Origin of the sequence: Sulfitobacter pontiacus (assembly GCF_040790665.1) — a bacterium.
GTDB classification, from domain to species: Bacteria; Pseudomonadota; Alphaproteobacteria; order Rhodobacterales; family Rhodobacteraceae; genus Sulfitobacter; species Sulfitobacter pontiacus.
Genome location: NZ_CP160849.1, coordinates 229,955 through 287,625 on the forward strand (window position 1 = coordinate 229,955; position 57,671 = coordinate 287,625).

A 57,671-nucleotide genomic window follows, 5' to 3' on the forward strand; every position below is an offset into this window, starting at 1 on the left:
CTGCGCACGGATGGATGCGAACAACAGCTGATAGCGGAAGATCTTGATCGAACAGGCGGTGGACCCCGCGCAGCCGCCAATCAGCCCCGTAAAGAAAAACAGCGCCACGGGAAACGGCCCCCAGGTCATATAATCGACCGAGGCAAAGCCCGTGCCCGAAATGATTGAAGTGATATTGAACAGCGCCTCGCGCAGGGATTGCTCCCAATGATGCGGAAAGACCGACTGAATAGAGATAAAGATCAGCCCCACCAGCACCGCAATCGTCAGCAAGAAACCCTTTACCTGCGGATCACGATGCAGGGCCAAAGGGTTGCCGTTCAACAGTTGCACGTAGCGCACGAAAGGCAGCGCCGCGAGCACCATGAAGATCGACGCCGCATATTCCGCATTGCCGCTAAAGGTACCGAAAGAGGCGTCATAATTTGAAAACCCGCCCGTAGACACGGTGGTCAGCGCGTGGACCGTCGCGTCAAAGACGTTCATCCCCAAGGTCAGATAGGTCAGCGCGCAGGCGAAGGTCAGCCAGACATAAATGACCGAAATCTGGCTGGCGATCTGCCCGGCCCGTGGCAGGATTTTACCAAAGGTATCAAAGGCTTCCGACTTGAAAATCTGCATACCACCGACGCGCAGCTCGGGCAGGAACACCATCGCCACAACAATGATACCGATGCCGCCCAGCCACTGCAGGATCGCGCGCCACAACAACAGCCCCTTCGGCAGATCATCAAGACCGGAAAACACCGTTGATCCGGTGGTGGTCATGCCCGACATGGCCTCGAACACCGCATCGACGAAACGCGCTTCTGTCGCGCCCAGCATGAACGGCAAAGCGCCGAAGAGCGGCAGCATCAGCCACACGGCCGTCGTCAACAAAAAGGTCTGCTGGATCGTCAGCCCTTCCCTGACCCCGTTGGCACAGGCCAGCGCGATCATGCTGCCCCCCAGCATGGTGATCAGCCCTGCCTCGACGAAGACGGGCCAATGGCCGCGCCCTTCGGCAATATCGACCAACATTGGCACAATCATCGCAATGCCAAGCACCGACACCAACAGGCCGATGACATATCCAACTGGGCGCAAATCCAACATCTGCGCAGCGTTGGCGCGGCGGCGCGCCGGTGTCAAGGACACGCCCTGCGGTAAAACGCAAAACGGCCCGGGCAAGACACACCCGGGCCGTCAATACTCAACCTGTAAACCGATCAGACGTAATATGTGTCGCGGAAAACATGGTGCACGATGTCATCACGCTTGATACCCATCGCGGCCAGCTCTTCGTCGGTCTTGGATTGCAGGAATGTCACCTGACGCATCCGGCCCGAATTCGCACCCGCTGCGATCAAACCGTTCCAGATGGCAGCAAAAAACCCGCCGATGACGGCGAAGGGAGCTTTGATGGTGGGGACGTTGCTTTGCGAAATTGTGCTGTTGTAAGCCATAATAAACTCTCGATTTATCTTGGCATTTCTGCCGGTTACCTTGTTCTGCCTCTTAATATAACGAAGCAATCCCCAATGAGAACCGACGTTTCTGCATAGCAGCATCCCGAAGATGCCGCATCGCAGCATGGCTTTGTGCATGTTTCAAGCAAGCACCACAAACCTGCGCGCAATAAATGCGCAGAATGAAAACATGTCAGAGTAACTGCCCTAAAACCGTGCGAACATCAGCCGACGTGAAACAGCGTGCTGAACAGTCTGGGATCGATGCTTTGAGCCGCAAAGGTATCGCCCTGCGTCAGAACAGAGATCGCATCATGACTGTGCAAGCTTTCTTGGTGGCTGGCCACAACGCGAAAATCACGCACTCGTGGCTCGGCTTGCAACTGCTCGCAGAACAACCGCGCCGCGTCTTCGACAAAGATCGGGTTAGCGGCGTTCAGCTCGGCAAACGCCTGTTCGTCCTCGCGTTTGACCATCACCTGCGTCTCTGTCGGCACCGCACGGCGCGCCGCGTCGATCAGGTCTTCGAACCACAGGCAGCTTTCCTCGCAGTTCACCTCGACCGAGATCCGCGCGACAGAGCGTTGCGAATGCGGCGTGGCAAGCTGCCCCCGTGTCGCACGGGCATGTTCGGACAGCTCCAGCGAACAGGGACAGGTAGAGGAATAGACGTAATCAAGGTGGATGATCTTCTTGCGCGCACCTTCGGCCTCGACCAGCTCAAGCGCGATGTCGTAATACTGGTACCCCGACAGCCCCGACCGTAAGCTGTCGATGCGCACCGGAAAAGAGAACCGCATCTGGATGCGAGCATCATAACTTTCAAGGTCGGACTTATAATCATCCAACGCAGCTTCCATCACCTCGAAGCTGAACACCTCATCGGCATGTTTATAGAAACTGCGCATGATGCGGGACATGTTGATGCCCTTCTTATCCGCCTCAAGGCTGACCGATCCGGTGACCGATGTCTCGAGCGTCAGATCGCTGCCCTCGCGGGTGTGAAACCGCATGGGCAACCGAAAGTTCGATATCCCCACATGCTGGATCTGCTGTTTCGCACCACGGATCAGGCTCGACGGGCCGTTTTGCAGATCGGGCAGCGTGGCCTTGTAGTTATCTCCCACAGCAAAATCACTGGGATAATCGCGGCTGAACTGCGGGTAGCTTTCGGCGCTTTGCAGCAGACGGGCCAGCGACGGGTCCAGCGTCTCAATCTCCGCGGCGCTGGCCTTGCGCGCCCAGGCACGCAACGTATCAAGTGCCGCAACCGCATCATCACGGTCCGGTATCACTGTCGCGGCGATATTCATAGCAAGGCCCTTTCGCAAGTTGCCCCCTATATAGGCGATATCGGGGGCTTTACCAATGCTCCGTCCAGCCAAGCAGGCAAAGCCCCCGAGTGATCACTTCAATGTGTCCAGCGCCTGACGGATGTCGGCGATCAGATCATCCACGTCTTCAAGCCCCGCAGACAAGCGCACAAGGCCGGGGCTGATCCCCAGCGTGGCTTTCTGGTCATCCGGCAAACGCTGGTGCGTGGTGGTCGCCGGATGGGTCGCAATGGATTTCGCATCGGCAAAGTTGTTCGAGATGGTGATAATCTCGAGCGCATTAAGGAATGCAAAACACGCGTCCTTACCGCCCTTGACCTCTACCGCCAAGACGGTCCCCGCCGACGGCGCATGAGACGTGGCGAGCGCGTGCTGCGGATGGCTGGGGTGTGTGGGATAGCGCACAGCGCTCAGCTTGGGGTGCCCGTTCAGCGCATCTGCGATCTTATAGGCGGCATCCGCTTGGGCACGGACACGCAGGTCGATGGTTTCAAGCGCCTTGAGGTGGGTCCAGGCGGTAAACGGGTTCATCGCGCCGCCGGTGTGTTTCATATAGGCTTCGATGGGTCCGCGGATCAGCTCTTTGGGGCCGCAAATCGCGCCGCCCAGCATACGCCCCTGCCCGTCCACATGTTTCGTGGTCGAGATAATGGCGATATCCGCACCACATTCCTTGGCATAGGAAAATACCGGCGTCGCCATCGCGTCATCCGCTAGCACCAGCGCGCCGACGGCATGGGCCGCTTTCACCACATGGCGCATGTCAACGACTTCCAGGGTAGGGTTCGAAATGCTCTCAAAGAAGACCATGGTCGTGTCAGGGCGAATGGCCGCATCCCACGCCGCGTTATCCGTGCCGTCGATCAAGGTCACCTCGACCCCGAAACGCGCCAAGATATCCTCCAGAACATACAGGCACGACCCGAAAAGCGCGCGCGCGGCGACCACGTGATCGCCTGCTTTCAGCAGCGATGTCAGCGCGCCGCTGACCGCCGCCATACCAGAGGTACAGGCGAAACAATCCTCATACCCCAAAAGCCCCGAGATCCGGTCCTCGAACATGCGCACCGTGGGGTTGCCATAGCGGGCATAGATAAACTCGTCATCCCCCAGCGACTGGAACCGCGCCTCGGCCTGTTCGGCGCTGTCATAGACAAAACCCTGTGTCAGGAACACGGCCTCGGACACTTCGTTATACTGGCTGCGGCGGGTGCCACTGTGAACAGCCTTGGTCCGTGGTTTCCAATCAACGCTCATTCTCTCATCCTTCCTGTCCCGCCGTGCAGCGGGCGTAAAAAAACCCCAGACGCGGTCAAGCGAAAGGGGGCTTTCATCCTGACCTTTTAGCGGAATTTGGCAGGTTTCTCTGCCCGTGGCCCGCAATCCGGTATCAAATCGCCACGTGTCATCTGCTACGCCCCTCGCCCGCTCGCGTCAACTCTAACAGCAAGCCGCCTTCCAAATGGCCGTAAATCCCGGGGGTGCTGCCCCATACGGGGCAGCGGGGGCTGGCCCCCGTCCTAGCTTTCGTCTTTTTCCAAACCATAGGTCTGGAACAGCCGCCCTTGCGTCATGAAAAACACAAACACCGCCGCCGTCAGCCCGAATGTCTTGAAATACACCCAAGTCTCGGTGCTGGCAAAGCGCCAGATCAGCTCGTTCGCGAGCGCCAGACCGAAAAAGCACAGCATCAGCCGTTTGGTCAGGATCATCCAGCCGGCGTCATTCAGAGGCATCATCTCTTCCATCACGAACTTGAGATAGGATTGCCCCCGCGCCAGACCGATCGCCAGCAGCACTGCAAACAAAAGGTAGATGGCGGTCGGCTTCATTTTAAAGAACCTCTCGTCATTCAGCCAAACCGACAGGCCCCCGAACAGTGTTACCAGAATGACTGTGGCAACCTGCATGCGGCTGATCTTGCCCGTCAGCGCCCACAGCGCGCCCGTCGACAGGATCAACAGCGGCACGAAGGCCGCCGTCACCACGATAAAGCCGCTGTAGTCGGTGCCCCACAGGGTGAAGGTCTCGTCCTTGAAGCGCAGATAGGCGACAAAGAATATCAGCACCGGCCCATATTCCAGCGCCGATTTGACGAAAGGGTTTATCTCGCGTGTCGTGCTCATCTTGCTCTCCAGTTATCCGCCCATTTCGACGATCACCGCGCCAAGCGCGATCAGCGCCATCAGGGCAATACGGCGCGGGCCTACGGTTTCTTTCAGCACCAACCATCCGATCAGCGCCGCAAACACGGTCGAGGTTTCACGCAGCACGGCGGCCTCGCCCACTTTGTCCAGACGGGTCGCCAGCATGATCGAACCAAAGCTGAAAAAGGCGACAAAGCCACCCGCCACGCCACGGGTCATCAACGGGCCAAGCTCGGGGCGATCCTCCATCCGCAGCCAGCGGCGCGCGGCGATCACGGGCATGACCAGCCCGTCGATCATGAAAAACCACGCCAGAAAGGTAAACGGGTTGTCCGTCGCGCGGATGCCATAGGCGTCGAACGTGGTATAAAGCGCCACGAAAAGCCCCGTCAGCACCGCCAGCCCAAGGGCCGCGTTCAGCGTATCGCGTTCGGACACGAGGTAGACAAAGTTATACAGCGCCAGCCCGAAGATGCCGGCCACCAGCACCGCAACGCCCAACCATTGCACGCCCGAAAAGCTCTCTCCAAAAATGAGGTAGGCGCCGATCACGGTGAACAAGGGCCCCGTGCCGCGCACGACAGGGTAGACGACCGTATAGGCCCCCTTGGTGTAGGCCCAGGCCTGTAACAGCTTGTACACAATATGGATCGCCCAAGCCCCGGCAAAAATGACCCACATATGGGGCTCGGGCCACGGCACGACAAACAGCGCAAAGGGTGCCGCCATCAGGCAATAGGAAAAGTCGATCGCCCCGCGGGTCAACCACGGATCATGCCGCCCTTTCTGAAGCGCGCCAAAAACAGCGTGCAGAAAAGCCGCGGCCAGCGCAAGCCAAAGCGCCGCTTGGTGCCCCGCTGCGGTGCCTTCAATTTGGCTGATCCATTCGGTCATGTCGCCGAACCTTTATGCTGCGTCACTGCGGGTCCAGCCCCATCAAGGCATCCGCAAACTCCTGCGGGTCAAAGGGCTGCAGATCGTCAATCTGTTCGCCGACGCCGATGGCGTGGATCGGCAGCCCGAACTTATCTGCAAGCGCCACCAGTACACCGCCCTTGGCCGTGCCATCCAGCTTGGTCATGACCAGACCGGAAACATCTGAAATTTCCTGAAAAACCTTCACTTGGTTGAGCGCATTCTGCCCTGTCGTCGCATCCAGCACCAACAGAGTATTATGCGGCGCGCTTGGGTCTTTCTTGCGAATGACCCGCACGATCTTGGCCAGTTCTTCCATCAGGTCGCCGCGGTTCTGCAACCGTCCGGCCGTGTCAATCAGCAGCAGGTCAGCGCCGTCACGCTCCGCCTGCGTCATCGCGTCGAACGCAAGGCTCGCCGGGTCAGACCCCTGCCCTGCGGTCAACACCGGCACGTCGGCGCGGTCGCCCCAGACCTGCAATTGTTCGACGGCGGCCGCGCGAAATGTGTCACCGGCGGCGATCACGACGTTCTTGCCTGCGGCTTTGAACTGGCTGGCCAGCTTGCCGATTGTGGTCGTCTTGCCCGACCCGTTTACCCCCACCACAAGCACCACCTGCGGTGTCTTGGCATAGATCGGCAAGGGCTTGGCAATCGGGTCCATGATCCGCGCGACCTCTGTCGCCATGAGGCGCTTGATCTCGTCCACAGACAGACGCTTGCCAAAGCGCCCCTCGGCCATATTCGCGGTGACGCGCAAGGCCGTATCCACGCCCATATCGGTCGAGATCAGCAGCTCTTCGAGCTGTTCGAGCATCTCGTCATCCAGCACACGCCGCACAACAGGGGCCGCGGCGCTGCGTCCCGTCAAGCGGCCCATCAGACCGGGCTTGGCCGGTGCAGGCTCGGGGGGGGCGGGCACCAGATCGGGGGCCACGGGGGTCATCGTCTCGCGCAGCGGCACGGGCGCGGGCGTATCCTCTTCATCCGCTGGCATCGGTGCGGGTTCATCATCCACCGCTTCGGGCAATGCTTGGGCCGCGGCCTGCGGCGCATCCATCACCTGATCGACGGGAACTTCATCCACCGTTTCAGGGGTATCCGTCGCCCCACCATCTTCGACAATCGCCTCAAGCCCCTCGTCGATCTTGGACGAGGATTTGAACATTTTGGATTTCAGCTTTTGAAAAAAGGCCAAGCGCGCTCTCCGAATTGTCAGGCGTTTTCTATGATCTATAGGCTCGACCGGCGGGATGGAAGGGCGACAAGAGCAATTGACAGCAAGGGGCCCGTCGCGCACCAAGTCTGCATGCGGTTTTTATGGGTGCTCTGGGTGATACTGATGGCAGGGGCGGCGCAGGCCGAGCCGGACCGACGCTACTGTTCCAGCACCAAATGGGGCCATGCCCACTGCATCCGCCCTGCGCATTTCGTGTATGACACGTGCAACGCGATCAAGGTCTTTTCCGAGCGGCACGGGCTGGATAGCGGATTTTTCGCGCGGCTCATCTGGCAAGAAAGCCGGTTTGACCAAAACGCCTTGAGCCATGCCAATGCGCGCGGCATTGCGCAGTTCATCCCCTCCACCGCAGCGCTGCGCGGGCTGAAAGACCCGTATAATCCAGCTGACGCACTGGAACACTCTGCCCAGTATCTGGCTGAAATGACGCAGAAATACGGGAACGAAGGGCTGGCCGCAATCGGCTATAATGGCGGCGAACGACGTGCAGAGGGGTTTCTGATCGGCAAAGGGCTCGCCCCCGAGACGGTCGCCTATGTCCCCATCATCACCGGTCTGGACGCCGAGCAATGGCGCGATGCCCCGCCCAAAACGCCCGATTTCCGGCTCTCAAAAACGCAAGCTTTCCTGCCCGCCTGCTACGAGATGGCACGCAATCGCCGGCTGACCGCCCTAAAGGTGACACCCCCTGCCCCGGTGATCAAACCCTGGGGCGTTCAGGTATCCTTCGGGACCAGCAAGGACCGCGCGCGGGATAAAGCCAATGCCCAGACAGCAAGCTGTCGCAGCGCGGTGAAAGGACGGCGTCTGGATTTCCTGTTCAAGAAAAACCGCGTGTCGCGCCGCAAGGGATTCTACTTTGGGCAATACGGCAACAACACCCGCACCGACGCCCAGCGCCTGTGCGACAGGATGCGCGCGACCGGGTGCACCTGCTTGGTGGTGCAAAACTAATTCCCACTTTAAAGAGACGTCTATCCCGTTCTACACCTCGTCCGCGAAGTGTTTGATCACCAGGCGGATCGGGTTCGGCGCTGCCTGCCCCAACCCGCAGATAGAGGCATCGACCATAGCGGTCGATAGCTCTTCCAGCAGTGGTTTATCCCAGCGGTCCGCCTGCATCAGCTTGACGGCTTTTTCGCAACCCACGCGACAGGGGGTGCATTGCCCGCAGCTTTCATCCTCGAAAAAACGCAGCATATTCAACGCTGCGGCCTTGGCGCTGTCTTGGTCCGACAGCACCACCACAGCGGCAGAGCCGATGAAAGACCCGTGCGGCTGCAATGTATCAAAGTCGAGTGGTATGTCATCCATCGCGGCGGGCAGCAGCCCCGAGGATGGCCCACCCGGTTGATAGGCTTTGAGCCGGTGCCCGTCGGCCATGCCACCCGCAGCCTCGATGACATCGGTGATCGTGGATCCCGCAGGCAGCTCATACATTCCGGGTTTGGCAACGCGCCCCGATACCGAATAGCTGCGCAGCCCCTTGCGCCCATTCTTTTCCGTGCTGTTCAGCACCTCGGGCCCTTCGCGGCAGATGCGCGCCACCCAATGCAGGGTTTCAACGTTATGCACCAAGGTGGGCCGACCAAAGATACCCACCTGCGCCACATATGGGGGACGGTGCCGCGGCAGCCCACGCTTGCCCTCGATGCTTTCGATCATCGCGGATTCTTCACCGCAGATATAAGCCCCCGCACCGCGCCGCAGATCAATGTATCCTGCGGGAACAATGCCTGCAGTCTCGAGCGCTGCAATCTCTGTCCGAAGGAGCGCGAGCACCTGCGGGTATTCGTCCCGCATGTAGAGGAACACTTTCTCTGCCTCTACGGCCCAGGCGGCGATCAGCATCCCCTCTAGGAAAAGATGTGGTACGCGTTCCAGGTACCAGCGATCCTTGAAGGTGCCGGGCTCCCCCTCATCGCCGTTGACCGCCATATAGCGCGGGCCCGCGTTATCCCGCACGAACCCCCATTTCTTACCCGACGGGAAACCGGCGCCGCCAAGACCGCGCAAACCAGCGTCGAGCAGGTTTTGCTGCACGTCCTCCCAATCGCCGTCACGGCGCAGTTTCGTGAGCACCTCATACCCCCCGTCAGCGACATAGGCGTCGAAGGCTTCGTAATCGGGCATATGCACATGGGTATCGCCTGCCGCGATGACCTGCTTCACCTTTTCCAGCGTTGCGTGGTCGACAAAGTTATGCCCGATCTCAAGCGCCGGTGCCGTATCACAACGCCCCATACAAGGCGCACGCACGACACGCACCTCTGACGCGTCCAACCCGTCTTCCAATGCGGCTTTCAACGCCTGCGCACCGGCCAATTCGCAGGACAGAGAATCGCAAATCCGTATGGTCAGCGCGGGCGGTGGTGCTTCCCCCTCTTTCACCACGTCAAAATGGGCATAGAACGTTGCGACTTCGTAAACTTCGGCCATGCTCATGCGCATTTCTTCAGCCAAAGCGCGCAGGTGCGCCGCAGAAAGATGCCCGAATTTATCTTGAATAAGATGCAAATGCTCGATCAGCAGATCGGCACGTCGCGGTTTATCCGCCAATAGGGCGCGCACCTCATCCCACGCGTCCTCTTGCAGCTGGCGACCCTTGGTGTGGCTGCGTCCCTTACCCTTGCCGGATTTCCACACACCTTTGCGCGGTGCGTTTGCATCTGAGGTATCATGATTATCCAACGCCATCGGGCCGCCCTTTTGTATCGCTTGTGCATCACGCTATCAAAGCCGCATAAGCTTGCGCAGAGTAAAAGCGACCAATCCGCAGCAGTTTACGCGGTAGCTGCGGCGACCTAGGCCCTTTTTCACGCGCCGTTTCGCGTATAAGAAACACGCATCCCCAGCGGAGCCGCCCTATGTTCTGGTACAGCATCGCCAGCCTGACCCCAGCGATATTTCTGTTGCTCGCCTGTCTACGCGGCGGCCCCTGGCCCCTGATCGCGCTGCTGTCGATCACTGTGGTCGTGTTTTTCCTTGATAGGCTATCTCGCCGGCTGCCAGTGCGAAACTCTTCGGGTCGTGCCCTAAGCCTGACACTGGGCGTTGTGCATTTCACACTTTTACCCCTTGGGGTCTGGGCGCTAGGCGCAAGCGACACGTTGAACGTGACCGACAAGCTGTTGATTTATATCGGGCTTGGTCTGTTTCTTGGCCAGATCTCGAACTCCAACGCGCATGAGCTGATCCATGCCGCATCGAAATGGCCCCGACGGATCGGCACCGCAATTTATTGCAGCCTTTTGCACGGGCATCACGTGTCGGCTCACCTGCGCGTGCATCACATCTACGTCGCAACGGAGCATGATCCGAATTCGGCCAGATTGGGCGAAGGCTTCTATACCTATGCCCTGCGCGCCCTAAAAGGCGAGTTTATGGCTGGGCTGCAGGCTGATACGCGGCAGCGGCGTGGAAAACGGCACCTGTTGTCACACCCTTATGTCACCTATGTCACCGGTGCGTTGATCACCCTCGCCGTCAGCTTTGCAGTGGCCGGAGCGCGCGGGGTCGTTGCGATGCTGGCGCTGGCGGTCTATGCGCAAATGCAGCTGTTGCTGTCCGATTATGTGCAACACTATGGCCTGCGCCGCAAAACATCCGAAAATGGCAAGCCCGAGCCCGTGGGCCCGCAGCATAGTTGGAATGCGCCTGCGTGGTATTCCTCGGCGATGATGTTGAATGCGCCGCGCCATTCGGACCATCACATGCGCCCCTTGCGCGCCTTTCCGGCGCTGGAGCTGACACCGGGCACCATGCCGATGCTGCCGCGGTCCCTTCCTGTAATGGCTGTGCTGGCGCTGGTCCCACCGCTGTGGCGTCGGGTGATGGACCGCCGTGTTGCGCGTTGGCAGACGGTCCGCGATCAAGACTAGATCACGCGTCGGGTTTCTGGCACGCTGCGGCTATGAAACAGCTTGCCCTGATCCTCGCCCTGACACAGGCCGCCCCTCTGGCCGCGCAATCCATGATGTCGGCGGCAGAATTTGACGCCTATACACGGGGCAAAACCCTGTTCTACGCCCAAAACGGAGAGACCTACGGTGCGGAGCGGTATCTGAGCAACCGGCGCGTCGAATGGTCCTTTCTGGACGGTGAATGCAAGTCAGGCAGCTGGTACGAAGATGCGGGCAAAATTTGCTTTACCTATGACGAGAACCCGGCACCCCAGTGTTGGCGCTTTCGCGAAGGGGCGTCCGGATTGATCGCCCAGTTCGAAAACGACCCGACCACCACCGAGCTTTACGAGGCGCAAAACAGCGGGCAGGATTTCACCTGCCTCGGCCCGAAGGTAGGGGTCTAAGACCTAGAAGAGACTGCCTTGTTCGGGCGCTTTCTTGGGGGTCTTTTTGGGGGCCGCGCCGCCGCCGATCTTCATCTTGCCGTCGATAAATTCAATCTCGAGCGCCGAAGCATCCTGCGCCGCCTGCTTGGTTGTCACCACGCCCCCGTCGCCGCGTACCACGGCGTAGCCCCGTGCCAACGTCGATTTATAGCTCAGCATTTCATGCAGACGGTCAAGCCCTGCAATCTGTTTGTGCCAGCCTTGGGTCTGCCGTTGCCCGGCATCTGAAAGGCGCCGCGCAAGCGATTGAAAGGCTTCCTCTTTCCGCTTGCGGTCCTGCTCTAACGCGTCGGGGCGGAAACGGGCGATCAAACCTTCAAGACGGCGCTTTTGCTCGCGGCCCAATGCCTCGGGGCGGAAGCGATCGGCCAGGGCGGCCAGCCTGCGTTGCTCTGCCTGAAGGCTGCGGCGCAGGATGGCAGGGCGCAACGCGCCAGAGATGTCAGAGAGATGCACCTTGCGTTTCTGCACACCCGCGGTCAGCGCCGGACCCAGACGGGCGCCGCGCATATCGAGCCGCTGGCGCGGACCATCAAGCAGGCTATCGGGCCGAGGCAAAGCGCGCGCCATGTCGCGCAACCGCTGGTCACGGCGCGCAAGGCCCTGGCTGAGCGCTTGGGTCATCCGTGCCTCCTGCCCGTCGAGCAGGGCGACAAGTTCATGGCGCACAGGCACCGCAAGCTCGGCTGCCGCCGTCGGCGTGGGCGCGCGCTTGTCAGAGACATAGTCGATCAGCGTGGTATCGGTTTCATGCCCCACCGCCGAAATCAGCGGAATGTCGGATGCTGCGGCAGCCCTCGCCACGATCTCTTCGTTGAACCCCCATAGATCCTCGACCGAACCGCCGCCGCGCGCCACAATCAACAGATCAGGCCGCGGCAAGGCTCCGCCCGGGGTCAGCGCGTTGAACCCCGCAATGGCGCGCGCGACTTCTGGCGCGCATTTCGCCCCCTGCACGGCGACGGGCCAGATCAGCACCTTGCGCGGAAACCGGTCGCGCAGACGGTGCAGGATATCGCGGATCACCGCCCCCGAGGGCGAGGTCACGACGCCGATCACCTCTGGCAGGTAGGGCAGCGGGCGTTTGCGTTCGGGGGCGAACAGCCCCTCGGCCGCCAGCGCCGCCTTGCGCTTTTCCAGCAACGCCATCAGCGCGCCCATGCCCGCGGGTTTGATATCCTCGATCACGATCTGGTATTTCGACTGCCCGCCAAAGGTGGTGATGCGCCCCGTGGCAATCACCTCCATCCCCTCTTCAGGTTGGGTTTCAAGCCGTGCTGACACGCCTTTCCAGATCACACCGGAAATAACCGAACTGTCGTCCTTGAGATCAAGATAGATATGCCCTGAACGTGGCCGGCTGACACGCCCCACCTCGCCGCGAATCCGTACATGGCCGAATTCGCCCTCGATCACCCGTTTGATCGCGCCCGAAAGCTCGGTCACGGTGAATTCGGGGCTGTTCCGCCCCTCGCGCGGGTCGTCGATCAGATCCATCAGCGGTGTCTTTCCGTGTTTATCTTGTGTCGGGCTCAGTCCCAGCTTAGAACGCGCAGCAACCAAGGCCAAGGGAGTGCAACCATGAACATCCTCATTCTGGGCAGCGGCGGGCGCGAACACAGCCTGGCCTGGGCCGTATTGCAAAATCCTAAATGCGACAAGCTGATCGTGGCACCGGGCAATGCCGGAATCGCCGCCATCGCGGATTGCGCCAGTTTCGACATCAACGACGGGGCGGCGGTGGTCGGTTTTGTCGACGAAAACAACATCGATTTCGTCATCATCGGGCCAGAAGCCCCTCTTGCTGCAGGCGTTGGCGATGATCTGCGCGCTGCCGGCGTATTGGTGTTTGGCCCGTCAAAAGCGGCCGCGGCGCTGGAAGCCTCCAAAGCCTTTACGAAAGAGATCTGCGACGCCGCAAACGCCCCCACTGCCGCCTATGGGCATTTCACCGACGCAGAGGCTGCGCGGGCCTATCTGGCCGACCACCCTGCCCCGATCGTGATCAAAGCCGACGGCCTTGCAGCCGGCAAAGGCGTGATCATCGCCGAAACCGATGCCGAGGCGCTGGCCGCCGTCGATACGATGTTCGACGGCACCTTCGGCGACGCGGGTGCAGAGGTGGTGATCGAAGAGTTTATGGACGGCGAAGAAGCGTCCTTCTTTGTTTTGTGTGACGGTGACACCGTGCTGCCGATCGGCACCGCCCAAGACCACAAACGCGTCGGCGACGGCGATACCGGCCCTAACACCGGCGGCATGGGGGCCTATTCGCCCGCGCCGGTGCTGACCGACGAGATCGCCGAACGTGCGTTGGCAGAAATCATCCGCCCGACCATGGCCGAAATGGCCAAGCGCGGCACGCCTTACCAAGGGGTGCTTTATGCCGGTTTGATGATCAAGGACGGTGCCCCCCGTCTGGTCGAATACAACGCCCGTTTTGGCGACCCTGAGTGTCAGGTCCTGATGATGCGTCTTGGCGCGCAGGCTTTTGACCTGATGCATGCCGCCGCGGAAGGGCGCCTGAACGAGGCCCGCGTGAACTGGGCCGACGATCACGCTGTCACCGTCGTCATGGCCGCGCAAGGCTATCCCGGAAGCTATGACAAGGGAAGCGTTATCAAAGGGTTGGATGCCCTCCCCGAAGACAGCCGCAACATGGTGTTCCATGCGGGTACCGCCAAGAAAGACGGGGCGATTACGGCCATCGGCGGACGGGTACTGAACGTCACGGCGCGCGGCGACACCCTGGCCGAGGCACAGGCACGCGCCTATGAGATGGTCGAGGCGATTGACTGGCCGGGCGGGTTCTACCGCCGCGATATCGGCTGGCGTGCGCTGTCCTGAGGGCGCGGCCTGCTGGTCTGACGCGATGAACCGGGGGCTCGCCCCCGGACCCCCAGGATTTCAACCATTTGGAAGCAGGTCTGTGTTCAGCTTGGGCTGAGCGTACAGGCTTGGGCGGCGGTGGTATTGCTGGCGGTGAAGGGCACGTCGAAGCTTCGCGGGCTTAGTGTTTTGCCGTCAAGCTGAAGGGCCACCATTTGCGATGGCGCACTGCGCTGCCACGGCATCTGCGCAAGGATCAATTCGGGGTGTGGGCCGCATGTGCGGATCCCCCCCGCGATTTCCGGATCACCGATGCGGTGGTTGGTGAACCCCTCTGCCGTAGCAATGACGGTGAGGCCGCTGTTATCGTAAGCGAGCAGCTGCACCGAACCGGACAGATGCGGGGTGACGACGATCGCGATCTCGAGCCGCCCATTGCCGGTGAAGTCCGCAGCACCAATCGGTGCAAGCCAGCGGTTTTTCCGCCCGATAAAGGGCGTCTGCGCGATGCGCCCGGACGCGTCATAGACCGCAAGCCGCGCACCTTTGGACTGGTGGCTTTCAACCACGATCACTTCGGGTCGGCCATCACCATCCAGGTCCGCAATCCGGGGCGATGTGTCTTCGAATACAAGGACTTGGGGCAAAATTATGCGGCGGCTGGTGCCGTCAGCCAAGCCCAGCGTCAGGCTGCCCCATTCGACCGCATCGCCCAATACGCCGTGATCATAGCGTGTGGTCGGATCACCAAAGCTGGCGCGGGCGATGTCTTGCGCAGATGCGGGCAGCGCATTGATCACGCATGCCGCAACGATCGGCAAAAGGCGCGACGACATATGTCGCGCCAGCCGTCGCATCAGATTTGCTTTTCGGGCATTTTCACGCGCAGGCCGTCCAGCGCGTCTGTGACCTTGATCTGGCAGGTCAGACGGGACGTGGCGGGATCGGGCTCGAACGCGAAGTCGAGCATATCTTCTTCCATGTCGTCCTTGGCGGGCACTTTTTCGACCCAGTCGGGATCCACATAGACGTGGCAGGTGGAGCAGGCGCAGGCACCGCCGCAGTCGGCCTCGATCCCGGGGATGTTATTGTCACGGGCCCCTTCCATGACGGTCAGGCCATTGGCCACATCGACGACATGTTCGGTGCCATTGTGTTCTACATAAGTGATCTTGGCCATCTGAATGCCCCTTCGAATTTAGAATTTCGACATATGTAAACAGCAGTCCGCGGCTTCGCCAGCCCCTTTTCACGGCTCATGCACGGGGATGGCATTATTCACATCCCTATGGGCCTATCATCTAGGCATTGCTGCGAAAAGCCGCTAGCCTGCGACGGACCCTTTGACCCGCAAGGCCCGGCTGTGCAATATTTTTCCCGATCACATTTAGTTCAATTTGCCTGCGCATTTACGGTTCTCGTCTCGCTCGGAGCGTGTAATGCTGCCTCCCAAGACGCAGAGGCACCCGAGCCTGGCGTTCGCGAGGCGACAACCAAGGGCCCGGCAGGGGCTGCACCGGGCAGCTGTTGGGGGCGGACCGTATCACCTGCAGTGATCGAAACGGTGACCGAGCAGGTACAGGTGCAGCCGGCGCAGATCAGCTCTACCGGCGAGATCCAGTCGCTGCCGATCTACCGCACGGAAACACGGCAAAAGATCGTCTCTCCCCGTGTGGACAACTGGTTCGAGACGCCCTGCACCAGCGCGCTTACGCCCGACGTGATCGCAACGCTGCAACGCGCGTTAGAGGCGCGAGGGTTCTATGGCGGGGCCATTAATTCAGAGCTCGACGACGCGACACGGCGGGCAATGCGGGCGTATCAGATCAGCACTGGCGGGCCCGACAGCCCCGTTCTTGCACTGGCCACGGCGCGATCATTGGGTGTCATCGCTGTGGACATCCCCGGTGTTTCTCGGGACAGCAGCGGTTAAGAAACGACCTCAAGCGGTTGGAAAACAAAACCTTTGTCGGTGACTTTACTGAACGCAGTGATGCCAAAGACGGCTTTGACAATCTCTGTCGTCAGTGCCGCCTGTGGCAAGTCGTCTGCGACGACTGCGCCGTTGTGCAACACGATCAACCTTGTGCAATGCCGCGCTGCCAATCCCAGATCATGAAGCGAGACGAGCACCCCACGCCCTTGGCCCGCTGCTTTGGAAAAGCTTTCCATCGCGGCGATTTGATGGGCGGGGTCTAGCCCGGCAGTGGGCTCGTCTGCGATCAGCAAGGGTGCCTCTTGCGCGAGGCTACGGGCGATCAGCACGCGCGCCTGCTCCCCACCCGATAGCTGTGTGGCGGGACGATTGCGGAAGGTGTCCAAACCCATCTGCGCAATGGCACGATCTACGGCAGCCTGATCTTCTGCCTGTATTTTCTGCCCGCCCCGTCGATGGGGTGTGCGGCCCAGTCGGATGATCGTTTCAACCGTGACCGGCCATGCAATCTCGCGCGATTGGGGCATCCACGCGGCGGCGCGCCCGCGCATGCGCGGGGCAAGTGCGGCGATTGAACTTTGGCCCTCAGCGGGGATCAGTCCCAGTGCCGCGCGCATCAAGGTGGTCTTACCGGCACCATTCGGCCCGACCAGGCCTACGACCTCTCCTTCACGTAAGGTCAGGTTGATGTCGGATAAAACGGTTTTCCGCCCCCGATAAACGGAGAGATTTTGCAGTGATAGCAGGGTCATAGCCCGTCCCTCCGCGTGCGATAGATCAGGTGGAGAAACAGCGGCGCGCCGACTAATGCCGTCACAACCCCAAGCTTGAGATCACGGTCGGGCACCACAAGGCGCACAAGGATATCCGACGCGAGGATCATCGCCGCGCCGCCAAGTGTCGCAGCCCATAGCAACGCCCCCGGTCGCGCGCCAACAAAGCCACGTAGCAGGTGCGGCATGACCAGCCCCACAAACCCGATCGCCCCCGCCACGGCGGTAGAGGCACCAACGACCGCCGCCGTACCGATAATGACCGTGAGGCGAAGCCGGAATAGGTTGATCCCCATCGCCTCTGCCGCGTCTTCGCCCAAGGTCAGCGCATCAAGCCCGCGCCCGAGGGTCGCCAACAGGACACCGCCCCCAAGCAGAAAGGGCATCGCGATCCAGACATGGGTCATGGACCGGTCCGCCAGAGAGCCCATCATCCAGAATACGATCTCATTCGCCGCATAGGGGTTCGGCGACAGGTTCAGCACCAGCGAGGTCAATGCCGCAGCAAAGGCCGATATTGCGATACCAGCGAGGATCAGCGCCAGTGACGTGCCCCGAGGGCCTGCCAACAGCAACACCAACAACACCCCCAGCAGGGCACCGCCAAGCGCCATTGTGGGAAGCGCGAGTGCTGCAAGCGCGGCCAATCCGGTCTGTATCGCCAGCACAGCCCCCAACGCTGCAGAGCCCGAGACCCCGATCAACCCCGGATCCGCCAACGGGTTGCGCAGATAGCCCTGCATCGCAGCGCCAGAAAGCCCCAAGGCACCGCCGATCATCACGCCCAATAGCGCACGCGGGAGCCGTATCTCGCGCATGACGGTGGCCAGCGGGCCGCCCTGCCCGGTGACCAACGCGTTCAAACTGTCGCCCACGGATGCGCTGGACGGGCCAATCAACAGCGACCCGACAAATAGCACACCCACAAGGCTGCCGAGACCAAGCGCCAGGATCGCTGACCGCCCCATCAGCAAGCGCCCCGGGCACTTAGGCACTTCATTTGCCCCACTGCATAGGGCGCAACAATTAAAATTGGGTGAATGGATATGCTCATCGTTCCGCTCATAATTTCTCCCCGACCCTCCTAGTCTCATCACAGTTGCGCGCAACCTTCGAGGGGCGTTTGGACACTGCCGCAATATAAGCTCACACACCCGTGAACTTTTCCACGCGCTACGGCGTTGAGCTTTAAATCCTTCAACTGCTGGAGCCATATTTGGAACATCTGCCCTCAATCCGGCGCTCGCTTCAGTTGCTGGTCCTGATTTCCCTTTTCGTCACCGCGTATTTCGCCAAGGACTTGATATTGCCCATTGTTCTGGGCTTTTTGCTTGCCCTGACCCTGTCGCCCGTGGGCCGTGCGCTTTATCGCATCGGCGTCCCGCATCCTGTGTCGGCCTTTTTGCTGGTGACGGCGACGAGCTTGGTGATTGCTGCCGTGGTTTTGCTGTCCGCGGGCACCGTGGCGATCTGGAGCGACGAGATCCCGGAAATGGGCCGCGAGATCCAGATAAAGCTGAGCGGCGTGAGCAATGCGGTCGAAACGATGCGATCTGCCTCGGAAGAGGTAGAGAAACTGGGCACCGAAACCGGCGGCAAACCGCAAGAGGTCGTCGTGCGCCAACCTGGATTGCTCGACACCGCGATGGATACGGTGAGCAAAACTGGGGCGTCGCTGGCGGTGATCCTGATTCTGGCGCTGTTCTTACTTGGCTCTGGCGAGCTGTTTTACTTAAAACTTGTGCAATCCATGCCGACGTTAACGGAAAAGAAACGTGCGCTGCATACGGTCTATGACGTGGAGAAGCGGGTGTCGCGCTACCTGCTGACGATTGCCACGATCAATGCCGTGCTCGGCATATTAGTCGGGACCTATCTGACAGTGCTGGGCTTGCCGTCGGCCTATATCTGGGGGATCGCGGCGTTCATGCTGAACTTCCTGCCTTATATCGGCGGGTTTGCGGGGGTGCTCTTGGTCGCGGGATTCTCTCTCGTGACGTTTGATACCATCGGTTATGCGATGTTGGCCCCGATCGGTTACCTGACGCTGACCCTCTTAGAGGGGCAGATTATCACCCCGTGGCTGGTCGGTCGCCGATTGGAAATGAATACCGTCGCGGTATTTCTAACGGTCGTGTTTTGGGGGTGGCTATGGGGCATCCCCGGCGCATTGGTCGCGGTGCCCTTTCTTGTGGTGTTCAAAGTCGTTTGCGAGAACTTTGAACCGCTCCATACCATCGGGAATTTCCTGTCCGCAGAGCAGGTTAAACCCGATGATATGAAGGATCAGGAAGTCATGTCAGCCAGCGAGTGAGGGCAGCCACAACACGATGGACGGGAAGGCCACCAACAGCGCGATTGTAACGGCATCCGCGATAAAGAACGGTGTCACGCCCTTGAACACGTCCTGAACGCTCAGGTCAGGGCGTACCCCTGCAACCACAAAGCAGTTGAGGCCAATGGGAGGCGTGATCAGACAGAACTCTGCCATCTTCACCACCAAGATTCCGAACCAGATCGCACACATCGGCCCCGACATGCCAAAGGCGCTATCCGCGGCAGAGACGAACTCGCCCCCGTTCAGCGCCATGACAGCAGGATAGACGACCGGAAGTGTCAGAAGCAGCATGCCAATCGCATCCATGAACATCCCCAGCACCGCATAGGCCAGCAGGATGCACACGAGGATCAGGATTGGCGAGGCCTCAAGCCCCGAAATCCAGTCGGCGAACGCGCCCGGCAGATCGGCGAAGCCCAGGAACCGAACATAAATCAGAACACCCCAAATGATGGTAAAGATCATCACCGTCAGCTTCGCGGTTTCAAGCAGCGCGTCCTTCAGCTCGGCCCACCGCATGCCACGATAAAGCGCCATCAGGAACACGATAAACGCGCCCACGGCCCCGCCCTCGGTCGGGGTGCCCCATGCGTCGCCGAAGGGGTTGTAAACAAAGAAAATAATGATGATCACAACCGCAAAGATCGGCATGGCGGCAGGGAGAGACGCGAACCGTTGCTTCCAGGTAAAGCCGCTTACGGGGGGGCCGACGCTTTTCCAGATGGTCGCAATGCCCACGATCAGCACGGCATAGACAATGGCCGAAAACGCACCGGGGATAAAGCCCGCCAGTAGCAGCTTGCCCACGTCTTGTTCAACGATGATCGCATAGATGACAAGGATCGCTGACGGCGGGATCAAAGAGGCCAAAGTGCCCCCGGCCGCCACAACGCCCGCCGCGAATTTCTTGTTGTACCCGATCGCCAGCATCTCGGGGATGGCGATACGGGCAAACACCGCTGCCGTCGCGACCGAAGCACCGGAAACCGCTGCAAAGCCCGCTGTTGCAAAGACGGTCGACACAGCAAGACCGCCGGGCAGCCAAGCAATCCAGCGTTTTGCGGCCTCGAACAAGGCGCGGGTCAGACCGGCGTAATAGGCAAGAAAGCCGATCAGAATGAAGGTGGGAATCAAGCTTAGCGTCTGGCTCGACACTTTGGAGTGTGGCACCTGCCCCGCGGTCTTGATCGCGACCGTCAGCGCCCAGTCCAGCTCGGACCACTGCATGCCTTTCTTGGACCAAAAGATCCAGATCAGGCCGACCAGACCCGCCATTGCCGCGGCGAAAGCCACGCGCATACCGAGCACCACCATAAGCAGCAGCCCGCCCGAGACCCACAGGCCAATTTCAATAGGATCCATAATCAGTCCCGCCCGTCTAGATGTTCAGCTTCCGCCATCGCCTGTTCGGCCGCGGATTGTACCAAGGGTACGGCAACGGGGTTTTCCAACCCCAATACAAAGGCCCGCCCATAGCCCCAGATCTGCAGCAGCAACCGCAAAGCCAGCACCGTAAAGGCCATTGGCACGATCAGTTTCGCGGGCCAGATCGGCAGACCGATATCGATGGAGCTGTCACGGCTCCACATCGGGGCGGCGAAGTCAAAGCTGCGCTGGAAATGCGCCCAAGAGCCCCAGATCAGCGCCAGCATAAGGATAAAGATCAGCACGACCGAGAATGTCTCGGCGGCCCATAGCGCGCGGCCTTTAAGCTGGCCGATCAGGATGTCCATGCGCACATGGCCGCCGTTCCGCTGGGTATAGGAAATCCCCATGATCGCGATCAACGGCATGGCGAATTCAATCCAGTCCACATACCCCGCCAGCGGCGTGCCAAAGAACTTGCGGCCGCCAACGGACCAGACGGCAAGCACCATCAGCATGAAAACGGCAATACCAGAGACCAGAGCAAACACGGTTTCAAGGCGTAAAAGCCCTTTGTCGATACGGCTAAGCAGACTGCCGTCTTCGAGCACGGCGGAGGAACCGGCCATGATGCTTTCCTTTCAAATGAGTGGGAGGGAGATCGTACAAACAAAGGGGGCCTGCATCGGCAAGCCCCCTCCTCGCGCCAATTAGTTGGACGCGCGTTTTTCTTCAAGCGTTTTGACGACCAGGTCATAAAGCTCTTGGCCAGGGATGCCTTGGGCTTCCATATCCTTGATCCAGGCTTCGCGCGCAGGGTCAGCTGCCTTGGATTTGAACTCGGCCAGAACTTCGGGCGTGAACATCACTTTTTCAACGCCTTTTTCTTCCAGCACGGCGTCCCAGCGGTTCAGCAGCTCGCCATAGTTCGCCAGATAGTGATCCAGCGCCTCATCGACAGAACCGTCCAGCGCTTCTTTTTCCGCGTCCGACAGGGCCTCATAGGCATCGATGTTCACCACAACAGGGCAGTTCACCGTGCCGGGGTTGAGGTTCGCGGTCCACCAATCGGCCTTGTTGATCGTACCAAAGCTCAGGTGTGCGTGCTGCGCGAACGCCACGGTATCCACAACACCGGATTCCATTGCGTTATATGCCTCGGAGGAGGTCACGGAGGTCGGCACAGCGCCCACGGTTTCGAAGGCTTTGCCCAGACCACCTGTCGCACGCACGCGCATGCCGTCAAAGGATTCCAGCGTATCGCGAGGCTCGCCTGTGCCAACAAGATTGTACTGCGGCATTGGCGAGGTCATCAGCATCTTGGCGTTCCACTGTGCCATCTCTTTGGCCACGGCGGGGTGTGCATACACAGCGCGGGATACGGCAACTTCTTCTTCAAGGTTCTGAACCCCAAGGAAGGGCAGTTCTAGCACGGTGATCGCGCGGTTCTTATCGGCGTGGTAACCAGCACAGAATTGCGCCATCTCGAAGGCACCGATGGAAATACCATCGAGGTTGTCGGAGTTCTTGGACAGACCGCCATAGCTGACATTGATGGTGAATTCGCCATTGGTCTTTTCGGACACAAGCTCGGCAATCTTTTCGACATGCTCGGTGAAGGCACGACGTTTACCCCAGACAGAGGCGTTCCATTCCGTCGCGGCCGCTTGCGAGGCAAAAGCGAAAGTCAAAGCGCAGACAGCTGCGCCGTTCAGTAGATTGTTCATTGATATCTCCCTTATGCGGGCTGTTTGGGGCCCGCTTGGGCGAAATACTATCCTTAGGGCAACTTGCTGCCAACCCCTGAACATGTCTCTTGATTGCCCCTGTGGGAGCCTTCGGCGAGGATTTTTCACCATTTGGAACCATGCCCCGCGCGCGATCGGTCCCGTTAACAGGCAATCGGTGCTGTTTCCTAGGGTTTTGGCAGGGTTGTCAGCAAAATTTACTAGTCTGCGCAGAAAACGGAAAAATATTTACAGACAAACCGCGTGTTTCCATATGCTTATTTCCTTCTTTTCACTTCCCGTTATGATCTGCCAAGGGAGAGCCGCCACGCCTATGTGTCCGAGCGGCAGAAAACGAACAGAGTTCTGAGGGAGGAACCATGTCCAACGTCGCCACACAGACCTATCCGCCATCCGACGACATGGCGGCCAATGCCCATGTGAACGCCGCGAAATATGACGCGATGTATCATGCCTCTATCGCGGACCCCGAAGGGTTCTGGCTGGAGCAGGCGCAGCGCATCGACTGGATGAAGCCGTTTACCAAGGTCAAAGACGTCGACTTCACTTTCGGTCAGGTCAAGATCAATTGGTTTGCCGACGGTGCGCTGAACGTCAGCGCCAATTGCATCGACCGTCATCTTGAAATGCGCGGCGACCAGACCGCGATCATCTGGGAGCCGGACAGCCCGGACGAAGACGCGCAGCACATCAGCTATCGCGCCCTGCATGCCCAGACTTGTAAAATGGCCAATATCCTGCGCGATATCGGCGTCGGCAAAGGCGACCGGGTTATCATCTACATGCCGATGATCCCCGAAGCCGCCTATGCCATGCTGGCCTGCGCGCGCATCGGTGCGATCCATTCGATCGTCTTCGCCGGGTTCTCTCCGGATGCGCTGGCGGCACGGGTACAGGGGTCGGACGCCAAGGTTGTAATCACCGCAGATTATGCGCCCCGCGGGGGCAAAGCGACACCGTTGAAGGCCAACGCGGACAAGGCTTTGGCAGGCTGCGACCCATTGGTCAAATGTCTGGTGGTGCGGCGCACTGGCGGTGATGTGGCATGGAATGATGCGCGCGACGTGGATTATACCGCGCTTGAAAAAGAGGCTTCTGACACTTGCGCGCCGGAAGAGATGAACGCCGAGGATCCGCTGTTCATCCTCTATACCTCTGGCTCGACCGGTCAGCCCAAAGGGGTCGTGCATACGACGGGTGGCTATCTGGTCTATGCCGCGCTGACCCACGAGGTCACCTTTGATTACCACGATGGCGATGTCTATTGGTGCACGGCCGATGTGGGCTGGGTGACCGGCCACAGCTATATCGTCTACGGTCCGCTTGCCAACGGGGCCACAACGCTCATGTTCGAAGGCGTGCCCACCTACCCCGACGCCAGCCGCTTTTGGCAGATATGTGAAAAACACAAGGTAAATCAGTTCTACACCGCCCCGACCGCCATTCGCGCGCTGATGGGCAAGGGGCGCGCCTTTGTTGACGGTTGCGATCTGAGCAGCCTGAAACTGCTTGGCACCGTGGGCGAGCCGATCAATCCCGAAGCCTGGAATTGGTACAATGACGTTGTGGGCAAAGGGAACTGCCCCATCGTTGACACATGGTGGCAGACGGAAACCGGCGGTCACCTGATGACGCCGCTGCCCGGTGCCCACGCCACCAAACCCGGCGCCGCGATGAAGCCCTTCTTTGGGATCAAACCGGTCGTACTTGAACCCACCACCGGTGCCGAGATCGAGGGCAATGACGTCGAGGGGGTTCTGTGTATCGCGGACAGCTGGCCAGGCCAGATGCGCACGGTCTGGGGCGATCACGCGCGGTTCGAGCAGACCTATTTCAGCGACTACAAGGGCTATTACTTCACCGGTGACGGGTGCCGCCGGGACGCGGATGGCGATTACTGGATCACGGGGCGCGTGGATGACGTGATCAACGTCTCCGGTCACCGTATGGGCACGGCCGAAGTCGAAAGCGCTTTGGTCGCCCACCCTAAGGTGGCAGAGGCTGCGGTCGTCGGGTTTCCCCATGATATCAAGGGACAGGGCATCTATTGCTATGTCTCTTTGATGAGCGGTGAAAGCCCGAGCGAGGACCTGCGGGCCGAGCTGCGCAATTGGGTCCGCTCTGAGATTGGCCCGATCGCCTCGCCCGATATGATCCAATGGGCCCCCGGCTTGCCCAAAACCCGCTCAGGCAAGATCATGCGCCGCATCCTGCGCAAGATCGCAGAGAACGACTATGGCACGCTCGGCGATACATCCACCCTGGCAGAGCCCGAGGTTGTCGACGATCTGATCGCGAACCGGATGAACCGCTGACCACATAACGCGAAAGGGGCACCAACTGGTGCCCCTTCTGCATATCGACCTATTGGCCTGAATTAGCCTTCGACGCGTTGCAGTGTAATTTCACCCACGCCGATGGCAAAGTTTACGCCGTTCTGCGTGTTGACGCTCACCGGTTGCAGCGCCAGCGTGTCTTCGGAACCGCCGACCATGACGTTTGCACCTAGGCCCACACCAACAGTGGCTTCAGCAGAAACACCTTGATAGTCGCCGTTCAACCCGCCTTCGTAATATTCGGATTCAGTTGGTGCCAACACCAACCAGGACATCTGACCATTCTGGGTCTTGCCGATATCAATGCCGTAGCGTTTGATGTCGCCGATGTATGTCTCGTCAGCCAGCCCCTCTTGCACGGGATTGAAGGTGCAGGTCAGCTCGCGGGTAGACCCGAAGATGAAGCCCGTGCCATCACCAACGTCACAGCTCAGCGAGCCGACCTCGGTGTGGTCCACAGTCTCGCCGTCGTCGGCTAGTGCAGGCGTGGACAAAGCAGCGCCGGTGACAAGGGCTGCGACAGTCAGCTTGATGGGGGCAAAACGATTCAGTGTCATAGTTAATCCTTCCGGCGGGAAACCCGCCAATAACAGTCGTGAGCGTCGGCATTCGGGTGCCTGTTGGCGGTAGCTGGAACCTCATATCCCAACACCCCTTCTCCGACAGGCAGTCCGAAATCTCGAAGTCATGCCTCTCAGTGGGGGAACAACACGGCAGGCGCTATTCGGTTCCACACAGCGGATTTTATCAGCCACCATCGCCACTCGCAGAGGGCGTGCCGCAACGGGCCGGGGTTTGCTGTCTGGACAAATCCGGCTCCCCGTGGCACCGCTGCGGCATGGCTAATCCTTTGCACCACTTCATCCCCCTGCCCGATGCCACAGTCGAGCTACGCCGCGCCTTTGGCCGTTTTGGCACAGGGGTCACGATTGTGACGGTGCAGACCGCGAATGGCCCATTGGGGATGACCGCGAACTCCTTTTCCTCGGTTTCGCTGGACCCGCCCCTGGTGCAGTGGTCCCCCGCGCTCAGTTCCAAACGTCATGACGCATTTACCAACGCGGCGCAGTTCGCTGTGCATATTCTGGGTAGCGGTCAGCGGGCACTGGCAGATGCCTTTGCTGTCTCTGGCGGCGCGTTCGACCAATTCGACTGGACGGTTGGCCCCAATGGCGCACCGACACTGGCAGGCTGCCTCGCCAGCTTCCACTGTGACACCTTCGGCGTGCATCCGGCGGGTGACCATTCCATTGTCCTCGGGCAGGTCACGCACGCCGCTTATGACCCAGATGACAGCGTTGCGGGCCTGATGTATGACCAAGGCCGCTATGGCCGTTTTACACCGCTGACGGAATAGCCCGTAAGCCTTTCCAGATGGTCAAAATCCCGGGGGTGTCCCGGCATCGCCGGGACGGGGGCTGGCCCCCATCCCAGCTGAACCGCAGAACAAAGCGCTTAATGGCGGGTCAATAATCCTTCTCAAAGAAGATACCGATCCCGGTGTTCCCATCGGACCCTACCGTCCCCTTCGCCGTCAGGTTCTTGGTCAGATCAAGGTTGATAGACACATCCGCTGTCCCGTCAGAGGCGGCGGTCACATCGGTGTAGACATTCTCAGAAATGTATTTACCCGCGCGGACAGCCGTGGCACCGCTGTCTGTGGTGGTCACATCCAGATCGTCCAGCCCGAACCCTGTGCGCAGGTTAGAGATCACCCCCGCACCACCGCGTCCGGCAAGTGTCGCCACCGCGCTGGCGAGTTGCAGCGCCTGAAACGCCGAGATTTCAGAGATGTTTCGCCCAAACAGAAGCTGTGCCAGCACCTCGTCCTGCGGTGCATCGGGTGTCGATTCAAAGGAAACCTCGGGCGATGTGGCTTTGCCCTCGATCACGATACGAACCTCGCCTGTGTTGGTGGTCGTCGAGGTTACAAACCTCAGGTAGGGCACCAGATCGCCTTGGAAGCGCACGGCCCCCTCGTCCAGCTCGAACCGTTTGCCAAGAATATCCAGACGACCACGGATCAGGTCGAAGCGACCGGCCGAGATGATGCGATTGGTCGATCCCGTCAGCAAAAGGCTACCGCCCAGTTCCGCATCCAGACCACGGCCGCGCACGAAAATCCGCCGTGGCGCGTTGATGCGGACGTTCAGGCCAAACCCCGGCCCACTGTCGCTACTTGCCGCGGGATCCGTGCCCGCGTCGGCACCGGTCAAACCGGCCTTGCGACGGGTCGCAACTACGTCTGCTGGCGCGCCGATGAAATCGATCTGTGGAATATCACCGATGCTGGTCATACCTGTTGACGGCACGCTTACCTCGGTCTCGCCCACGTCGATCTGACCGCTGATATTCGCCCCCCCCGAAAGCGGTCCCGCAAGACGCAGGGTGCCATCAAGCGACGTGCGATACAGCGATGGATCGATCAGCACGAGGTTGTTCAATCCGATCTGGATGTCGGCGGGCAGTGATCCGGTCAGGGTCACCGCCCCGCCCGCCTTGATCTGCCCCCCGTCCGCGCTGCGCGCAGATAGGTCGATTTGCGCGCGGTTATTGGCCAGCCGGATATCCGCTGCGATGTCCTGAAGTGTCACCCGAAGGTTGGGGGCGGACAGCGACGCGTTAGAGGTTTGAATGCTCCCGTTGACCGACCCAAGTGCCGGCGGGCCGTTCACCGTCAAATCGAACCGTGCCTGACCTTGCAAGCTCCGAGGCGCAATGAACGGGGCGGACAGCCCCAATGGCGCGTTCCCGTTCACGTCAAGGTTCAGATTGCCATCGCTGCCCACAAGCCCCGCGATCGTGGCACGGGTGCCCGCTGGTCCGGTGGCGTTCGTATTGACCCGCCAGCCAGCGCTTTCCTGCTGTGCGGTACCGGTCACATTCAGCGGGCCGGAAAGTTTTGGCACCACGGCCCCCAGATTGGGGATCGTGACATCATAATTCAGCGCGGGCGCATCCCCCGTGACAACCCCCTGCACAGACGCCCGGGCCGCATAGGGGCCCGTCGCGTTTGTATCTACGGCGATGCCGGCGGGCGTTTGCCGCACCGATCCTTTTGCCGCCAGCGGGCCGGACACGCCCGGCACCAGCGGCTGCACATTTGGCACCGACACGTCAAACGTCAGCGACATATCGGGGCCTGTGGCCAAGCCTTCCACCATCGCGCGCGCGCCATATGGGCCCGTCGCGTTGGTATCGACAAAGAACCCCTTTTCCGTCTGACGCACGGTCCCTGTCGCCGCAAGTGGCCCGTTCACCTGTGGCACCACCGCCTGAAGATTCGGGACCGATGCGTCGAAAGAGATATCGACCATAGGTGTTAACATCCCCTGAACGGCAACCTGCGCGGCGTAGGGGCCACTGGCTTTCGCGTCGATCTGGAACCCTTCTTCCAACTGCTTGAGGTTGCCCGACGCCTCTACCGCGCCGGTCACCTGCGGCGCAAAAGCCTCTACCCGCGGGATCGAGGCGCTAAAGTCCAGATCCAGCGGCGTCAGCAGCCCCTGGACCGAGGCGGTCACATCTTCGGGGGCGGAGGCTTTGGTGTCGACCTGCCACCCGTCCGGCGTCTGGCGGAGCACACCATCCAATGCGATAGGGCCCTCGACCGGCGCGTCGGGCACAAAGTCACGCAGTTCGGGCACATCGGCGGTGAAGTTGAGCACCGCATTCTCGCCCGTTGCCAGCCCTTTGGCGGTGAGCGCGGCACCGTAGGGGCCGTCCGTCACGGCATCAACAGTCCAGCCACGGGTGTCCTGCTCGGCCTCGGCCTTGATCGTGATGGGACCGGAATATTGCGGCAGCACAGTCTCGATATCGTTCAGTTTTGCATCAAACCGCGCTTGCGAATTATTGCTACGCAGCTCGACGCCACCGCTGGCGGTCAATGCGTCATTTTCCAAAAGCAGGTCACGCACGAAGGTGCCCGTCTCGTCACGCGATGCGCCAAGGCTTAGCGTCGTGTCGCCAGCCAGCAATGCGTCCGCCTGTTCGATCCCCACTTTCAAATCCTGCGTCAGGCCAGAAATATTCAGGTCGAATGTCCCGTCCAGTGGCGTGATCTGACCCACGATCTCTACATTCGCGGCCCCGTCCATCTCGCGTCCGGCAAGAGCGGAAAAGCGGCTGATGTCAGTGGCTTCAAGGCGGGCTTTCAACTGGGTAAGAAAGCTATCGGCTGGCCCGCTAATCGTGACATCGCCGGTCAGACCATAATCCGCGCCAGAAAGATCAAGCCCCGTGATCTGAACCGGTGTGCCTTCGGTATAGGCGATGGTTGTACGCCCCGTGATGGACTGGCCGACCGCTTCGGAAACCGCGGCGTTGGTCAGCGTCAGCCCGTCAGCCGAAAATGCCAGATCGCCCATGAATTCGCCGACGGTCCCTGCCGCACCTTGCAACGTCCCGTTCAACTTCAGTTGCGTCGCGTCAATCGCCAGCGCGTCTGTGGCCAGTTCGGTCACGTCGAAGCTGGCGTCAATCGCGTCGCCATCTTGCGCGTTATAATTCACATCAAGCCCGACGCGCCGCACGTAAGTATCGCCCCCAGCCACTGGCAGCAAAACGCGACTGCCATCGGCGCTGGCGACAGTGCCCGTGATGTCGATCAGGCTGGGCCAGTTGTCGCTGTTCAGTGTGACCTTGCCCTGCAGTTCCGCGGATTGCGCCTTGAGGGCAAAATCGCTGACCTCGACACCGCCTTCGGCCTGCACCAAAGCATCCACGGTCAGCGCGACATCGGGGCCAAAAAATTCGCGGTATTGCGACAAGATCAGCGCGGTCACGTCGCCGTTCAGATCGGCCTGAATACGGCGGTCAGGTGCGGCGCTATCGCCTTGGGCAGCAACGATAACCTGACCGGCAAGCCGTTGTTCGCCGTCGGTCGACAGGTTAATATCCGTTGCAAAATCAGAAAGCGGCCCCTGCCCCGCAATCACCAGATCGACGGACGGCTCATCAGGCAGTTTCAGCGTGCGCGAGATGATGCCTTTGGCTTCCTCGGAAAGAGTCACGGCCATGTCCAGCAGGCTGTCATTGCGATCCAGATCAGCGGTAATTTTGAACTCGCCCTTCTTGCCATCGGTGCGCGCGGCCAGAATATCGACCGTCGCCGTGTCGTCATTCAACAGCGCCGTGGCTTGAACGGTCAGTGTGGCCGCTTCGCCCAGAATTGGCGCACCCAGATTGATCTCGTCGACCGAAAAGTCAGCCACATCGATGGCGACGGGCAGATCGGGGATCGCCGGAAAGGTAAAGGGTTTCGCCTCGGGATCGGGGAGCGTTTCTTGCTGCGCCACGGGCAATCGCGGCACGCTCAGGCGTTTTGCGGTCAGGGCCTGCACCTCCAGCCGGCCGCGCAACAGTGCGGAGCGGTTCCAGTCCAACTCCACCTCTTCCAGCGTCAGCCAGACCCCTTGGTCGTCAGCGATGGTCATCCGGTCGAACCGCGCGCGCGAGCTGAGCGCACCCGCGAAACCGTCAATACTGACCGTGCGGCCCGCGCCGCTGAGGGCGTCTTGGATTGTGCGGGTCAGGAAGCCTTTGTCATCCTCTTGGGCCGAAGCGACGGAGCCGACAAAGATCAGGGCGAAAACCAGAAAGCTGCGCATGAAGTGGATCAAAACGATTGTCCAATACCGATATAAACTTGAAAATTCTCATCTGTTTCGGGGCCCGACACAGGCACCGCGAGGTCTACGCGGATGGGGCCGATGCCCGTGGCATAGCGCAGACCAAGCCCCGCGCCTGACTGCCAAGTGCCTGACCCGTCGTAGAATTCCTCGGCACCGATGTAGCCCGCGTCGGCAAAGGCAACGACGCCGATCTTGTCGCGTACCTGCCAACGCGCCTCTGCGGATAGGCCCGCAAAGCTGCGACCGCCCACCGTATCGCCACTGGCCAGATCAACGCCAAGCGATTGGTAGGGTTGCCCGCGCACGGTGCCGCCGCCGCCGGAATAGAACAGATAGTCCGCGGGCGATTCAGCCAGCGTCGGGCCATAAACCGACCCGAGCTGCCCCCGCAGGGCAAAGGTGACGGGACGCGTGGTGCCAAAGGTTTTATAGCCGCGCACGTCGATGTAGGTGCGCACGCCGTTATCCGACCCCGACAGCGCCACAAAAGGGGTCACGCTGGCCTTGGCGTAGTAGCCATCTTTCGCATCAAGCCGATTGTCGCGGTAATCATGTTCCGCGCTTAGGGGCAGCGTCAGTAACGTATATTTGTTCTCGCCAAAAGCGTCGCGGGTTTCAGCCGTCCGCAAACCGACGCCAAGCGTATAGGTCCGTTCCTCGCTGGCGATGCGTTCGATCCCGGCCTCAAGGTCGAGCTGACGCGAGAAATAGTTCACCTCGTCAAGCTGTTCGATCTCGGCCAGCGCATAGAAATTCGTGTCGGCGTTAAAGGTCGCGGGGCGTTCAAAACGGGTGCCAAGCCGATAATCCGTGCCGCCGGAATCGCCGCCGATCCCCGACACCTCGCCTTCGACACGTAGGCTTTCGGCCCCGCCCAGCAGGTTACGGTGCAGCCAGTAGGTGCTGACGCTAAGCCCTTCAAGCGACGACAGTTCCCCGCCGAAACCAAAGCGTCGCTTGGGCGCGTCAGTGATCTGCGCTGTAATCGGCAGAACATCGGGCGCGGTGATTTGCTCGGCCTCGATCATCGCGACAGAACTGAAAGCGCCCGTGCGCCGCAACCGTGTGGCGGCCAGATCAAGTTGCTCTTGTGAATAGACCTCTCCGGTGGGCAGGCCGGCGATTTTGACGATCCGGCGCAGGCGCACATCGCTTTTTCCCTTTACCGTCAACTCTCCGAAACGCAGGCGCGGTCCCGGACGCAGACGCAGGGTTGCCGCCAGCGTGGCATCGGGCACGCGGGCGGTCAGCTGCTGGTCGGCCAGTTCGGCTTTGGCGTGGCCCTGATCGCGCCAGCCTTCGATACCGGCGGCGACGGTCTCTTTCATGACGCCGAGACTTGCGGTTTCACCTGCGGCGAATTGTTCGGGCAGCTTGGTTTCGGGGGCGACTGGGGCGATTTCGGCCTTGTTAAAGCTGAACTTGCGACCGGTTTCGATGTTGATCACAGCGCGGTTGATCTGGCGCGGCGGGGCGACCGGCGCGATGGCAGAGGCGTCTACACCGTCGATGGTAATCTTGATGACGGCAGCAAAATACCCTTCGTCATAGAGCACGGCCAGAAGGCGGGCATAATCGGCCTGCGCGGCGGCCAAAAGCTCTTGCGTGGTGGGGTCTGCATCTTCGTCCGTTTGCTCGCGCAGAAGCGATCCGCCGAGCACCGTCTCGTATAGATCAGAGTCCTTATCGATGCCGGTGATGTCGAGCGTCGCCGCAAGACCCGCCGTGCATCCTCCCCAGACCAAAGCTGCCGCGGCCGTAGACGCCCGCAGGAACTTTGCAAAACTGTCTGATTGAAAATGCCCCATGCGGTGCTCCCTGTACTCATAGAACGACGTGCCGTTGGGTGAGACATAGAGCGCGCGACCGCAACGTCAGCAAACTTGTTTATTATTCCCTTGTGCATAACGGAAAGCGCCTGCCATCGGCAAACAGTCTGTTGGGCAAAATCGCGATTGTGAACCGCAAAACACATCCGGTTATGTCATTTTACGCAAGCAGGCGGAAGTTTGCCGTGAAAATGGCGGCGCATATGCGAAACGCCCGCCAGGGGGAAACCTGACGGGCGTTCTTTTCAAGGCCGTGCGAAACGGCTAGTGGCTGGTGGTTAGGCGGATTTCGCGAGGTTGCGCAGCACGTAGTGCAGAACGCCACCGTGTTCGATGTATTCAATCTCGATCGCGGTATCGATCCGGCACTTGATCATGATCTCTTTGACCGAACCGTCCGCCATGGTGATTGTGCACGGCACTTCTTGCAGCGGCTTGATGGTATCCAGACCGCTGATCGAAACGGTTTCCTCACCCGTCAGACCCAGGCTCTTGCGGGTGTCGCCATTGGTGAATTCGAACGGGATAACCCCCATGCCAACCAGGTTAGACCGGTGGATACGTTCAAAGTTCTCGGCGATGACCGCCTTGACGCCCAGCAAAGCTGTGCCCTTGGCCGCCCAGTCACGGGATGACCCCGCGCCGTATTGTTCACCACCGAAGATGACCAGCGGAGTGCCGTTTTCCTGATGCGCCATAGCCGCGTCAAAGATCGAGGTCTGTTCGCCATCGGGGCCTTTGGTATAGCCGCCCTCAACACCGTCCAGCATTTCGTTCTTGATACGGATGTTGGCGAATGTGCCGCGCATCATGACCTCGTGGTTACCACGACGGCTACCGTACGAGTTGAATTCACGCACAGGCACCTGACGTTCCACCAGATACTGACCCGCTGGCGTGGTTTCCTTGAAGGAACCGGCAGGCGAGATGTGGTCGGTCGTGATCATGTCACCCAGAACGGCAAGCACTTTGGCGTTCTCGATGTTGGTGATCACACCCGGCTCTGGCGACATGCCTTGGAAGTAGGGCGGGTTCTGCACATAGGTCGAGGTTGGTGGCCAGTCATAAGTCTTGGCGTCGGTGGTTTCGACGGACTGCCACTTTTCGTCGCCCTTGAAGACGTCGGCATATTTTTCCTGGAAGGCTTCGCGGGTCACGGTCTGCTCGACCAGATCAGCGACTTCCTTGGATGTTGGCCAGATGTCTTTCAGATAGACGTCGTTGCCGTCCTTGTCCTGACCCAGCGGGCTGTTGGCCAGATCGACGTTCATGTCACCGACCAGCGCGTATGCCACGACCAGGGGAGGCGACGCCAGATAGTTGGCGCGCACGTCAGGCGAAATCCGCCCTTCAAAGTTCCGGTTACCCGAGAGGATGGATGTCCCGATCAGGTCGTAGTCGTTGATCGCCTTGCTGATCGGTGCTTCGAGCGGGCCGGAGTTACCGATACAGGTGGTGCAGCCATACCCGACGAGGTTGAAGCCGATGGCATCCAGATCCTCTTGCAGGTTTGCGGCCTCAAGATAGGCGGACACAACCTGGCTACCGGGCGCGAGCGACGTCTTGACCCAAGGCTTGCGTGTCAGGCCCAAGGCGCGTGCCTTGCGTGCAACCAGACCGGCACCGATCATCACATAGGGGTTGGATGTGTTGGTGCACGATGTGATCGACGCAATGACGATGGACCCGTCATGCAGCTGGTAGTTGCCATCTTCGGTCTGGACGTAGCCACGCTTGTGGTTGCCCTCGTCACCGGGGATGTCTTGAGGCTCGGGCTGGCCGCCCTCACCTTCCCAGCGGACTTCGGCGTTGGCTGTGGTGTCTTTACCTTCGCGCACGCCCTTCACGTATTCTGCAAATGCAGTATGTGCCGAGGTCAGAGCGATGTAGTCTTGCGGACGCTTCGGACCCGAGATCGCTGGCACGATGGTGCCCATGTCGAGCGACAGTGTGTCGGTGTAAACTGGCGCATAATCATCGCCGCGCCACATGCCGTTTTCCTTGGCATAGGCTTCGACCAGCGCGATGCGGTCTTCATCACGGCCGGTGGTGCGCATGTAACGCAGGGTTTCGGCGTCGATCGGGAAGAAGCCACAGGTCGCACCGTATTCGGGGGCCATGTTGGCAATTGTCGCGCGGTCCGCCAGAGGCAGGCTATCAAGGCCGGCACCGTAGAATTCAACGAATTTACCAACCACGCCCTTTTCGCGCAGCATTTCGACCACTTTCAGCACCAGATCGGTCCCCGTGGTGCCTTCCATCATGGCACCGGTCAGCTCAAAGCCGATCACCTCGGGGATCAACATCGAAATCGGCTGACCCAGCATCGCGGCTTCGGCCTCGATCCCGCCAACGCCCCAGCCCAGAACGGCCATGCCGTTTACCATTGTGGTGTGGCTGTCGGTCCCGACGAGCGTGTCAGGATATGCGACTTCGACGCCGTCCTGATCCTTGTCGGTCCAGACGGTCTGCGCCAGATATTCAAGGTTCACCTGGTGGCAGATGCCGGTGCCGGGGGGTACAACGCGGAAGTTGTTAAACGCCTTCTGACCCCATTTCAGGAAGGTGTAGCGTTCGATGTTGCGCTCGTATTCGCGGTCAACGTTCATCTGGAACGCGCGCGGGTTGCCGAACTCGTCGATCATGACCGAGTGGTCGATGACAAGATCAACAGGGTTCAGCGGGTTAATCTTGTCGGCATCGCCACCCAAGGCAACCAGCCCGTCGCGCATCGCCGCAAGGTCGACAACTGCGGGAACGCCGGTGAAATCCTGCATCAACACGCGTGCGGGACGGTAAGCGATCTCGCGCGGGTTCTGGCCGCCCTTGGCACCCCATTCGGCGAAGGCCTTGATGTCATCGACGGTGACAGTTTTGCCATCTTCGAAACGCAGCATGTTCTCAAGCACCACCTTAAGCGCGGCTGGCAAGTTAGAGAAATCACCCAGACCGGCTTCCTGCGCTGCAGGAATCGAATAATAAGCGATGGATTGGCTGCCCGAAGATAGAGTTTTGCGGGTTTTGGCGGTGTCCTGGCCAACGAAGATGGTCATGGATGGCTCCCTTTATGGGTTAAAAAAGGTCGGTGACTTGGGGCCTAAATGCCTTATTGCGCGGGTCGTTTCAACTGCAAACACGCGCTTCTGGCGCTTTTGTATACCGTTGTGTACTGGATTGAGGCATTTCATACGCAATCCCGTGACGTTACAGCGCCTCAACAAAGGTTGAGTGGTAATTACAACGGGTGCAGTCTACGAATTGTGCATCCAAACCGAAAGTACCCTGCGATGCCCCGCCTGTTTACGTCCCTGATTGCCGCTGGCCTGCTGTCCATAGCGCCCGCCTTTGCTCAGGATCGCCCCGTTGTCGTCGAACTCTATACCTCGCAAGGGTGCTCTTCCTGCCCTCCTGCTGACGAGATGTTTGCCGAGCTGTCCAAACGGGACGACGTGATCGCGCTGGCGTTGCATGTGGATTATTGGGACTATATCGGCTGGCAAGACCCCTTTGGTGCGCCCGAGCACGCCGAACGCCAGCGCGCCTACGCGCTGACCGGTGGGCGGACGTCGATTTACACGCCCGAGATGATCGTCAACGGCCAGTCCGATGTGGTCGGCGCCAAACCCATGAAGTTGATGGAGGCGATCAACAAGCACAAAGAAGACGCTCCGCAGGTCGACCTATCTATCGCACGCGACGGGGAAACCCTGCGCATCAACGCGCATACGGTATCGGGTGCCGCCGGACCGTTTGACGTGCACATGTTGCGCTATCACCCGATGGCGGTCACGCAGGTCAAACGCGGCGAAAACGCGGGCCACACGTTCGAGAATTATAACATCGTCGAAGGCTGGCAGACGGTTGATCAATGGGACGGGCAAGCGCCGCTATCGCTCTCTGCCGCCATCACCGGCGATATGCCGGTGGTTGTGCTGGTGCAGCGCAGCAACGCGGGGCCGATTGTGGCAGCGGCGCGGATCAAATAGTCGTTCAAAATACCTAGATGTTTAGGCATTAATTGTCGTGGATGCGCCAGCGACGATGGACCCAGAACCATTGCCCGGGATCCGCTTCGACCCGTGCGGTAAGACTGTCATTCAAAGCCTGCGTCATCGTGACAGCATCGCTGTGTGGCACAGGGGCCTCCAGCACCGTGTCGAATGACACCCCATCAGCCTGTCGAATGCCGTAGAACGGGATCAACAGCGCGTCATAGCGCAGTGCCAGCTCGGCGGCAGAAAGCGCTGTATTGGCAGGTTGCCCCAAGAAATCGAGCGCTGGCGCGCCAAAGACGTGTTGATCAAACAGCAGTACCAGCTGCCCGCCGTCTTTTAGATGCCGTACGAAACCCGCCGTGCCGCGCCGGCCTTGCGGGAAGACAGGGCCGCCGAAAGCCTCCATCGTTTGGACGTAATGCGCGTTGAAATAAGGGTTCTTCATGTTGCGGTAGAGCCCGCCGATGTCATACCCCCGCGCCACAAGACAGGCACGCATCGCTTCGTAGTTGCCATGGTGGCCCGTCACCAGAATGACCGGCTTGCCTTGTTCTGCCGCTTTTTCCAGCGCCGCGACGCCTGCGCCGGTCGGCGTATTCTTTGCCATACGCTTGGGGAAGTCGCGCGCCGAATAGTTTTCGATAAAGCTGCGCCCCACATTGTTAAGGCACTTTGAGGCAATTTCTGCGCGCCGTTCTTGCGGCATCTGCGGCCAGATCATCGCAAGATTTTCAAGCGCCCGCGCCCGATATCCCGCGACCGGACCGATCACATGTTGAACGACCCAGCCGACGAAGGCTATGCGCGCTTTATAGGGCAGCACCAAAGCCAGCCGAATAAGGCCGACGATAAAGGCATTGGTCAGGTAGTGCCCTGCACGTCGGCTAAATCGAACTTTCTTGGGATATTTGGGACTGGCCATGCGCATCTGCCTGCAAGGAAAAGCGCCCCTAAGGGGCGGGGCCTGCCGTTCATACCGCGCAGGGCCCCGCGCAACAAGCGTGTTTCACCCGGGCGGCGATGCGCCACCGGATGTAACAGCGGCTGGTTAATAGCTAAACGTCTGACCGGTTGCGATCGCTGTCCGCAAGGAGGTTTCGGCCCATGTCCCTGCCCCGCCATGCGCGCGAATGGCACGAAGTTCGGCCAAAGCTTCGGGGATATCGCCCTGCTCTACCAAAGCTTGCCCGCGATAGGACCGCGCGAGAACATTCGCAGGGTTGGCTGCCAGCGCACGCGCATAGAACGCCATTCCGCCAGCTTGGTCGCCCATTTTGCGCGTCGTGAACCCCATGTAGGTCAAGCGACGATCGTCATGCTCAGGCATAGCGGCAAGAACGATCTGCGCATCCGAGTATTCGCCTGCATAGGCCAGTTCACGAACAGTTTGATAAAGGTCATCCGGTGTTAACCGGCTATCCTTTGCATCGATACAGGTCTTTGACTTCTTGTCATACACCTGCCCGTCTTCGCATTTCACAACGGGCTTCGGTGGGGACGTATCATTGGAGCCAGCGGCAAAGGCCGCGAAAGGAATAGCCAATGACAGGATGGACGCAAACACAACACGCATACTCAAACACTCCTGAACTAAATACACGGCTGATGTTAGACGATCCACGCCATAGGTAAAGCACTAGGTTCCACCCTAACGTCACGATATGGCGCGAGATAGGGCATTAATACGTAGTTTTTGAATCAAAAAGGCTGCACCGCCGTCAAGCGATGCAGCCCTAAATGCCTGCGCGTGTATCAGTCCTTGAAGACGCGCTTAAAGATCGTATCAACATGTTTGGTGTGGTAGCCCAGATCAAATTTTTCCTCGATCTCTTCTGCACTTAGTGCGGCGAGGACTTCTTCGTCAGCCAGCAGCTCGGTCTTGAAATCCTTGCCGTCTTCCCAGACCTTCATGGCGTTGCGCTGAACCAGCTTGTAGCTGTCTTCGCGGCTCACGCCGGCCTGCGTGAGCGCGAGCAAGACACGTTGCGACATCACAAGACCGCTAAACTTGTTCATATTTGCGAGCATGTTGTCAGGATAAATCAGCATATTGTCGATGACGCCGGTCAAACGGTGCAGCGCGAAGTCAAGGGTGATGGTGGTGTCGGGGCCGATCGCACGCTCAACGCTGGAGTGGGAGATATCGCGTTCATGCCACATGGTGACATTTTCCATCGCTGGAATCACAGCCATCCGAATTGTACGGGCCAGCCCGGTCAGGTTCTCGGTCAGCACAGGGTTTTTCTTGTGCGGCATCGCCGAAGACCCCTTCTGACCTGCCGAGAAAAACTCAGCCCCTTCCAAGACTTCGGTCCGTTGCATGTGCCGCACTTCGGTCGCAACGTTCTCGATAGAGCTGGCGATCACACCAAGTGCTGCGAAAAATGCCGCGTGACGGTCACGGGGGATGATCTGCGTGCTCACGGGTTCGGGCGACAGGCCCAGCTTTTCGCAGACATGTTCCTCGACCCGCGGATCGATATTCGCAAATGTCCCCACAGCGCCGGAAATCGCACCGGTAGCAATCTCGGAGCGTGCTGTTTTCAGCCGCGTCAGGTTGCGGTCCATCTCTGCATAAAAGCGCGCAAAGGTAAGGCCCATCGTTGTGGGTTCAGCGTGGATCCCGTGGCTGCGCCCGACGCGTACAGTATTTTTATGTTCCATGGCACGGCGTTTCAGCGCGGCCAGCAGCAAACCCATGTCTTCGATCAGAATATCAGCTGCGCGGGTTAATTGCACGTTAAAGCAGGTGTCCAATACGTCAGAAGAGGTCATCCCCTGGTGCACAAAACGCGCCTCGTCGCTGCCCACATGCTCTGCCAGATGCGTCAAGAACGCGATAACGTCATGTTTTGTAACGGCTTCAATCTCGTCAATTCGCGCGACATCAAACTCGACATCTTTGGCTTTCCAAACCGCCTCCGCATTCTCGCGCGGGATCACCCCAAGGTCGGCCATGGCGTCACAGGCATGCGCCTCGATCTCGTACCAGATGCGGAACTTGGTTTCGGGGGACCAGATCGCAACCATCTCGGGGCGGGAATAACGGGGAATCATGTGGTGATACCTTTGTTTTGGGGTGTTTTGATGTACGCGCGGGATAGACCGCGGGGGGGTAAAGAACAAGTCTGAACCCTTGTGCCACCAAGGCAGGGACGCTTACTGCCTCGCCCATAGGCGCCTCCGGCGGGAGTTTTCAGAGCAAAATGAAGAAGGGACGGGTTTGTCCCATTCAGGTCTGGCAGTTTACCTTCGGACAGGCAAAGGTGCCGGAAATTGAATATATTACGCTATTAAGGAATCGCTAAGAAATGTCTGATACGTCTCGCTTAAGCCCCGCTACGATTGCTGCCCAAGCAGCGGGAGCGGTTGATGCGCAAACCGGCGGGGTGGTTCCGGCGCTGCCTATGGCCACGACCTATCTGCGGGATGAAACATACCAACCGCTGCGTGCAGACAACATCTACCTGCGCGATCAGAGCGATATTGTACGCGTTGCAGAAAAAGTGCTCTCTCAACTGGAGGGGGCGAAAGAATCGCTGCTGTTCCCGTCAGGCATGGCAGCGCTTGCCGCCGTCTTCCGTACCGTCCCAAATGGCGGGCGCGTGCTGGTGCAAAGCCAGATTTACTGGGGCACCACCAAGTGGATCCGGGATTTCTGCACCCGGCGTGACATTGAACTGCGAGAGGTCGAAGCCTCTGACAAGGCGGCGTTTGCCGCCGCCTGCGAGAGCTTTGGACCAACCTTGGCGCTCATCGAAACGCCATCAAACCCGTGGCTTCGCGTGGTCGATATCCAGGCTGCGGCTGATGCGGTGCATAGCGCGGGTGGGTTGCTTGTGGTGGATAGCACGGCCGCGACGCCGATTCTGCAACAGCCGCTTAAACACGGTGCCGACATTGTAATGCATTCTGCCACAAAGGGCATTAATGGCCATTCGGACGTATTGGCGGGCGTTCTGGCGACCAATGACGTCACGGGCCGCGTGTGGGAAGATATCAAAGCGGACCGGCATGATGCAGGCGCGGTTATCGGCCCGTTTGAAGCATGGTTGCTGGTCCGCGGGATGCGCACCCTGCCCCTGCGCGCCAAGCACATGTCGTGCAACGCCATGGAATTAGCAGCATTTTTGCAAAATCACCCGAAAATCGAAAAGGTTCTATATCCGGGTCTTGCGTCACATACGGGCCACGATTTGGCGACGCGGCAAATGTCAGGAGGATTTGGGTCGCTTTTGTCTTGCATTGTAAAGGGTGGCGGCGCAGCGGCGCTGGAAGTTGTCGGCAAGCTGGAAGTTTTTCATCGCGCAACGTCTTTGGGCGGGGTCGAAAGCCTTGTTGAACACCGCCACACGATCGAACCCCACACCGGAATTCCCGAAGGGTTGCTGCGTTTATCGGTGGGGATTGAAGATATAGAAGATCTAAAACGCGACTTGAGCCAAGCGCTTGATGCATAAAGATACTTCGGGGCGCTCGCGCCCCGGGACCCCATGTCTTTCGAAGATGATTTGAAGGATACAACCAGTGGTGCGGTCGGAGAGACTCGAACTCTCAAAATCCTCGCCGAATTCATGACCAATTAACTGATTTTATTGAATTAAATACCATCTGCCCACTCCCCCAACTGGGACATGAGTTGGGACAAATTATGGGACGCAGCACTCATGCACAACCGCTTGCTGTAGGGGAAGGGCAGTCATTTTACATGGCTACACTTTGTCCTTCGTTAGCAGGGTCTTGCTATTTCATACGCCCCCCCTATCAACTTAGATCAAAGTAACAGACAGGAGATAGAAAGATGGAATTTCAAGTTAGGATAACGCTGCCCGAAGCGCCGAATGATAATCTAGCTGAACGCTTAAATCCCCATGGAATTGTTGCCCAATTCCGAGCCCCCGTTCCTCCACAAACAGAGCAGGACATATTCGCGGGGGATCTTGCTGACAATCTCGTTTCCGAGGGCATCGTATCGGAAGAACGACGCGGAGACCTTATTTTCTTCTTTGAGTGATTACCCCAGCCGTTCGCCCAAAGACAATAGTGATCGGCCTGCGTTTAATAGTCTGAAAAATTTGCCTTCTGCCATACGTGCTGAGTATAATGTAGTTTACATTACCGTTGTGCAAGTTGGTCGGGGGCATTTTCAGGTAAGTCATTCCCAATAAATATTTGACAATATTGGCAGGTCACTCACCTGACAAAACGTCGTTGCAATTGAGCTGGCCTATTTAAGCAAAAATCATGCATTGAGGATCGCGCACTTGGAATGCTGCGATGCCAAAAGCTACCCCGTTCCCAGGCAGCCCCCCCTCAATATCAACGGAAAAGCTGCGCGCTAAAGGATAGTAAATTCAAAACCATCTGCCGTTAGGAACTTTAGTAAACTGAATATTTGGCGTGACGGTAACCGCGGACTATCAGTCCGCCCCACGTATCAGAGTACCTGACAACACCCTATTCAACCAAATCCGTTCAATTCAATATTGTATATCAAGTAGACTTTTCGAATCACCCTACAGGGCCTCAAACAATACCGCAATTCGAGGAATGCTATAACCGACGGGACCGATACTACTTGATATCGACTAGGGTGAAAAGGGGCGTAAAATGCGCAAATTGAAATCAGTCCTAATCTCACTTGAACAAATTCTATAGCGGACCTAACTTAACCCCGGTGGTTTGTAGTTGCCGCTTTCACACTTTCGAGTTTGAGTAAGCTGTTTGGCAGGACATCTTGTTGCACTTCAATTCCGAAGGCTGAACTGCCTCAGATCATTTACCCTGAGTGTGCGTTAAATTAACTCCCTTCAGTCCGACTGAAAAGCGAATTCTATCAAGAAGCACTCCTTCAGGTATCCCGATCACTGCAAAACGCGCCTGTGATAACTATTATTTCCTGGACGTATGACAGAGATCGGCTGATGCAATCACGAAAATGATTCTCTTCAATACCAATTGCATTTACTATTCGATAGAACTGATCAGGGCCTGAAGAAGTTATACACTGCATGATCTAGCCGATTCTCCTATTCGAACATAGCTGGGATTATTGCCGTTGGCCTATCTCATCCATGCTCTAACTCTTCTATTAGCATTTGAGACGTCGACGATTTGATCATCTTCCGATAAATGTGGCTGAATTTCTTCCCTCAGGCGCTCAACCAATCGTGCTCGGCTTGGCGATACCCTCCGAAGTATCTCTTCAGCGCTTACGGCAAACGCAAAGGCCAACTTATAGTTCCCCTTTTTATGAAGACACTCGGCGACCCACTGGCGAGCATAAGCCTGATTAGACAGACGATTTAGGTCAGTAGATTCTTCCAATGCCCTAGTCGATTTACGATAGCAAACTAGAGCATCATCTTCCCGTCCTTGAAGCTGTAAGCATCTACCAACGTTGCCCTGCTTATTTCCTCTTTCAACTTCCACGGTAGATGCGGGATCAATCAACTCAGATAAGGGCGTATCTCCCAAGAAATACTTAAGGGCCGAATCTATATCACCTGCATCACGCTGCGCGAGGGCTAGATTATGGCTACTTCCATACTGAGTGTCTACGTTAGTACGATCCTTGAGGCCCAACCCAATCTCAGCCCATTCAATTGCTTCTACGTAATTCCCCCTAATCCAACTTGAATAGCACCTCATGTCACAATAGTGAATGTAGCGGGCCGTCTTCTCGGGTATAGTCTGCTCAAACCTTTCAAGGATTTGGTTTGCACCTAAATAATCGCCAAGATCATCAAGGCACTTTACAAATTCTCCAACGATTTCGTCAAAACCTTTGTAATCAGACGATGCTACATTCCAATCGACAGCCTCCAATAGCGATCTTGCGACACGAATAAACTCTTCAGAATGCCCGCCTCCAATTAGCGCTGCAAGGGCATCATTAAGACTTTTTACAGCATCTTGATACTGTTGTGCTGCAATCTCAAGTTCAGCTTTTTGGGTCCATCTGCCCAGTAAAGAAAGCGGCAAAGAGAAACCAAGCATCTTTGTTAAAGATTTTATTATTGTTTCATATTGACCAATTACCAAATTGATGAAGTCTTTCCGCTCATCAGGTGAAAAATTTTGTATTACAAACTGTCGAACCAAGGGATGAAGGTCATATAAATCTGGAGAATTAATTTCTGGTTTCACGACCACTAAGTTAAGTCGAATAAGTGAACTAAGTGCTTTCTTGAATTTGTTGTACCTCAGCCGAGAGGAAACATATTTTTCTAGGGTTTCCATTGTCTCCGGCCTTACAGCCTCGGCCATTATCCGCAACAATGTCTGTTCCCGTTCTGGGAGTCTTGTCCATATCGAAGAAAGAACATTCGGAGTTTCTTCCCGCCCCCGCCGCAAATCCTCAAGTAATCCAGCTAAAGTAACACCTGGAACCTGAGCGACCTGTACCGCGATCAGGTCAAGCCAAAAAGGGTGTCCTTTAGTCATTTCGTGTGCTGCTTCAATCTCTGTTTTCTCTACAACGACACTGTCTCCGCCCCGCTTCGCAAACAAAGCGATAGTTTCAGTGATACTCAGACCGGGCATTGGAATTGAAATCACACTTGCTTCTGAATATTTCACCTTAGGTCGACAGGTTAGAATAAGTTGACTGGTGGTCTCCGCGTTAGCAAAGCCTTCGACCAATCTCGCTAGCAAACCAACGAATCGAAAATTCTCCAAGTCGACATAGTGATCGACGTTGTCGAAGACGAAAATAGTCTTCGCATTAGCACTGCAATCAACTAGCAAATCTGCAAGATCGGCGTCGCTACTATCAGCTAGCATTTCACTTGTGGTTTCCTCTGAGGTAATGCGGTCAACGGCAGCAATAACTTGTGTTCGAATGCTGTCGGCGGCTTCTTTACAGTCGCGCCAATCCCAGAACAGAAAATTAGAAGAGGTTGTGAAGGTGTCTTTGATATGCTTCGCGGCAGTCAGTGATTTGCCCTGCCCCCCCATACCGGTAAGAATTATAACTTGAGCCTGTGTCGTCTCCAAGGATCGCAATTCGGCGTCACGTCCGACCCAAGCCTCAATGTTCGGTGGACGATCACAATCCAGTAATTTTAGGTTTTGGGGGGTAGATACGAAATCAGCGGTAGAAGCCTTTTTCGGAGTTTGCGTAGAATGGAGCTTACAAGAAATACTCCACCTTTCAGCCAACTTGCTAAGAAAGTTGTGACAGTCTATTCCAGCGTATAAACTAACTCTACCCCTGTCCAGTCCCGGTTGAAGTACTGACCGCAAATGCAGTGGAATCGCTGGGGTGGTGTCATAAAATGCCCAAAGCACTTCTGGAAAACTTGCAGTATTGCCACCTAGATCTTTGAGCGCTGAGGTTAGAATATCCTCCCATCCCCCGTATGCAAGTACGACAACCAATTTGTCTTTCAGGTGCTCAAGAAGGGAGGATTTGAGTGTAGGACGTGACTGCAGTAATTGAATCCCAGTGTGCAGTGTATCGGTACCCTGCCAATAACCGTGAAAATGAACTATCCGACATCCATCAGCACGCGTGTTTCCCAAATCGCCGTCACCAATTAAGGAAGTCTGCCAAGCCAGTCCGTCAGCACGTCGGATCGCCACCTGTACCAAAGGGTCAAAGTTGGAAGTCAGAAGAGTTTTGCCGAAAACGTTCTGTTCTTTTGCAATGAGGTGACCGAGAGCTTCGACTCCTCTTGAGAGATGCCACCCGTCGCCATCGTTTTCCAGCTCTCGCAACTGTTCATCGTTTAAAGAACTAATAGCATCTACGGTCGAAACCGGATTAACGATGGGTATGCGTGCGTTGAGCACAGCTTCACGAACGATCTGATTGCATGCGTCTTGCCCGCGCCTGCCCTGTAAAAAGTGAAATGCCGCCTGATATTGGTTTGGGGATTCCGTGACAGTCTTCTCGAGTGATATGCGTTGAGTTGAACCTTCGGGAAATCGCTTTCTGATCCGCCCAATCATATCCTCGACATTCGAAACGCCCGGTTGCCCTCGTTCTTCTGGAGCAGTTAGCGGTGCTCCAACCACAAAAACGACTTCCTTCGGTGATGCACGCAGCCCATCAGAAAGCCGATCTAGTAACGCTTCCTCATCAAAAAATGAAATATTTTCAAAACTAGACATTTGCACTGCCACCCATATTAGCCCGACCGTAGGGCGACTTTATAACCTTTACACCCAACGTTATACGAGGGGCGCATTTCTTTAACGTTTGTTTTTTTAGAAGAACTGTTTGTCATGTCTAGAAAAAGTCCGCCCGCGATATTGTATGAAGGCTGTTCCTTAGTGAAGATAGGTTCAAGCTCTTATTTTCTGCCTCGATAGCGCGATACCAGTGAAAACTGTAAGTCGAACCATTTTCATTTATCCCTGCTATGGCGAGTCCAGAACCCACTCGTGTTGCTCTGAAATGTGCATTCAGCTGCTGGGTTAATTACGCTGCGGTACTGGGTACCCCCCAATGGGTCCCCTAGTTTAATTTATATAGGGTAGCGCACCGCCAAGGTTGGCAAATCAAGAACTTCGGCAGCGAATAAAACAGGATTTATCTGATTTAAATAAATCCTGTTAAGCAGATAGGTAGCGGTAGACGCTGCTGCGGGCGATACCAAGCTCCTGTGCGATGGCTGTGGGCGTCAGTCCCTTGTCCTTCATGGCTTTTACCTGTGCGGCGTCTATGGTCGCAGGACGACCCTTGAAGGGGGAGTCGTCACCCTTGGCAAGCGCTGCGTCTATGCCTTCGCGCTGGCGGTCCTTGCGTATCTCAGTTTCAAACGTGGATATCGCTGAAAGCATCGAGAAGAACAGGCGTCCTGCGCTGGTAGTGGTATCGATGTCCTGCTCCAGCACCTTGAGGCCTACACCCTTCTCCTCAAGGATATGGGCGATATTGTGTAGATCGCGGGATGATCGGGCCAAGCGGTCCAAACGCGTCACAACGACTGTATCACCCTTGCGGATGCCACGGCTAAGCATGTCCTCCAGTGCGGCGCGTCCGGTCCTTTTGGTTCCGCTAGCCTTCTCTGTGTAGAGGTGGTCCGGGTGGACGCCTGCGCCCGTTAGGGCGGCAATCTGGATATCCAACTTCTGCCCTGCGCTGCTTACCCGTGCATATCCGATTAGTTCACCCATGATCATCTCCTGTCTCATTAGACTGTCCGTTAAATAGATAGCGTCCCATATATGATTCGGAAAGTCTAATAGGACACATTCAGGCACATTTCACATGTCCGGAAAGAGTATACTCAAAACGGACGCCGGGATGATCGGAAACCGGAGGGGCGCGGCGATCAGGTCACCCGCTAACGCGGGGGGGATGCCCACTCGATAGGTCATAGGGGCGATAGGCCAGCGGGATGTGGATGTGGGTTGATGGTATTCCCCCGCGTTAGCGGGATGCAGGTCCACCTTGGCGAAAAGTAATTTTATTGTATTCGAGTCGCTTCATGCGCAACTTTGTTACTTGATGGTTACAGGGGTCAAGGCCCTGTGTTTTATGATAATATATTCAATTTACCGAATGTGATGGATGATTTCGCGGGGTTGCACCATTACGGTCGTGCAGGGGCTGAGCGGAAGTTTTAGGGTCAAGAAGGTCTGAAAGCAGGAATGCAGTACGATACAGTGGAATGCAGTAAGAATACAGTGGCCACTGCAGACGTAAGTCATTGAAATGAAACAATATTCATCGAAAATGCAGTAATACAGTGGAATTTGCCCGTTTGCCGCTGTGCTATTTTATTTTTTTTTCGATCCTGCTTAGCGGGGGAGAGGGTGTGTAAAAAAAATATTTCCTAGAGTCTTAAGACCTAAATTCCTACTGTATTACTGCATTTCTCAAAAAAATACATATAAAACAAAGACTTAAAGAAAATTCTCACTGCATTCCCACTGTATTCCTACTGCATTCTTACTGCAGTGCACTGTATTTTCCCGCTCCTCCCGCCTTTTCGCCTCCCTCGCGCAACATGCGGGCGAGTTCAAGAACAGAAAAGGCCCGCTAACGCGGGCCTCTACTGTGTCAGGCATCCAGCCCGCTAACGCGGGCCTATACTCTGTCAGGCTGCCCGACGCTTCTCAAATTGCAAGGTCCAGACCTTGGTGCCCCCCTTGGTTCCCTTTTCCAGAAAGTAGGTTCCGCCATCACGGTCAGCCCGGAATGTTTCTGCAAACCGTCCGAACTGGCGAGACAGTGCCGTGGTGTCATTGTAGGTCTGCGAATGCTTATCGTAAGCCCAGCCGTTGATGTAGAGTGGATCGCCATCATCGAAGCCTTCCAGTTCTGCCTTGACAGATACGCCATTCTTAAAGCGCTTAGCGTCTCCTACCGCGAAGTTCGTACCGACATCGAACTGGATGATGCGTTCCTTCAGTAGATTGATGGGGCTATCCTGCTCCTCGTTAGCGGACTTAAGCATTTCGCGGTTACCCATGAACCCGCCCATGCCTGCGGCCTCAAGAACACCACCGACGACGCCGGACCAGTTCTCATATGAAGCTAGAACCGTGTCTGTCTGCTTTACCATCCCCTGCGCCACCCAGTTCTGGATGATCGTCAGGCAGGCCCATACAAGGTCTCCCCGGTTTTCAGAAGCCCACCCACAGATATTGCCATGCCGGAACCCAGTACGCTTTTCAGGGTTTTCCATCTCTGCGTCCAAATCGATCATGATCAGACGACGGATAAGCTCCGGCGAAAACTTTACGTCGTTACCTGTGAACACCCATGCGCAGCGGACATCGACCTCAACCGTTTGTGTCTTTCCCAAGATACGAGCCTGATACACAGGCGTAGTCATGGCGGAGGCCAATTCCCCACTATCGACGGAGTGGTTGATGTTGTCGAAGAACACGATGTTCTGTCCGTTCGAAAGGACTGACGTCAAGGTCTTGCCCATCTCATCGTTCCCTCCGGGCATTGCCAGCGCAGGCGTAGCGCGACCCGCCGCGATGATAGAGATTGCATCCACAAGAAGTGATGCACCTGTACCTGGAGCGGGCTTGTTTAGAAGGTGACCGGGTGTAGCCCCGTCGATCATTTCCCGCATAAACGGCAGGAGGATCAAGGCCATCATATTGGTAACCGCCGCTACACCCTCTCCATGCAGAGCCTGTTCTACGATTTCAGGACGCGTTAGAGCACCCAGCGGGAAGTCTGCTAGCACTTCTTCAATGAGGAGCCGCTTCGCCTCATAGACCTCTTGGCTGGTTGGCACAGCGCTAACGCGCTTCATCACCAGTTCGCTTTGCAGGTATATTTCTGAACCGCTGTGGTATCCGTTCTCAGTAACTAGCGCTCCATCAGCGGCGAAAAATGGTGTGTCGACCGCACCTCTGATAGGCAACAAAAACTCAGACAGGTCCCCGGCGAAAACGTCCTCCACTACATCCTTCGGAGGGTAAATGTGCTGGGTCTCACCTTCGTTCGTTTGCCTGTGAAAGCTGGCAACGTCTCCGAGCTGCCGTCGCTTCATTGCGTGATTTGTAATGCGAAGACGCCCATTTCGAACGATTGCTGCGTCTTCCATATACTCAAAGAAAAACGGGGTTTCTTCGTTCGCTCTCTTGATGGCCTCACAGGCGTACCGCGTTTGGTCAGGCGCTGGTTCAGTGACTAGGATTCCATCTGGACGGTCGCCCTTTTCGCTGGTGGTGCTGCGTAATGTCTTCGCCACCTTCTTCCAGAGATCCTTGACGGGCTGCTTACCTAAGACGGTCGCGGCGACAATGGCATCCATGAGGCGGGCCTTGGTCGTGGAATCCACCCCCTCCTTTATTGCCTCTTCGATCAGCGTTGCGATTTCGTGCTCCGTGGTATCCTTGTCCAATGCCATTGCACGTTCTTCAAAGGTGGCCCGCTTTTCCTGTTCGCGCTCCTTCTTGATCTCCACAGGTTCGAATGGGTCATCGACACCATCCTCTCCTTCGAGGATGAATCCGAGGTCGATATCCATGATAGCATCCTCTTCGAACCATCCCTGCCGAAGAGCCTCTTCAAGGTGCTGTAGCTTGTGTCGACCTTGGCAGGCGTCGTGATGGCAAAACCAAGTCCAATACTCCGACTGAGAGTCCACTGCGTTAACCGCCATCGTCGCTGTACCACCTTCAGAGGTGTGCTCATGTTCGAAGGGGCATTCGGTGTGGACGTGTCCCTGTGCTTCACCACCTGCGTTGCGCACACGATCTGGGCACAGGGTCTCCATCAGGTCCGCGAGCATGAAGCGGTCCTTCGCGGTGCGGTGCCAGTCGTTCAGGCTCTTCCCGGACGGCGTCAGCGCCATCGGTGGACGTTCATCACCAGACATGTCTGCGGCCATCGTGAAGGCGTTCACCTCCCGATTGGACGTGTAGACGCTCTTCTTCATCGGCTTGACGTCATCGAACTTGAGGGGAGTCCCCATCACTACCGCCGCACACCAGTCGTCACTACCCTTCGGGTGGCGGGCTGTATAGAACAGGCGGCTTGGATCGGTACAGGACGTATCGAAGTGGATGCCAAGGGTGTTCTGAGCTAGACCTGTGATCTTGTCTTCCCACAGGTCCAAGGATGCCTGCTGCGTATCAGCCAGATCGATCAGCTTGACCGGAGCCTCCAGAGGAAAGATGAGACGAAACTTTTCAAGCGGAGGAGTGTCAAGAATGATCTTTACACCCTCGGTCGTCTGCACCTTCTGCGCACTTACAGCACAAGCAGAAATGAAACTTTCCTCGTAGCGGTTCTTGTCGAATTCTCGCAGGTATTGCTTGATTTCAGCCTCAGTCGGATCACGCGCAACCTTAAGCTTTCGAAGCACTTCGTCGCGCTTCAGCTCAAGACCTGTCGTGCCATTGTTATAGGACGTGTAGACAATACATAGTAGGCCCTTTTCTTCAACATCCGCGAGGACATCATCGAGCTTTGCGCCGGAGTCGATATCCAGACCCATGGCATACATGGTGTCCATCGCCTTGGCCTTGCGAGCACCTCCTACAGACGATCCTAGGACGATGCATGGGCCTGCCTTGTGCTTGCTTTCAGGGTGGCGGGAGAAGCCCCACGCAGGGGCGTTGCCGCTTCCGGCACCCCCACCAATCCACTGTCCCCACGTCATTGTGGGAGATTGCCATTCCGAATCTTGTGTATTTCTACGGTCGCGTGCTCCCCACATCTCCCCTGTCAGGAAGGACACCTCTCGATTGAGGAATTCCGCCAGACCTTCCGACTCGGTGCCTAGGATTTCAGCGTCGTTCAGTGAGGGAAGGTACACAGGTTCATCAGCTAGAACTTCGCGGCTGCTTCCATCTTGGTAGTCGGCAATCTCCACCACGTTACTCGCCGCGTACTTTGCCAGTCCCCCTGCGTAGGATGCTGTGCGAACTGATCCATCTTCGCCGAACAGGTTCAGCCCTGCCTTTAAGAAAGGGGCAGCAATCGTTTCTTCCGACGCATCGCTACGCTGGGTAGTAGTAGTACTAGTCATAAGTCTTGGTCTTCTTTCTCTCTTTTTCACCCGTGGCGGGCTGCTGTGTTATTTTAGCTTCAAGCTGAAATGTCTTTTCGCATTACCTCTTGCAATTCCTGTGTAAGTGTGAATCACGATTCGATCAACGAATCATTTTATGATTCTCGTGTTTTCTGTTTTTTGTAGCGCCCGGGTCACGAAAGACCGCTACAGCCTAGAAAAAGCTTGACAAATGGGGGCGTACCGGGTTAGGTTTATTGGAGTAGGGGGTTGTGTCCCTATTTCTTTTCCTTGGTGTAGTCCTTTCTCCTACACCCTGCGCCGCTCCTTATTGGGGCGGCGTTTTTTATTGCTCATCCCTTGCCGCTGCCCGGTGCGCCCTGTTCCGGGCCATCGTGCCCACCTCAGGCGAAACCTCTACATCTTTCGCTGGCTGATCATCGACGATCTTGACTGTAGGCGCTGCTAGCTTTGCGAGAATGGACATCATATGATCAATATCAATATCGATCTTTTGACCTCTGGTCTTAGGTGCGTCACTGCCCCGCGCTTCTGCATCTCGGATCAACTTTTCCAAGGACCGCGTCGCGTCTGTGGCTGACTTCCAGTCGCCAGAGGCGCGGGCCTTCGCTAAAATTTTACGATACTGTTCTGCGCACCAAGAAATGGTAATGCCTAGGTCAGCGAGGCTCCCGCCTGAGCTTCTTGGGGCCATGCTCGCGAAAATGCGTGCGGCTTCTTCATTTCGCAGCTCATTGACTCTCGATGCCACCTTCTTCGCGAGGCGCGATGCCGCCGCCCTGTTGTTGGTGGTGGCATATCCGGCGCGAGCATAAGCCTCTCGTTGCTTGACCCCACCGGCGAGCAACCGCGCAAATCTCTCGTGCTGCTTGTTGGGTAATTCTGCTGCCATCACACAGGCTCCAAGACGTTTAAGATATCAACCAGCCCGCCGTCCGGGAATGCAGTGAAAAGGTCAGACTTTCCTCCTGCGCCACGTGCCGTGGTCCACTCTCCATCGGTGTTGGTAGACTGAGCAAAACCAGCTTGAAGCAGCACCGACATGGTCAGAACTGCATCGTCATCCAGCTCTCGCTTCAAGCGATTAAAGTCGACGTAAAATCCTTGACCGCGTAATTCAAACGCGTCCATCGAATTTGTTAAAAATCTGGCGAGCTGCGTGCTCAAACCTGCTGTCTGTTCGTACATTTATCAGTTCTTTCTCTTAGTTGTTGGAGGTGATCCGGCGACGGGAGAAACGTCGCCGCCGGATCGACTGGCTGTGGGCAGGCCAGTATTCTTTCACGATGCTTGATCTTGATCCTGCGCTCGGCGCGCGGAAAGGATTTCGTCTATCTGCTGTTGAATTCGAGCTGCCTCCTCGGCAAGCTGCTGGGGCGTCCAGAACCGGCGGCGCTCTAAACCCCGTTGGAGCTTTTCCCTGACGGCCTTACGCTTTTGAGCTTCTTTCCCAGATCGCTTTGGCCGTGCTGAAGCATCGCTGTGATCGTCACTTGTGATTGAATCTAGAAAGCTTTCGCGGCTCACAGCAGCCCCCACTTTCTCGCCAGTGCCACACGCTGCGCCGGGTTCTTAACCTCTTGCAAAAGTTCGATCTTTTCGGCGCGGGACCTAAGATCATCCTGCACTGGCGGTGGCGTTGCGATTCCAAGCTCTCGCGCCATTGAAATTCGTCGGGCGCGGTCATCGCTGCTGCGCTCATAGTGCACTACTTCCTTGCCCGCGTTGACCTTCTGCAATGCCACCGCCATGGCTTCCTGATCGCCAGCGGCGATATCTGCCTTAAGCTTGCTGTCTGATAGACTTGACAGTTCCAGCATTTGGCGGTCCAGCTCGTCACGATCAAGCGTAGCGCCAAGCGTCGCGTTGCGCAGCTCCGCGATGGCGGTACAGTCTTCGATGGTCAGGTCTACACCATGCTGCTCTCTGGCAGCGCTGATCGTGTCCTGCACCAGTGCAGAAAATCGATCTGTCAAAACAGGGCTGGAATTAACGATATTGTTGAATGTTTCGAAACTCTGGGGCATCATGCAGCCTCCTCAAAATTAGTATTACGGCAATTGACGAGCGCAAACGCTGGGGCAATACCTGCGACATCGCAGGTCGCATCGACTCCGACGACACATCGCAAAACGTCACGTTGCAGGAGCAGAAGGTCCGAAAGGGTCCCAACAGATTCCATGACGGAAGGCACGGCCATCGCACTGTTCGCCACCGACGCAAAGAAGAGGCTACGCGCTACATCAAAACGTGCACGGCAATCTTGGGGCAGCACGGCAAACAGCGCCTTTGCAGTAGTCACATCATCAGCGACGTACAGGCGATCATCTTGGACCGCGACTGTAGCGACCAGCCGCTGCATGGCCCCGTCATCCACTTCCTTTTGCTTCAGGGTTAGGAGGGCATCCGCCAGACCAAATCGGTGCGGCCTTGATCGCACGTCGCGGGGTACGCTCTCCAACCGCCGTCGTGCTGTACCAAGATGGACGCCGACGGCATCTGCGTAGTCAAAAACTGTTATATTCATTATTTCCTGCTCATTTTGTTAATGTTAAATTCTTCTGTTGACTTAACCTACTAAATATTGCAGCCAGAGTCAATCGAATCAACAAAACGGGTCAGAAAATGGTAAGTAATTGCGGCGAGATGTCAGGCAAAATGACATTATCACGTCATTTATACTAACCTTTACAATAGGTTATGACTCCACATAGTTTCGACCTATGGAAACTTTGAATGGAGAAGAATAATCATGAAAACTTTTGAGCAGATGCACGGCGACCTAATTTCCGCGACATCGGGGCTGGCAGATACCTGCCTCTCGCCGATGTCAGATGTATTATTGCAACATCTGAGCGGGATGCTGGCACAGGTGCAGGAACAGCTATCCGCGATGCAGGAAGCCATGCCTACAGGCAACGCAGTTCATCTTGATAGGTGATGCATCCACCCGCTAACGCGGCTCAACTTCAGCGACGACATGAAGGCTGAAGTAGAAACACACCTGCGTGCCACACTCGAGGTCCTGAAGTCGATAGGAGAGCCAATGCAGGCCATATCCGCGATGCTTTGGCGGGATGATATATAGAATGAGCAGAGGCCCCTGACGGGGCCTCTCTGTAGGTCTGCTAGGTATCGTCCTGCCTAGTCTCGGACACACCTTGCGATCTCTTCCAGCGCTTCAAGCTTGGTCGCCAGCAGGTCGTCGCCGCCATACCCAGCCTCAACGACATCTTCACCGTCGAGACGCCCTGCAATCAGGCGGCGTGTTTCCTTATCGATCTTGGCGCGTCGTGCTGCGTCTGTCCAAGAATGCCGCAGGCTGTGGAAGGTCATACCCTCTTCGGTCAAACCCAACTTTTCACGAACGGTGCGGGAAAAGTTTTTGCCGTACACCTCAGTGAAACGCCCACGCCTGTCTGGAGCAACCTCAACCAAACTCTTCTTCTTCGTCAGATTGTCTGTGAAGCTGCGCTGGAAAAGGTACTTCGCCCCCGCCGCCATGCGACTTTGCCAGTACTCGATAAAACCTGCCGCCAAAATGGGTGAAGGTATCGGAATGGTTCGCAAGCTGTGCTTATTCTTAATTTTTTGATCTTCGCCTAGGTCTGTGATGTCCATGACGTATATGTTGCCCACCAACCGGACGTCATTGATCGTCAGCTGACCTATCTCCTCACGGCGTGCCCCCGTGTAAGCAGCGAACATAGGCATCCAATAGTCCATTACCTGACGATCAAAAGTTTTTGCGCAGTGATCCAAGATCATTCCCACTTGCGTGGGCGTATAAGGTATAACGTCCGATTGCTTTGCCTTGCTGTGCTTCACCTTCTCACCTACCGGCTCGTATCCCGCGAAGGGGTCCGACAGAAGCAGGCCAGCCCTCGCCACCGCGTACTTGGTCATCGCTTTTAGGTGGTCACTGTATCGCTTCCGAGTCTTGTAGCTGATCGACTCTAGACCCTCCGCCCTCCCCTTCGCCACCGCATCCAAAATTGACAGACTACGCACATCACGCCGCCCGCTAGATGGCAGACCGCGTAGAACCTCATCGAACTTGTGAAGATGCGCCCGCGTCCATTTTTCAATCGGGATGTCACCATGAAGTTCGACCCAGCGGCGAACCGTGTTCGCGACCGCCTCACGGTTCTGCATGGTGTAATTGTGCGCGTCTATGAAACCCTCGGAAAGCTCACGGATTCCGGTTATCCCTTCGTCTATGCCATCCGGCGGCGGCGGGACGTCTTCACCTAGAGCACCCGCAACCACCTTTAGACGCCGCGTCTCTGCGGTAAGGTGATCTATCCGGGCATGCGCCTCTCTACGCCCTAGCTCCTGCTCCAGACGTCCTACAGAAGGTGTGTCAGGCTCTCCCCCGCTGACGCGGGTCGGCGGCGTTTCGTGACCACCTTCCACCTCGATATAATTATCATCTGCTAGCTCAGCCCCCACCCCCGCCAACGTGAAAGCTGCCACCGCGCGTTGCTCTTTGATCTGACGCAGAAGGCCATGGACGCCGCCTAGCTCTGCCAGCAGCGCCGCGTCAGCGGGATCCAATGTCGCCGCTATACGCTCTTGCTCTTCTTTACGTTCTAGATTGCGAAGCTGCTGGCGAAAGATAGCCCTCTGGTCTTCCACCTTGTCCTTTGCGGTCTGGGCATCGGTTGTCTTCATAGTGCCATCAAAGATTAGCTTAAACTTACCCGGAGTCCTCGACGGGTACAGATTTTGAATCTTGGAGGGGATGGGGATGTTGAAATGGTATGTCCCGTTTCTCTTCTTCGTACCAGCTACCTTTGTCATGACCATTTGTCCCAAATTGATGTTGGGACATAAGTTGGGACAAATACTGGGACAAAACAAGCTGGAACTGCCTATTATGTACGAAATTCAATAATATAGGGGGACAAATTGGTGCGGTCGGAGAGACTCGAACTCTCACGGGTGTTACCCCACAGCGACCTCAACGCTGCGCGTCTACCATTCCGCCACGACCGCACGCCATGGTTGGTGAGGGTCGTTTAGACAAACTCTTTCACAAAGTGAAGAGCAAAATTGCGCCAGATTAAGTCCTTGTTCAGATTCGTGTGATTTATCATTCAATCGGGCGGGGTGGCTTGAAAAACAAGGCGAAGACGTAAACTTAAAGGAGGATATGAACCGAGGAACATTATGACCCAAGCGCCCATAGATCCCCCTGCCCTGCAGATCGACATCGTTTCTGACGTGATGTGCCCTTGGTGTATTGTCGGGTACCGCCAGCTAGAGCAGGCGTTAGCCGCCTTGAACATTGGCGCGTTCATCCGCTGGCACCCTTTCGAGCTTAACCCCCAAATGGGCCCCGAAGGTCAGAACCTGACCGAACATATTGCCGAAAAATATGGTGCATCGCCTGAGCAATCGGCGCAAAACCGCGCGCATCTTGTGCAGCTTGGCACAGAACTTGGAATCGACTTCAATTTCAACGCCGATAGCCGCATCGTCAACAGCTTTGCTGCACACCAATTGCTGGATTGGGCTCAAGATCAGAACCTGCAGCACCCACTTAAGCTTGCGTTGTTTGAAGCACATTTTACGAAGGGATTGGATGTTTCAGACCATAGTGTCCTCGTTGATGTCGCTGCAGATGTCGGATTGGATCGTAGTTCTGCGCAGGACGTTCTCGACAGCGGCAGCCATGTAGAACGTGTTCGCGAACGCCAGTCGGTTTGGACATCGCAGGGAATTTCTGGCGTGCCTTCAATGATCTTCGCGGGCAAATACCTTGTGACCGGTGCGCAGGGTGTCGATAATTATGTGCAAATTATCCAAAAAGTAATTCAAGAGGTAAGCGCCGCGGAATGACTGTCTCGTTTACCTCGGCTCAACGGTGCGCACAGAATGGTTGAATGGATCACCTCCAAGGGCCTTGTCGATTACCGGGAAGCCGAAGCATGGATGGAGGAACGCGCGTCCCTTATCGCCGCGGGGAATGCCGATGAATGCGTCTGGCTTGTAGAGCATGCTCCGCTATATTCTGCCGGCACCTCAGCAAAATCGGAAGATTTGACTGACCCAAAGCGGTTTCCGGTATATGAAACGCGCCGCGGCGGACAGTACACATACCATGGGCCGGGGCAGCGGGTTGTTTATGTGATGCTGGACGTCGGTAAACGCGGCCGGGACGTCAGACGTTTTGTTCAAGACCTTGAACATTGGGTGATCGCGACCCTTGCAAGCTTTACCATCAAAGGCGAGATCAAGGAGGGGCGCGTCGGCGTCTGGGTGGAACGCCCCGAGAAACCGCTCGCGGCGCAAGGCGGTATTCGTGAAGATAAAATCGCGGCGATCGGTATCCGGCTTAGAAAATGGGTCAGCTTTCACGGAATCAGCATAAATGTTGATCCAAATCTTGAGCATTTTTCCGGGATCGTCCCCTGTGGGATCCAAGAACATGGCGTTACGTCTTTAGTAGACCTTGGCCTGCCAGTTACGATGGAAGACGTTGATATCGCCCTGAAAGCGCAGTTCGACACGGTTTTCCCTCCGCTGTCTTAGTACGCGCCCAAAGACGGATAATGTACCTCGCCGCTCAAACGTTTCACTGCGCTCGTGCTATTTCCGCCGCGGCTTTACGGTTTCTTCATCGCTAGAGGCGTATGTCATCCAGCATGATGAGCACTTCTGACACCTCCTACCCCCGTCACTACAAGGCTGTGCGCCTCCGACACAGTTTGATAAATGATCTGTCTTTTTTCGTGCCCTGCGTCAAAGGCGGCCATTGCCCATATTGGCAAGCCGCACTAGAACGAACCTTAATTCAATGCGCGCCCCCTGTCGGGGTGTGAGTTGACAACCCAATCTCAGGAGGCACCGCATGGCAGACGCAGCCATTCACGGGCAAGACCATCACGACGAGCGCGGATTTTTCACGCGCTGGTTTATGTCCACAAACCACAAAGACATCGGGCTATTGTACCTGATTGTTTCGGCCCTCGTTGGCTTCATCTCTGTAT

The 57,671-nt window shown here is 57.3% G+C and carries 46 protein-coding genes and 1 tRNA gene (2 of these 47 running past the window's edge); 15 read left to right on the plus strand and 32 right to left on the minus strand.

Going from position 1 to position 57,671, the window contains the following annotated elements; translation table 11 throughout:
* From AB1495_RS01040 to ftsY, 7 genes are all read right to left on the minus strand, one after another.
* Positions 1-1,095, minus strand: the 5' portion of a protein-coding gene (locus AB1495_RS01040; RefSeq protein ID WP_037945061.1) for a TrkH family potassium uptake protein. The gene continues 354 nt to the left of window position 1, outside the view; only the first 1,095 of its 1,449 coding nucleotides appear in the window; it begins with the start codon at positions 1,093-1,095; the stop codon falls past the left edge of the window.
* Between the two features lie 113 nt (positions 1,096-1,208).
* On the minus strand, positions 1,209-1,445 hold the full coding sequence (locus AB1495_RS01045) for a hypothetical protein (RefSeq protein ID WP_005854202.1): 237 nt from the start codon (positions 1,443-1,445) through the stop codon (positions 1,209-1,211).
* Positions 1,446-1,672: 227 nt separating this feature from the next.
* On the minus strand, positions 1,673-2,761 hold the full coding sequence (gene folE2, locus AB1495_RS01050) for a GTP cyclohydrolase FolE2 (RefSeq protein WP_074634518.1): 1,089 nt from the start codon (positions 2,759-2,761) through the stop codon (positions 1,673-1,675).
* A 93-nt stretch (positions 2,762-2,854) separates the two neighbouring features.
* On the minus strand, positions 2,855-4,039 hold the full coding sequence (locus AB1495_RS01055; RefSeq protein WP_074634519.1) for an aminotransferase class V-fold PLP-dependent enzyme: 1,185 nt from the start codon (positions 4,037-4,039) through the stop codon (positions 2,855-2,857).
* Between the two features lie 263 nt (positions 4,040-4,302).
* Entirely contained in the window at positions 4,303-4,908 is a 606-nt protein-coding gene (locus AB1495_RS01060) for an inner membrane-spanning protein YciB (protein WP_005854205.1), read from the minus strand.
* Positions 4,909-4,920: 12 nt separating this feature from the next.
* Positions 4,921-5,823 (minus strand): DMT family transporter, encoded by a 903-nt coding sequence (locus AB1495_RS01065; RefSeq protein WP_005854206.1) that lies wholly within the window; start codon positions 5,821-5,823, stop codon positions 4,921-4,923.
* A 22-nt stretch (positions 5,824-5,845) separates the two neighbouring features.
* Positions 5,846-7,042 carry a signal recognition particle-docking protein FtsY gene (gene ftsY, locus AB1495_RS01070; protein ID WP_074634520.1) on the minus strand — a complete coding sequence of 399 codons (1,197 nt, stop codon included), beginning with the start codon at positions 7,040-7,042 and terminating at the stop codon, positions 5,846-5,848.
* 144 nt (positions 7,043-7,186) lie between these two features.
* On the opposite strand from ftsY, the gene AB1495_RS01075 reads away from it, so the two are divergent.
* On the plus strand, positions 7,187-8,038 hold the full coding sequence (locus AB1495_RS01075) for a lytic transglycosylase domain-containing protein (RefSeq protein WP_244268827.1): 852 nt from the start codon (positions 7,187-7,189) through the stop codon (positions 8,036-8,038).
* A gap of 30 nt (positions 8,039-8,068) precedes the next feature.
* On the opposite strand, the gene AB1495_RS01080 is transcribed toward AB1495_RS01075, so the two are convergent.
* A complete protein-coding gene (locus AB1495_RS01080; RefSeq protein WP_074634522.1) occupies positions 8,069-9,781 on the minus strand; it encodes an NAD(P)H-dependent oxidoreductase subunit E in 1,713 nt (570 codons plus the stop codon).
* A 170-nt stretch (positions 9,782-9,951) separates the two neighbouring features.
* Here AB1495_RS01080 and AB1495_RS01085 point away from each other — a divergent pair, with 170 nt between their 5' ends.
* Positions 9,952-10,965: an alkane 1-monooxygenase gene (locus AB1495_RS01085; RefSeq protein ID WP_074634523.1), complete on the plus strand. Its 1,014-nt coding sequence runs from the start codon at positions 9,952-9,954 to the stop codon at positions 10,963-10,965.
* A gap of 32 nt (positions 10,966-10,997) precedes the next feature.
* Complete coding sequence (locus AB1495_RS01090; protein ID WP_074634524.1) at positions 10,998-11,393, plus strand: hypothetical protein; 396 nt, start codon at positions 10,998-11,000, stop codon at positions 11,391-11,393.
* A 3-nt stretch (positions 11,394-11,396) separates the two neighbouring features.
* Here the strand turns inward: AB1495_RS01090 and xseA are convergent, their stop codons facing one another.
* Positions 11,397-12,932, minus strand: a complete 1,536-nt coding sequence (gene xseA / locus AB1495_RS01095; RefSeq protein ID WP_074634525.1) for an exodeoxyribonuclease VII large subunit — start codon at positions 12,930-12,932, stop codon at positions 11,397-11,399.
* An 84-nt stretch (positions 12,933-13,016) separates the two neighbouring features.
* Here xseA and purD point away from each other — a divergent pair, with 84 nt between their 5' ends.
* Positions 13,017-14,282, plus strand: coding sequence for a phosphoribosylamine--glycine ligase (gene purD / locus AB1495_RS01100; protein ID WP_074634526.1), 1,266 nt, complete (start codon positions 13,017-13,019; stop codon positions 14,280-14,282).
* 86 nt (positions 14,283-14,368) lie between these two features.
* Here the strand turns inward: purD and AB1495_RS01105 are convergent, their stop codons facing one another.
* Together AB1495_RS01105 and AB1495_RS01110 are read right to left on the minus strand one after the other, a co-directional pair.
* Positions 14,369-15,121 (minus strand): VCBS repeat-containing protein, encoded by a 753-nt coding sequence (locus tag AB1495_RS01105; protein ID WP_083350845.1) that lies wholly within the window; start codon positions 15,119-15,121, stop codon positions 14,369-14,371.
* A complete protein-coding gene (locus AB1495_RS01110; RefSeq protein ID WP_005854231.1) occupies positions 15,121-15,444 on the minus strand; it encodes a 2Fe-2S iron-sulfur cluster-binding protein in 324 nt (107 codons plus the stop codon). Before AB1495_RS01110 ends, AB1495_RS01105 begins: the two co-directional genes overlap by 1 nt.
* A gap of 384 nt (positions 15,445-15,828) precedes the next feature.
* Here AB1495_RS01110 and AB1495_RS01115 point away from each other — a divergent pair, with 384 nt between their 5' ends.
* Positions 15,829-16,197 (plus strand): peptidoglycan-binding domain-containing protein, encoded by a 369-nt coding sequence (locus tag AB1495_RS01115; protein ID WP_244268797.1) that lies wholly within the window; start codon positions 15,829-15,831, stop codon positions 16,195-16,197.
* On the opposite strand, the gene AB1495_RS01120 is transcribed toward AB1495_RS01115, so the two are convergent.
* Positions 16,194-16,952 (minus strand): ABC transporter ATP-binding protein, encoded by a 759-nt coding sequence (locus AB1495_RS01120; protein ID WP_074634527.1) that lies wholly within the window; start codon positions 16,950-16,952, stop codon positions 16,194-16,196. The two genes, AB1495_RS01115 and AB1495_RS01120, sit on opposite strands and share 4 nt — an antisense overlap.
* Entirely contained in the window at positions 16,949-17,941 is a 993-nt protein-coding gene (locus tag AB1495_RS01125; RefSeq protein ID WP_074634528.1) for an iron ABC transporter permease, read from the minus strand. The genes AB1495_RS01120 and AB1495_RS01125 overlap by 4 nt, the downstream gene beginning before the upstream one ends.
* Positions 17,942-18,189: 248 nt before the next feature.
* On the opposite strand from AB1495_RS01125, the gene AB1495_RS01130 reads away from it, so the two are divergent.
* Positions 18,190-19,287 (plus strand): AI-2E family transporter, encoded by a 1,098-nt coding sequence (locus AB1495_RS01130; RefSeq protein WP_005854243.1) that lies wholly within the window; start codon positions 18,190-18,192, stop codon positions 19,285-19,287.
* On the opposite strand, the gene AB1495_RS01135 is transcribed toward AB1495_RS01130, so the two are convergent.
* The 3 genes from AB1495_RS01135 to dctP form a co-directional block, all read right to left on the minus strand.
* Positions 19,273-20,673: a TRAP transporter large permease gene (locus AB1495_RS01135; RefSeq protein WP_005854245.1), complete on the minus strand. Its 1,401-nt coding sequence runs from the start codon at positions 20,671-20,673 to the stop codon at positions 19,273-19,275. The two genes, AB1495_RS01130 and AB1495_RS01135, sit on opposite strands and share 15 nt — an antisense overlap.
* A 2-nt stretch (positions 20,674-20,675) precedes the next feature.
* Complete coding sequence (locus AB1495_RS01140) at positions 20,676-21,305, minus strand: TRAP transporter small permease subunit (RefSeq protein WP_005854247.1); 630 nt, start codon at positions 21,303-21,305, stop codon at positions 20,676-20,678.
* Between the two features lie 81 nt (positions 21,306-21,386).
* The gene (dctP, locus tag AB1495_RS01145; protein ID WP_005854249.1) at positions 21,387-22,403 is read right to left on the minus strand and encodes a TRAP transporter substrate-binding protein DctP; all 1,017 of its coding nucleotides are present in this window, start codon (positions 22,401-22,403) and stop codon (positions 21,387-21,389) included.
* A gap of 380 nt (positions 22,404-22,783) precedes the next feature.
* Between dctP and acs the strand changes: the two genes are divergently transcribed.
* The gene (gene acs, locus AB1495_RS01150; RefSeq protein ID WP_074634529.1) at positions 22,784-24,739 is read left to right on the plus strand and encodes an acetate--CoA ligase; all 1,956 of its coding nucleotides are present in this window, start codon (positions 22,784-22,786) and stop codon (positions 24,737-24,739) included.
* Positions 24,740-24,801: 62 nt separating this feature from the next.
* On the opposite strand, the gene AB1495_RS01155 is transcribed toward acs, so the two are convergent.
* Positions 24,802-25,317: a DUF992 domain-containing protein gene (locus AB1495_RS01155; RefSeq protein WP_037944573.1), complete on the minus strand. Its 516-nt coding sequence runs from the start codon at positions 25,315-25,317 to the stop codon at positions 24,802-24,804.
* 281 nt (positions 25,318-25,598) lie between these two features.
* Between AB1495_RS01155 and AB1495_RS01160 the strand changes: the two genes are divergently transcribed.
* Complete coding sequence (locus AB1495_RS01160; protein ID WP_074634530.1) at positions 25,599-26,117, plus strand: flavin reductase family protein; 519 nt, start codon at positions 25,599-25,601, stop codon at positions 26,115-26,117.
* Between the two features lie 109 nt (positions 26,118-26,226).
* Here the strand turns inward: AB1495_RS01160 and AB1495_RS01165 are convergent, their stop codons facing one another.
* The 3 genes from AB1495_RS01165 to acnA all read right to left on the minus strand — a co-directional run bounded on the left by AB1495_RS01165 (position 26,227) and on the right by acnA (position 35,278).
* Entirely contained in the window at positions 26,227-30,384 is a 4,158-nt protein-coding gene (locus tag AB1495_RS01165) for a translocation/assembly module TamB domain-containing protein (RefSeq protein WP_244268799.1), read from the minus strand.
* On the minus strand, positions 30,381-32,204 hold the full coding sequence (locus AB1495_RS01170) for an autotransporter assembly complex family protein (protein WP_074634531.1): 1,824 nt from the start codon (positions 32,202-32,204) through the stop codon (positions 30,381-30,383). Before AB1495_RS01170 ends, AB1495_RS01165 begins: the two co-directional genes overlap by 4 nt.
* 299 nt (positions 32,205-32,503) lie before the next feature.
* Positions 32,504-35,278, minus strand: coding sequence for an aconitate hydratase AcnA (gene acnA / locus AB1495_RS01175; RefSeq protein ID WP_037944577.1), 2,775 nt, complete (start codon positions 35,276-35,278; stop codon positions 32,504-32,506).
* Positions 35,279-35,512: 234 nt separating this feature from the next.
* Here acnA and AB1495_RS01180 point away from each other — a divergent pair, with 234 nt between their 5' ends.
* On the plus strand, positions 35,513-36,211 hold the full coding sequence (locus tag AB1495_RS01180) for a thioredoxin family protein (protein ID WP_037944578.1): 699 nt from the start codon (positions 35,513-35,515) through the stop codon (positions 36,209-36,211).
* A gap of 28 nt (positions 36,212-36,239) precedes the next feature.
* Here the strand turns inward: AB1495_RS01180 and AB1495_RS01185 are convergent, their stop codons facing one another.
* The 3 genes from AB1495_RS01185 to purB form a co-directional block, all read right to left on the minus strand.
* Positions 36,240-37,142: a lysophospholipid acyltransferase family protein gene (locus AB1495_RS01185; RefSeq protein ID WP_074634532.1), complete on the minus strand. Its 903-nt coding sequence runs from the start codon at positions 37,140-37,142 to the stop codon at positions 36,240-36,242.
* 126 nt (positions 37,143-37,268) lie between these two features.
* Positions 37,269-37,793 carry a tetratricopeptide repeat protein gene (locus AB1495_RS01190; RefSeq protein ID WP_074634533.1) on the minus strand — a complete coding sequence of 175 codons (525 nt, stop codon included), beginning with the start codon at positions 37,791-37,793 and terminating at the stop codon, positions 37,269-37,271.
* Positions 37,794-37,972: 179 nt separating this feature from the next.
* A complete protein-coding gene (gene purB, locus AB1495_RS01195) occupies positions 37,973-39,277 on the minus strand; it encodes an adenylosuccinate lyase (RefSeq protein ID WP_005854277.1) in 1,305 nt (434 codons plus the stop codon).
* 254 nt (positions 39,278-39,531) lie between these two features.
* On the opposite strand from purB, the gene AB1495_RS01200 reads away from it, so the two are divergent.
* Both AB1495_RS01200 and AB1495_RS01205 read left to right on the plus strand, forming a co-directional pair.
* Positions 39,532-40,680 carry a PLP-dependent aspartate aminotransferase family protein gene (locus tag AB1495_RS01200; protein ID WP_074634534.1) on the plus strand — a complete coding sequence of 383 codons (1,149 nt, stop codon included), beginning with the start codon at positions 39,532-39,534 and terminating at the stop codon, positions 40,678-40,680.
* Between the two features lie 341 nt (positions 40,681-41,021).
* Positions 41,022-41,234 carry a hypothetical protein gene (locus AB1495_RS01205; protein ID WP_074634535.1) on the plus strand — a complete coding sequence of 71 codons (213 nt, stop codon included), beginning with the start codon at positions 41,022-41,024 and terminating at the stop codon, positions 41,232-41,234.
* A gap of 1,049 nt (positions 41,235-42,283) precedes the next feature.
* Here the strand turns inward: AB1495_RS01205 and AB1495_RS01210 are convergent.
* From AB1495_RS01210 to AB1495_RS01240, 7 genes are all read right to left on the minus strand, one after another.
* Positions 42,284-45,337, minus strand: coding sequence for a tetratricopeptide repeat protein (locus AB1495_RS01210; protein ID WP_139283764.1), 3,054 nt, complete (start codon positions 45,335-45,337; stop codon positions 42,284-42,286).
* A gap of 444 nt (positions 45,338-45,781) precedes the next feature.
* A complete protein-coding gene (locus AB1495_RS01215) occupies positions 45,782-46,345 on the minus strand; it encodes a recombinase family protein (protein ID WP_074634786.1) in 564 nt (187 codons plus the stop codon).
* Between the two features lie 926 nt (positions 46,346-47,271).
* Positions 47,272-50,673 carry a hypothetical protein gene (locus AB1495_RS01220; RefSeq protein WP_074634537.1) on the minus strand — a complete coding sequence of 1,134 codons (3,402 nt, stop codon included), beginning with the start codon at positions 50,671-50,673 and terminating at the stop codon, positions 47,272-47,274.
* Positions 50,674-51,001: 328 nt separating this feature from the next.
* Positions 51,002-51,568, minus strand: a complete 567-nt coding sequence (locus tag AB1495_RS01225; protein WP_074634538.1) for a hypothetical protein — start codon at positions 51,566-51,568, stop codon at positions 51,002-51,004.
* Entirely contained in the window at positions 51,568-51,864 is a 297-nt protein-coding gene (locus tag AB1495_RS01230) for a hypothetical protein (RefSeq protein ID WP_074634539.1), read from the minus strand. Before AB1495_RS01230 ends, AB1495_RS01225 begins: the two co-directional genes overlap by 1 nt.
* A gap of 335 nt (positions 51,865-52,199) precedes the next feature.
* Positions 52,200-52,706: a hypothetical protein gene (locus tag AB1495_RS01235; protein ID WP_074634540.1), complete on the minus strand. Its 507-nt coding sequence runs from the start codon at positions 52,704-52,706 to the stop codon at positions 52,200-52,202.
* The gene (locus tag AB1495_RS01240) at positions 52,703-53,203 is read right to left on the minus strand and encodes a hypothetical protein (protein ID WP_074634541.1); all 501 of its coding nucleotides are present in this window, start codon (positions 53,201-53,203) and stop codon (positions 52,703-52,705) included. The genes AB1495_RS01235 and AB1495_RS01240 overlap by 4 nt, the downstream gene beginning before the upstream one ends.
* 225 nt (positions 53,204-53,428) lie before the next feature.
* Between AB1495_RS01240 and AB1495_RS01245 the strand changes: the two genes are divergently transcribed.
* Positions 53,429-53,617 carry a hypothetical protein gene (locus tag AB1495_RS01245; RefSeq protein WP_074634542.1) on the plus strand — a complete coding sequence of 63 codons (189 nt, stop codon included), beginning with the start codon at positions 53,429-53,431 and terminating at the stop codon, positions 53,615-53,617.
* Between the two features lie 203 nt (positions 53,618-53,820).
* Here AB1495_RS01245 and AB1495_RS01250 read toward each other — a convergent pair whose 3' ends face one another.
* Both AB1495_RS01250 and AB1495_RS01255 read right to left on the minus strand, forming a co-directional pair.
* Positions 53,821-55,479, minus strand: a complete 1,659-nt coding sequence (locus tag AB1495_RS01250; protein ID WP_159431861.1) for a site-specific integrase — start codon at positions 55,477-55,479, stop codon at positions 53,821-53,823.
* A gap of 109 nt (positions 55,480-55,588) precedes the next feature.
* Positions 55,589-55,674, minus strand: a tRNA-Leu gene (locus tag AB1495_RS01255).
* Positions 55,675-55,848: 174 nt separating this feature from the next.
* Here AB1495_RS01255 and AB1495_RS01260 point away from each other — a divergent pair.
* The 3 genes from AB1495_RS01260 to ctaD form a co-directional block, all read left to right on the plus strand.
* The gene (locus tag AB1495_RS01260) at positions 55,849-56,520 is read left to right on the plus strand and encodes a DsbA family protein (RefSeq protein WP_037944581.1); all 672 of its coding nucleotides are present in this window, start codon (positions 55,849-55,851) and stop codon (positions 56,518-56,520) included.
* A gap of 36 nt (positions 56,521-56,556) precedes the next feature.
* Positions 56,557-57,213, plus strand: a complete 657-nt coding sequence (gene lipB / locus AB1495_RS01265; protein ID WP_074634544.1) for a lipoyl(octanoyl) transferase LipB — start codon at positions 56,557-56,559, stop codon at positions 57,211-57,213.
* A gap of 319 nt (positions 57,214-57,532) precedes the next feature.
* Positions 57,533-57,671 carry the beginning of a cytochrome c oxidase subunit I gene (ctaD, locus tag AB1495_RS01270; protein ID WP_005854284.1) on the plus strand. It continues 1,535 nt past the right edge of the window, so 139 of the gene's 1,674 nt are visible here — the first part of the coding sequence; the start codon lies at positions 57,533-57,535; its stop codon lies off the right edge, out of view.

Coding starts and splice junctions, on each gene's coding strand:
- purB (WP_005854277.1), bottom strand. CDS start 39,277: ATGATTCCCCGTTATTCCCGCCCCGAGATGGTTGCGATCTGGTCCCCC.
- xseA (WP_074634525.1), bottom strand. CDS start 12,932: ATGGATCTGATCGACGACCCGCGCGAGGGGCGGAACAGCCCCGAATTC.
- AB1495_RS01190 (WP_074634533.1), bottom strand. CDS start 37,793: ATGCGTGTTGTGTTTGCGTCCATCCTGTCATTGGCTATTCCTTTCGCG.
- AB1495_RS01055 (WP_074634519.1), bottom strand. CDS start 4,039: ATGAGCGTTGATTGGAAACCACGGACCAAGGCTGTTCACAGTGGCACC.
- AB1495_RS01180 (WP_037944578.1), top strand. CDS start 35,513: ATGCCCCGCCTGTTTACGTCCCTGATTGCCGCTGGCCTGCTGTCCATA.
- AB1495_RS01220 (WP_074634537.1), bottom strand. CDS start 50,673: ATGACTAGTACTACTACTACCCAGCGTAGCGATGCGTCGGAAGAAACG.
- AB1495_RS01205 (WP_074634535.1), top strand. CDS start 41,022: ATGGAATTTCAAGTTAGGATAACGCTGCCCGAAGCGCCGAATGATAAT.
- AB1495_RS01215 (WP_074634786.1), bottom strand. CDS start 46,345: ATGGGTGAACTAATCGGATATGCACGGGTAAGCAGCGCAGGGCAGAAG.
- AB1495_RS01225 (WP_074634538.1), bottom strand. CDS start 51,568: ATGGCAGCAGAATTACCCAACAAGCAGCACGAGAGATTTGCGCGGTTG.
- AB1495_RS01240 (WP_074634541.1), bottom strand. CDS start 53,203: ATGAATATAACAGTTTTTGACTACGCAGATGCCGTCGGCGTCCATCTT.
- AB1495_RS01185 (WP_074634532.1), bottom strand. CDS start 37,142: ATGGCCAGTCCCAAATATCCCAAGAAAGTTCGATTTAGCCGACGTGCA.
- AB1495_RS01080 (WP_074634522.1), bottom strand. CDS start 9,781: ATGGCGTTGGATAATCATGATACCTCAGATGCAAACGCACCGCGCAAA.
- AB1495_RS01090 (WP_074634524.1), top strand. CDS start 10,998: ATGAAACAGCTTGCCCTGATCCTCGCCCTGACACAGGCCGCCCCTCTG.
- AB1495_RS01200 (WP_074634534.1), top strand. CDS start 39,532: ATGTCTGATACGTCTCGCTTAAGCCCCGCTACGATTGCTGCCCAAGCA.
- AB1495_RS01230 (WP_074634539.1), bottom strand. CDS start 51,864: ATGTACGAACAGACAGCAGGTTTGAGCACGCAGCTCGCCAGATTTTTA.
- AB1495_RS01160 (WP_074634530.1), top strand. CDS start 25,599: ATGGCTAATCCTTTGCACCACTTCATCCCCCTGCCCGATGCCACAGTC.
- AB1495_RS01105 (WP_083350845.1), bottom strand. CDS start 15,121: ATGCGACGGCTGGCGCGACATATGTCGTCGCGCCTTTTGCCGATCGTT.
- lipB (WP_074634544.1), top strand. CDS start 56,557: ATGGTTGAATGGATCACCTCCAAGGGCCTTGTCGATTACCGGGAAGCC.
- AB1495_RS01245 (WP_074634542.1), top strand. CDS start 53,429: ATGAAAACTTTTGAGCAGATGCACGGCGACCTAATTTCCGCGACATCG.
- AB1495_RS01065 (WP_005854206.1), bottom strand. CDS start 5,823: ATGACCGAATGGATCAGCCAAATTGAAGGCACCGCAGCGGGGCACCAA.
- AB1495_RS01210 (WP_139283764.1), bottom strand. CDS start 45,337: ATGTCTAGTTTTGAAAATATTTCATTTTTTGATGAGGAAGCGTTACTA.
- AB1495_RS01120 (WP_074634527.1), bottom strand. CDS start 16,952: ATGACCCTGCTATCACTGCAAAATCTCTCCGTTTATCGGGGGCGGAAA.
- AB1495_RS01260 (WP_037944581.1), top strand. CDS start 55,849: ATGACCCAAGCGCCCATAGATCCCCCTGCCCTGCAGATCGACATCGTT.
- acs (WP_074634529.1), top strand. CDS start 22,784: ATGTCCAACGTCGCCACACAGACCTATCCGCCATCCGACGACATGGCG.
- AB1495_RS01125 (WP_074634528.1), bottom strand. CDS start 17,941: ATGGGGCGGTCAGCGATCCTGGCGCTTGGTCTCGGCAGCCTTGTGGGT.
- AB1495_RS01075 (WP_244268827.1), top strand. CDS start 7,187: ATGGCAGGGGCGGCGCAGGCCGAGCCGGACCGACGCTACTGTTCCAGC.
- AB1495_RS01060 (WP_005854205.1), bottom strand. CDS start 4,908: ATGAGCACGACACGCGAGATAAACCCTTTCGTCAAATCGGCGCTGGAA.
- acnA (WP_037944577.1), bottom strand. CDS start 35,278: ATGACCATCTTCGTTGGCCAGGACACCGCCAAAACCCGCAAAACTCTA.
- AB1495_RS01140 (WP_005854247.1), bottom strand. CDS start 21,305: ATGGCCGGTTCCTCCGCCGTGCTCGAAGACGGCAGTCTGCTTAGCCGT.
- folE2 (WP_074634518.1), bottom strand. CDS start 2,761: ATGAATATCGCCGCGACAGTGATACCGGACCGTGATGATGCGGTTGCG.
- purD (WP_074634526.1), top strand. CDS start 13,017: ATGAACATCCTCATTCTGGGCAGCGGCGGGCGCGAACACAGCCTGGCC.
- AB1495_RS01135 (WP_005854245.1), bottom strand. CDS start 20,673: ATGGATCCTATTGAAATTGGCCTGTGGGTCTCGGGCGGGCTGCTGCTT.
- AB1495_RS01170 (WP_074634531.1), bottom strand. CDS start 32,204: ATGGGGCATTTTCAATCAGACAGTTTTGCAAAGTTCCTGCGGGCGTCT.
- AB1495_RS01155 (WP_037944573.1), bottom strand. CDS start 25,317: ATGACACTGAATCGTTTTGCCCCCATCAAGCTGACTGTCGCAGCCCTT.
- AB1495_RS01085 (WP_074634523.1), top strand. CDS start 9,952: ATGTTCTGGTACAGCATCGCCAGCCTGACCCCAGCGATATTTCTGTTG.
- AB1495_RS01235 (WP_074634540.1), bottom strand. CDS start 52,706: ATGATGCCCCAGAGTTTCGAAACATTCAACAATATCGTTAATTCCAGC.
- AB1495_RS01045 (WP_005854202.1), bottom strand. CDS start 1,445: ATGGCTTACAACAGCACAATTTCGCAAAGCAACGTCCCCACCATCAAA.
- AB1495_RS01250 (WP_159431861.1), bottom strand. CDS start 55,479: ATGACAAAGGTAGCTGGTACGAAGAAGAGAAACGGGACATACCATTTC.
- dctP (WP_005854249.1), bottom strand. CDS start 22,403: ATGAACAATCTACTGAACGGCGCAGCTGTCTGCGCTTTGACTTTCGCT.
- AB1495_RS01110 (WP_005854231.1), bottom strand. CDS start 15,444: ATGGCCAAGATCACTTATGTAGAACACAATGGCACCGAACATGTCGTC.